Source organism: uncultured Bradyrhizobium sp., from assembly GCF_964252615.1.
Taxonomy (GTDB): Bacteria; Pseudomonadota; Alphaproteobacteria; order Rhizobiales; family Xanthobacteraceae; genus Bradyrhizobium.
In genome coordinates, this window is the sequence record NZ_CAXUNQ010000029.1 from 1 (window position 1) to 55490 (window position 55490).

Annotated in this window: 56 protein-coding genes and 1 riboswitch (1 of these 57 running past the window's edge); of the genes, 27 read left to right on the top strand and 29 right to left on the bottom strand. The window is 64.2% G+C overall.

The features are described from left to right. The 4 genes from ACFE72_RS15080 to ACFE72_RS15095 form a co-directional block, all read right to left on the bottom strand. Window positions 1–652: 50S ribosomal protein L25/general stress protein Ctc (locus tag ACFE72_RS15080; RefSeq protein ID WP_375413916.1), on the bottom strand; the 652-nt coding region annotated here is incomplete at its 3' end. A gap of 188 nt (window positions 653–840) precedes the next feature. Further along, a complete protein-coding gene (locus ACFE72_RS15085) occupies window positions 841–1128 on the bottom strand; it encodes a BrnA antitoxin family protein (RefSeq protein WP_375413917.1) in 288 nt (95 codons plus the stop codon). Beyond that, window positions 1088–1363 (bottom strand): BrnT family toxin, encoded by a 276-nt coding sequence (locus tag ACFE72_RS15090; RefSeq protein ID WP_375413918.1) that lies wholly within the window; start codon window positions 1361–1363, stop codon window positions 1088–1090. The genes ACFE72_RS15085 and ACFE72_RS15090 overlap by 41 nt, the downstream gene beginning before the upstream one ends. Before the next feature lie 121 nt (window positions 1364–1484). After that, window positions 1485–1766 carry an accessory factor UbiK family protein gene (locus tag ACFE72_RS15095; protein ID WP_375413919.1) on the bottom strand — a complete coding sequence of 94 codons (282 nt, stop codon included), beginning with the start codon at window positions 1764–1766 and terminating at the stop codon, window positions 1485–1487. Window positions 1767–1956: 190 nt separating this feature from the next. Here ACFE72_RS15095 and ACFE72_RS15100 point away from each other — a divergent pair, with 190 nt between their 5' ends. The 6 genes from ACFE72_RS15100 to ACFE72_RS15125 all read left to right on the top strand — a co-directional run bounded on the left by ACFE72_RS15100 (window position 1957) and on the right by ACFE72_RS15125 (window position 7508). Beyond that, complete coding sequence (locus ACFE72_RS15100; RefSeq protein WP_375413920.1) at window positions 1957–2703, top strand: dienelactone hydrolase family protein; 747 nt, start codon at window positions 1957–1959, stop codon at window positions 2701–2703. A gap of 137 nt (window positions 2704–2840) precedes the next feature. Beyond that, the gene (gene lgt / locus ACFE72_RS15105) at window positions 2841–3689 is read left to right on the top strand and encodes a prolipoprotein diacylglyceryl transferase (protein ID WP_375413921.1); all 849 of its coding nucleotides are present in this window, start codon (window positions 2841–2843) and stop codon (window positions 3687–3689) included. Then, window positions 3686–4807 carry a class I SAM-dependent methyltransferase gene (locus ACFE72_RS15110; RefSeq protein ID WP_375413922.1) on the top strand — a complete coding sequence of 374 codons (1122 nt, stop codon included), beginning with the start codon at window positions 3686–3688 and terminating at the stop codon, window positions 4805–4807. Before lgt ends, ACFE72_RS15110 begins: the two co-directional genes overlap by 4 nt. Further along, a complete protein-coding gene (gene pgeF, locus ACFE72_RS15115) occupies window positions 4804–5574 on the top strand; it encodes a peptidoglycan editing factor PgeF (protein WP_375413923.1) in 771 nt (256 codons plus the stop codon). Before ACFE72_RS15110 ends, pgeF begins: the two co-directional genes overlap by 4 nt. A 188-nt stretch (window positions 5575–5762) precedes the next feature. Beyond that, window positions 5763–6389: a hypothetical protein gene (locus ACFE72_RS15120; RefSeq protein ID WP_375413924.1), complete on the top strand. Its 627-nt coding sequence runs from the start codon at window positions 5763–5765 to the stop codon at window positions 6387–6389. Between the two features lie 165 nt (window positions 6390–6554). Then, complete coding sequence (locus ACFE72_RS15125; protein WP_375413925.1) at window positions 6555–7508, top strand: ribose-phosphate pyrophosphokinase; 954 nt, start codon at window positions 6555–6557, stop codon at window positions 7506–7508. Between the two features lie 96 nt (window positions 7509–7604). Here the strand turns inward: ACFE72_RS15125 and ACFE72_RS15130 are convergent, their stop codons facing one another. After that, window positions 7605–8153, bottom strand: a complete 549-nt coding sequence (locus ACFE72_RS15130) for a 6,7-dimethyl-8-ribityllumazine synthase (RefSeq protein ID WP_375413926.1) — start codon at window positions 8151–8153, stop codon at window positions 7605–7607. Between the two features lie 70 nt (window positions 8154–8223). Then, window positions 8224–8376, bottom strand: a riboswitch (FMN riboswitch). A gap of 571 nt (window positions 8377–8947) precedes the next feature. Between ACFE72_RS15130 and ACFE72_RS15135 the strand changes: the two genes are divergently transcribed. Both ACFE72_RS15135 and proC read left to right on the top strand, forming a co-directional pair. Next, complete coding sequence (locus ACFE72_RS15135) at window positions 8948–9448, top strand: YbjN domain-containing protein (RefSeq protein ID WP_375413927.1); 501 nt, start codon at window positions 8948–8950, stop codon at window positions 9446–9448. Window positions 9449–9709: 261 nt separating this feature from the next. Next, window positions 9710–10537: a pyrroline-5-carboxylate reductase gene (gene proC, locus ACFE72_RS15140; protein WP_375413928.1), complete on the top strand. Its 828-nt coding sequence runs from the start codon at window positions 9710–9712 to the stop codon at window positions 10535–10537. Between the two features lie 156 nt (window positions 10538–10693). Here proC and ACFE72_RS15145 read toward each other — a convergent pair whose 3' ends face one another. From ACFE72_RS15145 to ACFE72_RS15155, 3 genes are read right to left on the bottom strand one after another with little or no spacing between them, the layout of a single operon-like run. Beyond that, complete coding sequence (locus tag ACFE72_RS15145) at window positions 10694–12082, bottom strand: ATP-binding protein (protein ID WP_375413929.1); 1389 nt, start codon at window positions 12080–12082, stop codon at window positions 10694–10696. Between the two features lie 37 nt (window positions 12083–12119). After that, window positions 12120–12851 carry a response regulator gene (locus ACFE72_RS15150; protein WP_375413930.1) on the bottom strand — a complete coding sequence of 244 codons (732 nt, stop codon included), beginning with the start codon at window positions 12849–12851 and terminating at the stop codon, window positions 12120–12122. Further along, window positions 12848–13399, bottom strand: a complete 552-nt coding sequence (locus ACFE72_RS15155; RefSeq protein WP_375413931.1) for a MarR family winged helix-turn-helix transcriptional regulator — start codon at window positions 13397–13399, stop codon at window positions 12848–12850. Before ACFE72_RS15155 ends, ACFE72_RS15150 begins: the two co-directional genes overlap by 4 nt. A 280-nt stretch (window positions 13400–13679) precedes the next feature. Here ACFE72_RS15155 and ACFE72_RS15160 point away from each other — a divergent pair, with 280 nt between their 5' ends. Beyond that, window positions 13680–14792: a branched-chain amino acid aminotransferase gene (locus ACFE72_RS15160; RefSeq protein ID WP_375413932.1), complete on the top strand. Its 1113-nt coding sequence runs from the start codon at window positions 13680–13682 to the stop codon at window positions 14790–14792. Window positions 14793–14888: 96 nt separating this feature from the next. Here the strand turns inward: ACFE72_RS15160 and prmB are convergent, their stop codons facing one another. The 5 genes from prmB to uvrC form a co-directional block, all read right to left on the bottom strand. Further along, window positions 14889–15842: a 50S ribosomal protein L3 N(5)-glutamine methyltransferase gene (gene prmB / locus ACFE72_RS15165; RefSeq protein ID WP_375413933.1), complete on the bottom strand. Its 954-nt coding sequence runs from the start codon at window positions 15840–15842 to the stop codon at window positions 14889–14891. Continuing rightward, complete coding sequence (locus ACFE72_RS15170; RefSeq protein ID WP_375413934.1) at window positions 15842–16309, bottom strand: molybdenum cofactor biosynthesis protein MoaE; 468 nt, start codon at window positions 16307–16309, stop codon at window positions 15842–15844. Before ACFE72_RS15170 ends, prmB begins: the two co-directional genes overlap by 1 nt. 8 nt (window positions 16310–16317) lie before the next feature. Further along, window positions 16318–16569, bottom strand: a complete 252-nt coding sequence (moaD, locus tag ACFE72_RS15175; protein WP_375413935.1) for a molybdopterin converting factor subunit 1 — start codon at window positions 16567–16569, stop codon at window positions 16318–16320. Beyond that, complete coding sequence (pgsA, locus tag ACFE72_RS15180) at window positions 16566–17180, bottom strand: CDP-diacylglycerol--glycerol-3-phosphate 3-phosphatidyltransferase (protein WP_375413936.1); 615 nt, start codon at window positions 17178–17180, stop codon at window positions 16566–16568. The genes moaD and pgsA overlap by 4 nt, the downstream gene beginning before the upstream one ends. 90 nt (window positions 17181–17270) lie before the next feature. Continuing rightward, on the bottom strand, window positions 17271–19328 hold the full coding sequence (gene uvrC / locus ACFE72_RS15185) for an excinuclease ABC subunit UvrC (RefSeq protein ID WP_375413937.1): 2058 nt from the start codon (window positions 19326–19328) through the stop codon (window positions 17271–17273). Window positions 19329–19507: 179 nt separating this feature from the next. On the opposite strand from uvrC, the gene ACFE72_RS15190 reads away from it, so the two are divergent. Further along, the gene (locus ACFE72_RS15190; protein WP_375413938.1) at window positions 19508–20125 is read left to right on the top strand and encodes an outer membrane protein; all 618 of its coding nucleotides are present in this window, start codon (window positions 19508–19510) and stop codon (window positions 20123–20125) included. A 155-nt stretch (window positions 20126–20280) separates the two neighbouring features. Here the strand turns inward: ACFE72_RS15190 and ACFE72_RS15195 are convergent, their stop codons facing one another. From ACFE72_RS15195 to ACFE72_RS15210, 4 genes are all read right to left on the bottom strand, one after another. Further along, the gene (locus tag ACFE72_RS15195; protein ID WP_375413939.1) at window positions 20281–20496 is read right to left on the bottom strand and encodes a cold-shock protein; all 216 of its coding nucleotides are present in this window, start codon (window positions 20494–20496) and stop codon (window positions 20281–20283) included. Window positions 20497–20739: 243 nt separating this feature from the next. Continuing rightward, window positions 20740–21600 carry a 23S rRNA (adenine(2030)-N(6))-methyltransferase RlmJ gene (locus ACFE72_RS15200; RefSeq protein ID WP_375413940.1) on the bottom strand — a complete coding sequence of 287 codons (861 nt, stop codon included), beginning with the start codon at window positions 21598–21600 and terminating at the stop codon, window positions 20740–20742. Window positions 21601–21832: 232 nt separating this feature from the next. Then, window positions 21833–22510, bottom strand: a complete 678-nt coding sequence (locus ACFE72_RS15205) for a ribonuclease T (RefSeq protein WP_375413971.1) — start codon at window positions 22508–22510, stop codon at window positions 21833–21835. Between the two features lie 152 nt (window positions 22511–22662). Further along, window positions 22663–23133 carry a hypothetical protein gene (locus tag ACFE72_RS15210; RefSeq protein WP_375413941.1) on the bottom strand — a complete coding sequence of 157 codons (471 nt, stop codon included), beginning with the start codon at window positions 23131–23133 and terminating at the stop codon, window positions 22663–22665. 170 nt (window positions 23134–23303) lie between these two features. On the opposite strand from ACFE72_RS15210, the gene ACFE72_RS15215 reads away from it, so the two are divergent. Both ACFE72_RS15215 and ACFE72_RS15220 read left to right on the top strand, forming a co-directional pair. After that, window positions 23304–23579 (top strand): hypothetical protein, encoded by a 276-nt coding sequence (locus ACFE72_RS15215; protein WP_375413972.1) that lies wholly within the window; start codon window positions 23304–23306, stop codon window positions 23577–23579. A 32-nt stretch (window positions 23580–23611) separates the two neighbouring features. Further along, on the top strand, window positions 23612–24148 hold the full coding sequence (locus tag ACFE72_RS15220) for a DUF3617 domain-containing protein (protein ID WP_375413942.1): 537 nt from the start codon (window positions 23612–23614) through the stop codon (window positions 24146–24148). A gap of 123 nt (window positions 24149–24271) precedes the next feature. Here ACFE72_RS15220 and ACFE72_RS15225 read toward each other — a convergent pair whose 3' ends face one another. Continuing rightward, window positions 24272–24475: a 4-oxalocrotonate tautomerase family protein gene (locus tag ACFE72_RS15225; RefSeq protein WP_375413943.1), complete on the bottom strand. Its 204-nt coding sequence runs from the start codon at window positions 24473–24475 to the stop codon at window positions 24272–24274. A gap of 132 nt (window positions 24476–24607) precedes the next feature. Then, the gene (hisS, locus tag ACFE72_RS15230) at window positions 24608–26104 is read right to left on the bottom strand and encodes a histidine--tRNA ligase (protein ID WP_375413944.1); all 1497 of its coding nucleotides are present in this window, start codon (window positions 26102–26104) and stop codon (window positions 24608–24610) included. Between the two features lie 308 nt (window positions 26105–26412). Between hisS and ACFE72_RS15235 the strand changes: the two genes are divergently transcribed. The 3 genes from ACFE72_RS15235 to ACFE72_RS15245 all read left to right on the top strand — a co-directional run bounded on the left by ACFE72_RS15235 (window position 26413) and on the right by ACFE72_RS15245 (window position 30312). Continuing rightward, complete coding sequence (locus ACFE72_RS15235; RefSeq protein WP_375413945.1) at window positions 26413–27759, top strand: aspartate aminotransferase family protein; 1347 nt, start codon at window positions 26413–26415, stop codon at window positions 27757–27759. Between the two features lie 249 nt (window positions 27760–28008). Further along, window positions 28009–29445: an EAL domain-containing protein gene (locus ACFE72_RS15240; RefSeq protein WP_375413946.1), complete on the top strand. Its 1437-nt coding sequence runs from the start codon at window positions 28009–28011 to the stop codon at window positions 29443–29445. Window positions 29446–29460: 15 nt separating this feature from the next. Continuing rightward, the gene (locus ACFE72_RS15245; protein WP_375413947.1) at window positions 29461–30312 is read left to right on the top strand and encodes a TIGR01459 family HAD-type hydrolase; all 852 of its coding nucleotides are present in this window, start codon (window positions 29461–29463) and stop codon (window positions 30310–30312) included. 238 nt (window positions 30313–30550) lie between these two features. Here ACFE72_RS15245 and ACFE72_RS15250 read toward each other — a convergent pair whose 3' ends face one another. Next, entirely contained in the window at window positions 30551–30946 is a 396-nt protein-coding gene (locus ACFE72_RS15250; protein WP_375413948.1) for a response regulator, read from the bottom strand. Window positions 30947–31142: 196 nt separating this feature from the next. Between ACFE72_RS15250 and ACFE72_RS15255 the strand changes: the two genes are divergently transcribed. The 8 genes from ACFE72_RS15255 to mutL all read left to right on the top strand — a co-directional run bounded on the left by ACFE72_RS15255 (window position 31143) and on the right by mutL (window position 42406). Next, complete coding sequence (locus ACFE72_RS15255; protein WP_375413949.1) at window positions 31143–32132, top strand: bifunctional riboflavin kinase/FAD synthetase; 990 nt, start codon at window positions 31143–31145, stop codon at window positions 32130–32132. A 204-nt stretch (window positions 32133–32336) separates the two neighbouring features. Continuing rightward, window positions 32337–35444, top strand: a complete 3108-nt coding sequence (ileS, locus tag ACFE72_RS15260) for an isoleucine--tRNA ligase (RefSeq protein WP_375413950.1) — start codon at window positions 32337–32339, stop codon at window positions 35442–35444. Window positions 35445–35582: 138 nt separating this feature from the next. After that, window positions 35583–36080, top strand: coding sequence for a signal peptidase II (gene lspA / locus ACFE72_RS15265; protein WP_375413951.1), 498 nt, complete (start codon window positions 35583–35585; stop codon window positions 36078–36080). Window positions 36081–36179: 99 nt separating this feature from the next. Then, window positions 36180–36896 carry a hypothetical protein gene (locus ACFE72_RS15270; protein ID WP_375413952.1) on the top strand — a complete coding sequence of 239 codons (717 nt, stop codon included), beginning with the start codon at window positions 36180–36182 and terminating at the stop codon, window positions 36894–36896. A gap of 101 nt (window positions 36897–36997) precedes the next feature. Continuing rightward, complete coding sequence (locus ACFE72_RS15275; RefSeq protein ID WP_375413953.1) at window positions 36998–38386, top strand: M16 family metallopeptidase; 1389 nt, start codon at window positions 36998–37000, stop codon at window positions 38384–38386. Then, entirely contained in the window at window positions 38308–39753 is a 1446-nt protein-coding gene (locus tag ACFE72_RS15280) for a M16 family metallopeptidase (protein WP_375413954.1), read from the top strand. The genes ACFE72_RS15275 and ACFE72_RS15280 overlap by 79 nt, the downstream gene beginning before the upstream one ends. A 158-nt stretch (window positions 39754–39911) precedes the next feature. Further along, window positions 39912–40331: an alternative ribosome rescue aminoacyl-tRNA hydrolase ArfB gene (arfB, locus tag ACFE72_RS15285; RefSeq protein WP_375413955.1), complete on the top strand. Its 420-nt coding sequence runs from the start codon at window positions 39912–39914 to the stop codon at window positions 40329–40331. Between the two features lie 272 nt (window positions 40332–40603). Further along, window positions 40604–42406, top strand: coding sequence for a DNA mismatch repair endonuclease MutL (gene mutL / locus ACFE72_RS15290; RefSeq protein WP_375413956.1), 1803 nt, complete (start codon window positions 40604–40606; stop codon window positions 42404–42406). Between the two features lie 236 nt (window positions 42407–42642). Here mutL and rsmD read toward each other — a convergent pair whose 3' ends face one another. After that, window positions 42643–43197, bottom strand: coding sequence for a 16S rRNA (guanine(966)-N(2))-methyltransferase RsmD (gene rsmD, locus ACFE72_RS15295; RefSeq protein ID WP_375413957.1), 555 nt, complete (start codon window positions 43195–43197; stop codon window positions 42643–42645). A gap of 137 nt (window positions 43198–43334) precedes the next feature. Continuing rightward, window positions 43335–45506 carry a pseudouridine synthase gene (locus ACFE72_RS15300; protein WP_375413958.1) on the bottom strand — a complete coding sequence of 724 codons (2172 nt, stop codon included), beginning with the start codon at window positions 45504–45506 and terminating at the stop codon, window positions 43335–43337. Between the two features lie 164 nt (window positions 45507–45670). Here ACFE72_RS15300 and ACFE72_RS15305 point away from each other — a divergent pair, with 164 nt between their 5' ends. After that, on the top strand, window positions 45671–46117 hold the full coding sequence (locus ACFE72_RS15305; RefSeq protein ID WP_375413959.1) for a nucleoside deaminase: 447 nt from the start codon (window positions 45671–45673) through the stop codon (window positions 46115–46117). Window positions 46118–46282: 165 nt separating this feature from the next. On the opposite strand, the gene ACFE72_RS15310 is transcribed toward ACFE72_RS15305, so the two are convergent. Continuing rightward, complete coding sequence (locus tag ACFE72_RS15310; protein ID WP_375413960.1) at window positions 46283–47185, bottom strand: alpha/beta fold hydrolase; 903 nt, start codon at window positions 47183–47185, stop codon at window positions 46283–46285. 230 nt (window positions 47186–47415) lie between these two features. Here ACFE72_RS15310 and ACFE72_RS15315 point away from each other — a divergent pair, with 230 nt between their 5' ends. Then, on the top strand, window positions 47416–48648 hold the full coding sequence (locus ACFE72_RS15315; protein WP_375413961.1) for an acyl-CoA dehydrogenase family protein: 1233 nt from the start codon (window positions 47416–47418) through the stop codon (window positions 48646–48648). 72 nt (window positions 48649–48720) lie between these two features. On the opposite strand, the gene purD is transcribed toward ACFE72_RS15315, so the two are convergent. The 4 genes from purD to ACFE72_RS15335 all read right to left on the bottom strand — a co-directional run bounded on the left by purD (window position 48721) and on the right by ACFE72_RS15335 (window position 52032). Then, on the bottom strand, window positions 48721–50004 hold the full coding sequence (gene purD / locus ACFE72_RS15320) for a phosphoribosylamine--glycine ligase (protein WP_375413962.1): 1284 nt from the start codon (window positions 50002–50004) through the stop codon (window positions 48721–48723). Between the two features lie 169 nt (window positions 50005–50173). Next, on the bottom strand, window positions 50174–50479 hold the full coding sequence (locus ACFE72_RS15325) for a winged helix-turn-helix domain-containing protein (protein ID WP_375413963.1): 306 nt from the start codon (window positions 50477–50479) through the stop codon (window positions 50174–50176). A 3-nt stretch (window positions 50480–50482) separates the two neighbouring features. Then, complete coding sequence (locus ACFE72_RS15330) at window positions 50483–51037, bottom strand: hypothetical protein (RefSeq protein ID WP_375413964.1); 555 nt, start codon at window positions 51035–51037, stop codon at window positions 50483–50485. After that, window positions 51034–52032: an alpha/beta hydrolase gene (locus ACFE72_RS15335; RefSeq protein WP_375413965.1), complete on the bottom strand. Its 999-nt coding sequence runs from the start codon at window positions 52030–52032 to the stop codon at window positions 51034–51036. Before ACFE72_RS15335 ends, ACFE72_RS15330 begins: the two co-directional genes overlap by 4 nt. A gap of 131 nt (window positions 52033–52163) precedes the next feature. Here ACFE72_RS15335 and xseA point away from each other — a divergent pair, with 131 nt between their 5' ends. Then, on the top strand, window positions 52164–53783 hold the full coding sequence (gene xseA / locus ACFE72_RS15340; RefSeq protein ID WP_375413966.1) for an exodeoxyribonuclease VII large subunit: 1620 nt from the start codon (window positions 52164–52166) through the stop codon (window positions 53781–53783). A gap of 138 nt (window positions 53784–53921) precedes the next feature. Here xseA and ACFE72_RS15345 read toward each other — a convergent pair whose 3' ends face one another. Further along, the gene (locus ACFE72_RS15345; protein ID WP_375413967.1) at window positions 53922–54749 is read right to left on the bottom strand and encodes a dienelactone hydrolase family protein; all 828 of its coding nucleotides are present in this window, start codon (window positions 54747–54749) and stop codon (window positions 53922–53924) included. Between the two features lie 186 nt (window positions 54750–54935). Between ACFE72_RS15345 and ACFE72_RS15350 the strand changes: the two genes are divergently transcribed. After that, entirely contained in the window at window positions 54936–55172 is a 237-nt protein-coding gene (locus ACFE72_RS15350; RefSeq protein ID WP_375413968.1) for a DUF2093 domain-containing protein, read from the top strand. Window positions 55173–55243: 71 nt separating this feature from the next. Here the strand turns inward: ACFE72_RS15350 and lpxK are convergent, their stop codons facing one another. Next, window positions 55244–55490, bottom strand: partial view of a tetraacyldisaccharide 4'-kinase gene (gene lpxK, locus ACFE72_RS15355; RefSeq protein WP_375413969.1) — the 3' portion only. Its footprint extends 776 nt past the window's final position; only the last 247 of its 1023 coding nucleotides appear in the window; its start codon lies off the right edge, out of view; the stop codon is at window positions 55244–55246.

Genomic DNA, 55490 nt, shown 5'->3' on the forward strand with positions numbered 1-55490 from the left:
CGCCTGCCGCCGGAGCCGCGCCCGGGGCTGCCGCCGCGGCCGGACCGGCAGCCGCTGCGGCCGCCGCCGCCTTGAGCTCTTCGGCGTAGCCGGACGGCGGCACGATGGTCACCAATGTGACGTCCTCGCGCGACAGCGACTTCACGCCGGCGGGAAGCTTGATTTCGCTCAGATGCAGCGAGTGGTTGATTTCAAGCTTGCTGACATCGGCCTCGACATATTGCGGAATGTTATCGACCGAGCATTCCAGATCGATGGTGTGGGTGACGATGTTAACGGTGCCGCCGCGCTTGACGCCGGGTGCGGCGTCCGCGTGCTGGATGTGCAGGGGAACGCTGACGCGGATGGTGGCGCCCTCGCCGAGCCGCATGAAGTCCACATGCAGCGGGAAATCGCGCACCGGGTCGAGGTGGAAATCGCGCGGGATCACCCGGTGCTTCCGGCCTTCCAGATCGATGTCGTAAATCGTGGTGAGGAACCGGCCCGCCAATATACGCTGGCGCAGCTCGATATCATCGACCGAAATGGCCACGGGGGGCTGGTTGTTGCCATAGATCACTCCGGGCACTCTACCGGCGCGACGCTCTGCCCGTGCGGCCCCCTTGCCGCCGACGGGACGCGCGGTCGCCTTCAATTCCTTGACGGTCGCCATCGTTTAAATCCTTGTTCCGTAAAAGTTAAAGGCCGCAATGCGGCCCGTTTTCACGCCACGGCAAGCCTCCAGGGGTGCGGGGGCCGCGGACGTGGCGGCGTTCTAGCCGCGTTGAGGCGGAAATACAAGGAAATCGAGGGATTTTTCTGCCTTCGCGACCTGCCCGGCCGCCGGTGCGCTGCGATCCGTCAGACTTTCTTGAGTTTGCGGGCGCGGCGCAGGTCGGCGTTGATCCGCGTCTGCCAGCCGGCGCCGAGCGCCCGGTAGGAGTCCAGCACGTCGGCATCGAGCCTTATCGTCACCACGCCCTTGGCCTTTGCGCCGAGCGGCGGCCGGCCGCGGCGGATGATTCTGCCGCCGTCGCGAACTTCGGCGCGAGCGACCATGTCATCCGTCCACTCCGGAGCATCGTCGGGATCGACCCACGGTTTGCGCTTACGTAAAGAGCTTGAGAAGTTTTTTGATTTCTCCGGCATGACAATACCTCATCGAGATGATGTGGCGGGCGTTACCGCGCGCAGTCCAGATCACCGTCACCATTCGGCCGTCGAGCCAGCCTGCGGTTGAATTCCGCACTTCACCATAATCAAAACGATCGTCGATGACGGTCGCAACCCTGCCCGCGAACACCTTCTCCGCATCAGTCGCGAAATCAATTCCGCGTTCCTGCAGGGTGACAAGACGTTTGGCCGGATCGAAGGTGATTTTCAATTAAATGTACATACATAATTCGTTGGGTCAACGATTATGTAGGACGATAATTCGCGATCAAGATCGATGGATGCGCGAGTCAAACTTGCGCATGACGCATTGCGTGCAATCGCCTCGGCTGTCAGTCCGCAACAGGCGGGGGCGCGGCGGGCGTCGCGCCAAGCTTCGCCTCCAGCGCCGTGATGCGCGCTTTCAGCGCCTCGTTTTCCTCGCGCGCAAGGCGCGCCATGTCCTTGACCGCCTCGAATTCCTCGCGCTTGACGACGTCGAGGTCGCGCAGGATTTTTTCGGCCTGGTTGCGCACCACGGTATCGACCTCGCGCTTGACCCCTTGGGCGGCGCCGGCGGCGTCGTTCATCAGGCGGCCGATCTCGTCGAAAAACCGGTTGCTGGTCTGGGTCATGGCAAAATCTCCGGCTGCGGGTTCATCCTGACAATGGCGATCCGCCCGGGTTTGTTCAAGGCCGGAGCAGGGCTTCCCTTTCGTGTCCCGGAACTAGGCGCCGCGCGTTGACCGTCTTTCCGGCTGCGGTTTCCGCGCAATCGTGATAATCGACCCCCGCATGCAAAACAGACGGGGAAAGAAAACACCCATGATCGACCAGCAAATCGAGATTCCCACCAAGGACGGCAAGACCACCACCTTCATCAGCCACCCCGAGCGCGGCGGTCCGTTCCCCATCATCATCTTCTACATGGACGCACCGGCGATCCGGGAGGAATTGCGCGACATGGCACGGCGGCTCGCGACCTCCGGCTATTACGTGATGCTGCCGAACATGTATTACCGCAAGGGCGTCATGGAACTGGGGCCGCTGCCCGCCGATCCGGAATCGCCGGAGCGCAAGCGCATGTTCGAACTGATGCACTCGCTTTCCATTCCGCTGGTGATGGAAGACACCAAGGCGCTGCTGGATTTTGCCGCAACACAGGCGGCGGCAAGCAAGGGACCGGTCGGCACGGTCGGCTATTGCATGAGCGGGCAATACGCGGTCAACGCCGCGACGCATTTTCCCGACCGCGTCAAGGCGGCGGCATCGATCTATGGCGTGGCGCTGGCAACCGACAAGCCGGACAGCCCGCATCTCGCCGGGACCAAGACCAAGGCCGAGCTTTATTTCGGCTGCGCGGAAACCGACGTCTACGCGCCGATGGAAACCATCGAAAAAGTAAAGCAGTCGATGAAAGCCGACGGCGCCAACGCCGAGGTCGAGATTTATCCGGGCACTCACCACGGCTTCGCGTTTCCGAAGCGGCCGGTCTATCACAGGGACGCCGCCGAGCGGCACTGGGAACGGCTGCTGGCGCTGTATCGCCGCAACCTTGTTTCTGCAGCCTGACTGACATGGCGCATCAGCCGTCGTTCCGGGGCGCGCCGCGTGGCGCGAACCCGGAGTCCAGCAACATCGCCAGGTCGCTGGATTCCGGGTTCGCACGTGCGAACGCGCGCGCGCCCCGGAATGACCAAGGATAGACGATGCCCTTTCTCGCCATCGCATTTCCGATCTTCGATCCAATCGCCATCGCGATCGGGCCGGTCGCGATCCGCTGGTACGCGCTGGCCTATATCGGCGGTATCGTGCTGGGCTGGGTTTACGCCCGGGCGCTGATCAAGAATGAACGGCTATGGGGGGGACCTGCGCCGATCACGCTGCTGCAGATGGACGATTTCATTCTCTGGGTGACGGTCGGGATCATCCTCGGCGGCCGCACCGGCTATGTGCTGTTCTACAACCTGCCGTTTTTCATCCAGCATCCCGCCGAGATCCTCGAACTGTGGAAAGGCGGCATGTCGTTCCACGGCGGCTTTTTGGGCTGCGTCGCCGCGGTGATGCTGTTCTGCCGGAAATACAGGCTTTCCATCCTGTCGCTGGGCGACATCACCACCGCGGTCGGACCGATCGGGCTGTTTCTGGGGCGGCTCGCCAATTTCATCAACAGCGAATTATGGGGCCGGCCGGCGGATTCCAGCGTGCCCTGGGCGATGGTGTTTCCCAACGGCGGCCCGCTGCCGCGCCATCCGAGCCAGCTTTACGAGGCCGGGCTCGAAGGCATCGTGCTGTTCGCGATCCTGGCGCTGATGATACGCGCCGGCGCGCTGAAACGGCCGGGCCTGATCCTCGGCAGCTTTATCGCGCTGTATGCCGTGGCGCGTATCGTCAGCGAATTCTTCCGCGAACCCGATCCGCAATTGGGTTTCCTGTGGGGCGGATTGACCATGGGAATGCTGCTGTCGGTGCCGATGATCGTTGCAGGCGCCATCATCGTTGCGGCAGCATGGCGCCGCGGACCGCGCGCGCAAGCGATGAGCCAGGCAACCCCGTGACCGAAACCTCGCCGCTTCAGGCCGAACTGAAGAAGCTGATCCAATCCTCCGGGCCGATGCCGGTCTGGCGCTACATGGAATTGTGCCTGACCCATCCCAAGCACGGCTATTACGTCTCGCGCGATCCCTTGGGGCGCGAGGGCGATTTCACCACCGCCCCGGAAGTCAGCCAGATGTTCGGCGAACTGCTCGGGCTATGGGCGGCGTCGGTGTGGCGGGCGATGGAATCGCCGCCGTCGCTGCGGCTGATCGAACTCGGCCCCGGCCGCGGCACCATGATGGCGGATGCGCTGCGCGCGTTGCGCGTGCTGCCGCCGCTCTATCAGGCGCTGAACATCGATCTGGTCGAAATCAATCCGGTGCTGCGCGACAAGCAGAAGGCCACGCTGCCCGGCGTGCGCAACATCGCCTGGCACGACCGTCTCGACGACGTGCCGTCCGGGCCTTCGGTGATTCTCGCCAACGAATATTTCGACGTGCTGCCGGTGCATCAGATGGTGAAGCTTGAAACCGGCTGGCACGAGCGCACGATAGAAATCGGCGGCGACGGCCGACTTGCATTCGGCGCCTCCGCCGAGCCGATGCCGCGTTTCGAGGTGCTGCTGCCGCCGCTGGTGCGTGCCGCCCCGGCCGGCGCGGTGTTCGAATGGCGGCCGGACACCGAGATCATGAAGATCGCAACCCGCGTCCGCGACGACGGCGGCGCCGCGCTGATCGTCGATTACGGCCATCTGCGCAGCGACGCCGGAGATACCTTTCAGGCCATCGCCCGCCACAGCTTTACCGATCCCTTGAACAATCCGGGCCAGGCCGATGTCACCGCGCATGTCGATTTCCAGGCGCTGGTGCGCGCCGCCGAGGATCTCGGCGCGCGTGCGCACGGCCCGGTGCCGCAGGGCGACTTCCTGAAGGCGCTCGGCATCGAGCAGCGCGCTGCGACGCTGATGGCCAAGACCACGCCCGAGGTTTCCGAAGATATCTCCGGCGCGCTGAAGCGGCTGATCGAGGGCGGCCGCGGCGGCATGGGCTCGATGTTCAAGGTGGTCGCGATCTCCGATCCGGCTCTGACCGCGCTGGCGGGATTTTCCGGCGACAACCGCAAGGGTGCAGACCGATGACGCTCGGATCGCCGCTGCTCTCGGCCATTCCCGGTCTGCGCCACGGGTTTTTCACCCGCGACGGCGGCGTCTCCGGCGGCATTTACGAGAGCCTGAACGGCGGCATCGGCTCGAACGACGACCCCGGCCACGTCGCCGAAAACCGCCGGCGGATGGCGCAGCAGATGGGTGTCTCGCCCGAGCATTTTCTCGGCGTGTGGCAGGTCCACTCGCCCGACGCGGTCGTGGCCACCGGACCGTGGCCGGGCCGGTCGCGTCCCCGCGCCGATGCCATGGTCACCCGCACCGAAGGCCTCGCCATCGGCGTCACCGCGGCCGATTGCGGGCCGATCCTGTTGGTCGATCCCCGCGCGCGCGTGATCGGCGCTGCCCATGCCGGCTGGAAAGGCGCGCTGACGGGTGTTCTGGAATCGACCATCGACGCGATGGAGCAGCTTGGCGCCGAGCGCGCGGGCATCGTCGCCGCGATCGGGCCGCTGATTCGTCAGAACTCTTATGAAGTCGGCGCCGAATTCGTCGACCGGTTCACGCTGGCCGACGCGGCCAACGCGCCATTCTTCATCCCGTCATCGCGCGAAAAACATGCGATGTTCGATCTCGCCGGCTTCATCCGGATGCGGCTGGAAAACGCCGGCGTGCTGATGATCGACGATGTCGGCATCGACACTTATTCCGACCAGCGGTTTTTCAGCTACCGGCGCTCGGTGCATCGCAAGGAGCCGGATTACGGCCGCCATGTGCACGCGATCGTGCTCGAGCACGAATGAAACGCAGGCCGGGGAAGCTTCGTCATTGCGGGCGGGCGAAGCTGTCCGGGGCCACAGGCACCACCGGGATTGCTTCGGTCGCTCCCTGCAGTGACCGCAGAACTATTTCGGAGCTGCTGTGTCCGCCGTGCCACAGACCTTAACGCGTTTTAACGATATCTCTCGCCCTCAACAGGGACGCTGAACGAATGCCGGTTTCCAACCGCGATGCAGGCTCCGCCGCGCCGCGCGCTTTGTGCGCAGCGTTGCTGCTGGCGGTGCTGTGCGGACTTGGCGGCGCTCTTGGCGGCTGTGCCGGCGGCGGGTCCGCAAGCAACTCGTTCGCGATGGCCAATGCCGGCGGGACCACCGTCACCTTCGAATCCATCGACGGTCCGCCGCCGCAGGTGTTCGACCGCATGGTCAATCTGCTCGACAGCGAATCCAAGCTTCGCAACGTCGCGATCGTGTCGCGGGACGGATCAGCCTCGTATCGGGTGCGAAGCTACCTGGCGGCGCAGGTCATCCGCGGCCGCACCACGATCGCCTGGGTGTGGGACGTTTACGACCGCGACCAGCAACGGGCGATTCGGCTTTCCGGTGAAGAACCGGCCGGCAAGGCGGGCCGCGACGCCTGGGCCGCCGCCGACGATTTGGTGCTGCGGCGCATAGCGCAAGCCGGATTGACCGGCCTTTCCGGCATGACCGGCGGAGCCGCGCCATCCGACGTACCGCCGCCGGCGCCGCGCGGGCGAGGACCTGCGGTTGCAGACGCCGATCCGCCTCCACCTTCGGGCGTGTTCGGCGCCGGGGCACTGAGCTACAGCGCCCGTTAACCAACCGAATCGCGCCTCCAGCGTTGATTTTGCGTAGGAAAACCGTAAGCGCCGGGTTGCCGCTCCGGTCGCTGCTTGATATCACCTCGCTCGTCAAACGCGCCAGTTCCTGAAGGGCCCGATATGCTCAATGTTGTATCCACCGGGTTACGGGGAGAAGCGTCGATGTCGGCCAAGAACGGCTCGATCAAGCTGGTCGCCGGCAATTCCAACAATGCGTTGGCGCAGGAAATCGCCAAAGGCCTCAACCTGCAGCTTGCCAAGGCGGTGGTCCGGCGTTTCGCCGACATGGAAATCTTCGTCGAAATCCAGGAAAACGTCCGCGGCTCCGACGCCTTCATCATCCAGTCGACGTCGTTTCCGGCCAACGACCATTTGATGGAACTGCTGATCATCACCGATGCGCTGCGCCGGTCGTCGGCGCGCCGCATCACCGCCGTGATTCCCTATTTCGGCTATGCCAGGCAGGACCGCAAATCCGGCTCGCGCACGCCGATTTCCGCCAAGCTGGTGGCCAACCTGATCACCCGGGCCGGCATCGACCGCGTCATGACGATCGACCTGCACGCGGCGCAAATCCAGGGCTTCTTCGATATTCCGACCGATAACCTGTTCGCCTCGCCGGTCATGGTGCGCGACATCAAGGAGCGCTTCGACCTCGCCAATGTCATGATGGTGTCGCCCGACGTCGGCGGCGTGGTGCGTGCCCGCGGATTTGCCAAGCGTATCAACACGCCGCTCGCCATCATCGACAAGCGCCGCGAACGCGCCGGCGAATCCGAGGTGATGAACGTGATTGGCGACGTCGCCGGCTATACCTGCATCCTGGTCGACGACATCGTCGATTCCGGCGGTACGCTGGTGAACGCCGCCGACGCGCTGCTCGCCAACGGCGCCAAGGACGTCTACGCCTATATCACCCACGGCGTTCTCTCCGGCGGCGCCGCCGCCCGCATCGCCGGCTCCCGCTTGAAGGAACTGGTGATCACCGATTCGATCCAGCCCACCGAGGCGGTCCGCGTCGCTACCAACATCCGCACGCTGTCGATCGCCTCGCTGATCGCCGAAGCCATCGGCCGCACCGCCGCCGAAGAGTCGGTGTCGAGCCTGTTCGATTGAAATTCGTAGCACGGGTTGAGCGCAGCGACCCATCGCAAACGCTCCCCGGATGGCGGTTATCGCTTCGCTTTGCTCCACCCACCTTACGAATTTCGGCTACACGATCCCGGCCGCGACCTGACCGCGCAGGCGTTCGAGGCTGAGCAACGTGTTGGCGCAGGCTTCCGCGACTTCGACGCCTTTCACCGCAAAATGCCTGCGAAAGAAATCGAAATGCGCGGCACTTTCGTGGAACTGCTGCGGCGTCAGCACCGCGGAGAAGACCGGCACTTCGGTGCGCAACTGCACGTCCATCAGCGCCTTGATCACGGTGTCGGCGACGAACTCGTGGCGGTAGATACCGCCATCGACCACCAGGCCGGCCGCGACGATCGCGGTGTAGCGCCGGGTTTTTGCGAGAATCTGCGCGTGCAGAGGGATCTCGAACGAGCCCGGCACTTCGAACAGATCGATGTGAACGGCGGCGATGCCGCGCGCTTCGATTTCCTGCAGAAACGCGACGCGGCATTCCTCGACCACGTCGCGATGCCAGGATGACTGCACGAACGCGATGCGCTGCGGCTTTGCAAACTGCGGATATGCCGGACGATCGATAACTTGCGGAGGGTCTTTTACTTCGGTCGGATCTTGCAACATCTGATTCATGGCTTTCCCCTTTCAGGACCAGAATCAGGGCACACGGAACGACGAGCCGCGCGAACGACGCGGCTGCCGTGACCGTTCTCTTTCATCCGGACTTTAACCGTCGGCTTCGGAATCACACCGAATCTGCTGACCCTTCTCCGCTTAAGAGGAGAAGGCGCTCGCGGGCTTGGGCCTGTCAGCCTTTACCGCCGGTGGGGACTTTCACCCCGCCCTGAGAACACCGGCCGCCCGGTTGGGCGGCCTGACGAAATTATGCCCAACCGCCGCGATGCCAGCAAGCGCAATTCTTGCGGAAAACATGCATGTCCGCCATGACCGCAGGGCATCTGCAACAGTGATGTCCCCGGCATCATGACCGGGCTTGACCCTGCTGGATGCACACATCTCATCGTCATTGCCGGCTTGACCTACGAGATCCACCTATCTCGTCGTCATTGCCGGGCTTGACCCGGCAATCCATCCTTTAAATGAGTCTTCCAAAGGTGATGGATGCGCGGGTCAAGCCTGCGGATGACGCTGCGATGGGCCGGAAATTAACTATTATGGCAAAACCGCTGTGGATGATTCCGGTTTGTTCCAATCGTTAACGGCGCGCGCGCGATCAGTTGTGGACGGCGCGCGCTTTGCCTGTGGACGGACTCGGCGTGCGGTTGCACGGATTCCGCAAATCACATCACTTGAGCCACGCAAGCTCCGGCATGGCCGGAATTGCATTCCGCAGCGGCGCGTCGGGTCAGCGCGTGTCGGCCTGCTAGCGTGCGTATCAACACATCAAAAGGCAAGGTCGAGACGGCATGTCCCTGCTCGAAGGCATCATCGATTCCCCGAACAATCCGCTTGCGGTGGTCGAGGACATCGCCGCCAGCAACAACTGGCCGTTCGAACGCTCCGGCGAAGACGAGGTCACCATCGTCTCCAAGGGCGCCTGGACCGACTATCAGATCTCGTTCACCTGGATGACCGAGATCGAGGCGCTGCATCTGGCCTGCGCCTTCGATATGAAGATTCCCGCCGCCCGCCGCGCCGAGGTGCAGCGCCTGATCGCTTCCATCAACGAGCAATTGTGGGTCGGGCATTTCGACGTCTGGACCCACACCGGCATGATCATGTACCGTCAGGCGCTGGTGCTGCCGGGCGGCATGGCGGCCTCGACCGCGCAATGCGAGACCATGCTTGCCGCCGCGCTGCACGCCTCCGAGCGCTATTATCCGGCGTTCCAGTTCGTGGTCTGGGCCGGCAAGACCGCAAGCGAGGCCATGGCCGCGGCGATGTTCGACACCAAGGGCGAGGCGTAGGTTTCGCCGAATTCGTCATGCGTGGGCTTGACCCACACATCCATCCTGCCGAAGACTTTTCGGGTGATGGATTGCCGGCCTTGACCCGGCAATCCATCCCCTTCGAAACGACTGTTCCGAAGATGGATGGATACGCGGGTCAAGCCCGCATATGACGAGATGTGTGAATCCAGTAGGGCTTGACCCGGCAATGACGGCCGAGATGTGTGAATCCAGTAGGGTCGGGCCCGGCGATGACGAATGCATTCCCTGGGTGCCGCAATGACTGACGCACAAGTGCTGACGCAGGTCGAAGGTGCCATCGTGCTCGCCGGCGCGGGCAAGATGGGCGGCGCGATGCTGTCGGGGTGGCTGGCGCAGGGATTGGATGCATCGAAAGTCGCGGTGCTCGAGCCGTTTCCTTCGGCCGAGATCGAGGCGCTGGCCGCGAGGGGCGTGCGGCTCAATCCGGCGCCGCAGCAGGTCGGCGCCGTCGCGACATTGGTGATCGCGCTCAAACCACAGATGTTTCGCGAGGCCGGGCCGCAACTGCGGCCGTTCGTAGGATCGTCGACGCTGGTGGTTTCGATCATGGCGGGCATCACCATCGCGGCAATCGGTGAGGTCTGCGGCGGCAGCGTTGTCCGCGCGATGCCGAACACGCCGGCCGCGATCGGCCGCGGCATCACGGCGGCGGTGGCGGCCGGCAAGGTCAGCGCCGCGCAGCGCGCGGTCGCCGACGCGCTGCTGCGGGCCACCGGCGCGGTGGAATGGATCGGCGACGAGACGCTGATGGACGCGGTGACCGCGGTGTCCGGCTCGGGCCCGGCTTACGTATTCCTGCTTGCGGAAGAACTGGCGCGCGCCGGCGTCGAAGCCGGGCTGCCGGCCGACCTCGCCGCCAAGCTCGCGCGCGCAACCGTCGCCGGATCCGGCGAACTGCTGCATCGTTCGGAGCTTGCATCGGCGACGCTGCGCCACAACGTGACCTCGCCCGGCGGCACCACCGCCGCGGCGCTCGAAGTGCTGATGGGACCGGATGGAATGCAACCGTTGCTGACCCGCGCCGTCGCGGCGGCAACCAGGCGGTCAAGGGAATTGGCGAAGTAGTTTTCTCGCGCCCCGGATATCGTCATCCTGAAGCGCGCGCCCTCTCGGGCGAGCCTCGAAGGATGCGGTGACAAGCGCACGCGGCCCATCCTTCGAGACGGCGCGCGAATGCGCGGGCTCCTCAGGATGACGGCGGTGGGTGTAGCGAACGCTTCGTCACACCGGCACCCTGACCGTAGCCCGCAGGCCGCCCATCGGGCTGTCGCCGAGGGTGATGTCGCCGCCATGCGAGCGGGCGATGTCGCGGGCGATGGCGAGGCCTAGCCCGGTGCCGCCTTCGTCCTGGTTGCGCGCGTCGTCGAGCCGCAGAAACGGTTTGAACACTTCCTCCCGCATGTCGTGCGGAATGCCGGGTCCGTCGTCATCCACGGTCACCGTAAGGTAGCGATGATCGCGGTGGCCGGAGATCGCGATCGTATCGGCATGCCGCGCCGCGTTCGACACCAGGTTGGCGAGACAGCGCTTGAACGAGGCCGGCTTGACCGTGACCACGGGCAGTCCGTGAAACACCACCGTCGCATCATGGCCATGGCGCTCGGCATCGTTGCGCAGTTCCTCCAGTGCCAGCGCCATGTCGGTAGGCTGTGCCTGCTCGCCGCTGTCGCCGCGCGCGAATGCCAGATACGCCTCCAGCATGCCGGCCATTTCGTCGACATCGCGGCGCATTCCGTCGACCTCGGGGCTGTCGCCGATCAAAGCCAGTTCAAGTTTGAAGCGGGTCAGGATGGTGCGAAGGTCGTGCGACACGCCGGCCAGCATCGCGGTGCGCTGCTCGATCGAGCGCTCGATGCGCGATTTCATCTGGATGAAGGCTTGCGCCGCGCGGCGAACTTCGCGCGCCCCGCGCGGATGGAAGTTCGGCGCCTCGCGGCCCTTGCCGAAACTCTCCGCTGCATCCGCCAGCCGCAGGATCGGCCTGATCTGGTTGCGCAGGAACAGCACCGCGACGATCAGCAGGATCGACGAGGTGCCGACCATCCAGAACAGGAAGATTTCCGAGTTCGACGCATAGGCCGCACTGCGTTGGGCGAAAGTCCGCATCACCGCGTCGTCGAGCTGGATGCGGATTTCCACCAGATTGGAACGGCCCACGGTGTCGATCCAGAAAGGCCTGGCGATCTGCCGCCCAAGCTGCACCGAAAGCGTCTGGTCGAGCAGCGAGAAAAACGGTTTGGGCCCCGGCGGCGGCATGTCGCCGACCGGGAGAAAATCCACCACCAGCCCCATCCGCTGCTGCGCGATGCGGCGAATCTGCGCCCGGTCCTTGTCCTGCGGATAACCCTTGTAGACGTCGATCAGGCTGGCGATGTCCTGCACCACCGCCTGCGAGAGCCGGCGGGTCACCGTGTTCCAGTGCCGCTCCATGAATACGAAGGCCACGACCGACTGCAAAATCACCATCGGCACGATCATGATCAACAGCGCGCGGGCATAGAGCCCCTTCGGCATCCAGTTCTTGAAGGTCTGGCCCATCCAGCCATTGGCTGCCGACACCCGGCCGGCGGCGGTGCGGATCAGCGTCAGGCCGGTGTCCAGCGTGCTCATCGGACTGGCCTCATCAGGCACGACTCATGCGGATCGCTCACGGCGAGGCCACCAGACGGTAGCCGATGCCGCGCACCGCCTGCAGGAACAGCGGATTGGCGGGATCACGCTCGATCTTGCGCCGCAGGCGGTTGATCTGCACGTCGACCGCGCGCTCGTTGACGGTGACGCCCCCACCGGTCAGCGCGCTGCGCGCCACGGTCTCGCCGCGCGCCAACGCCAAGATGCGCAGCATCTCGCGTTCGCGGTCGGTGAGATGGATAACCTCGTCGCCGCGGCGCAGTTCGCCGCGTTCCAGGTGATAGACATAAGGCCCGAACGCGATCTGTTCCAGCGTCTCCACCGGCGGGCGCGCCGCGCGCTTGAGGATGTTGCCGATCCTCAATACCAGTTCGCGCGGCTCGAACGGCTTGGCGACATAATCGTCGGCGCCGATCTGCAGGCCCTCGATCCGGGCATCGGCCTCGAGCCGCGCCGTCAGCATGATGATCGGCACCGACGATGACGTGCGGATGAAACGGGCGAGATCAAAGCCGGTTTCGCCGGGCATCATCACGTCGAGAATGAGCAGATCGAAATGCAGGCCGAGCAGCTTGGCGCGGGCGTCTTTCGCGCTCAGCGCGGTGGTGACCCGATAGCCCTCGCCGCACAGAAAGCGCGACAACAGATCGCGGATGCGCCGGTCGTCATCGACCAGCAGCAGATGCGGGGCATCGTCGGCCGGTTGCGGCGGGGTTCGGATGACTGTTGCAGCCTGGGCCACCATCATTCCTTCGCGGTCGCGCGTTCGGTTTCGAATATCGCCGTCAGCACCTTGTCGGGATCGTCACGATCGATCATTCCGCGCAGGAATTGCCGCACCGTATCCGCACCCTCAGGGCCGAGACCGCCCATCGCGCCGGTGATGCGATCGGTCTGCAGGCCGGCAAGCTTCGTCACCAGCGCCTCGCCCTTTGCGGTGGCAAAAAGAAGGCGTTCGCGACGATCCGTGGCTCCGGCCTTCTGGACAATATACCCTTGGTCGAGCAATTGCTTTAGCACCCGGCCCAGCGACTGCTTGGTAATGCGCAGCACGTCGAGCAGATCGGCGACCTTGAGTCCGGGATAGCGGTGGACAAAATGGATGACGCGGTGATGCGCCCGTCCGAACCCGAATTCCTCCAGCACATGGTCAGCATCACCGACGAAATCCCGGTAGGCGAAGAACAGAAGCTCGATGATATCCCAGCGCAAATGGACCGTGCGAGCGCCCGTGGACAGCGCGCCCGTGCTTTCCGGGTGATCCGAGAGCTTTGATGAAAAATTTATGTCAGCCATATTGACATATCTTGGTTTCAATATTACAAAACCGAACGTTACGACGAAATATTGTATCGTTTCGTTGGAACCGATACCGAACAGGGCTTGACCATCGAGCGGCACGGCCAAAGCGGCCGCTAATTCTTTCCTCCGTGCGATTGTCGAGCAGCATTTCGGCAAACATACTGGACTTCGCGCCTTCCGCCAAAGCGGAAACCAGCCCTCGGGCCGGCGGGCAGGGCCAGATCTCAATCGGCAGCCCGCCGCGCGGGACTGCATCAAAGCCGGGAGAATACCCATGGGAGTTTCGTTCGACAAAGTCGACGGCGCGGTCTGGATGAAATTCGAAATCCGGCCTGCGGCAAATCCGGCCTCCGAGGAGGAGCGCGCGGCGCGGCTCGTGGACCCCGGCTTCGGCCGGATCTTTACCGATCACATGGCCGTGGTCCGCTACGATCAGGCCAAGGGCTGGCATGGCGCGCGCGTCGAGTCCCGTGCGAATTTCCCGCTCGATCCGGCCACGGCCGTCCTGCATTACGCGCAGGAGATCTTTGAAGGCCTCAAGGCCTACAAGCGCGGGGATGGCGGCATCAACCTGTTCCGTCCCGACGCCAATGCCCGGCGTTTCTGGAATTCGGCCGAGCGGATGGCCATGGCGCCGCTGCCCGAGCCGGTGTTCATCGAAGCCGTCGAGCAGCTCGTGCGCGTCGACCGCGCCTGGATCCCCGGCGGCGAGGGCAGTCTCTATTTGCGACCCTTCATGATCGCGAGTGAGGTCTTCCTCGGCGTCAAGCCTTCCGCGGAATACATCTTCGCGGTGATCGCCTCGCCGGTCGGCTCCTATTTCAAGGGCGGCCCGGCGCCGGTGTCGATCTGGGTGTCGGAAAACTACACGCGCGCGGCGGTCGGCGGCACCGGCGCCGTCAAATGCGGCGGCAATTACGCGGCAAGCCTGCGCGCGCAGGCCGAGGCGATCGAACACGGCTGCGATCAGGTGGTTTTCCTGGATGCGGTGCAGCGCCGCTATATCGAGGAACTCGGCGGCATGAACGTCTTCTTCGTGTTCGACGACGGCTCATTGCTGACCCCGCCGCTCGGCACCATCCTGCCGGGCATCACCCGCGATTCGATCATCGCGCTGGCAAAAGATTCCGGCACGCGCGTACGCGAGGAAGCCTACACGATCGACCAGTGGCGCACCGACGCCGCCAGCGGAAAGCTGAAAGAGGCTTTCGCCTGCGGCACCGCAGCCGTCATCTCGCCGATCGGCAAGGTGTGTTCGACCAGCGGCGATTTTCTGATCAATGGCGGCGCCGCCGGCCCGGTCGCGATGGGACTGCGCAACAAGCTGGTGGACATCCAATACGGCCGCGCGGCCGACCCGCACGACTGGATCAGAAAGGTGGTGTAGGCGGAGCCGTCGTAAGTTGAACCGAAGGGCGGGGTGAGCGCAGCGAAACCGGCAACTGCGCCGATTGCTGGCGAGTCTCGCTGCGCTCAACCCGTCCTACAAGTCCTTGGCGCCGATCCAGAACACCTCGCCCTCGGACTCCTCGGTGTCGAGCCAGAGCAGCGGCAACCGCGGGAACGCGTCCTCGAGCCGTTCGCGGCCGCGGCCGATTTCGCACAACAGCCCGCCTTGCGGCGTCAGGTGGCTGCCGGCTTGATTCAGGATGCGCCTGACGACAGCGAGGCCGTCGGCGCCGCCGTCGAACGCAAGCTTCGGCTCGAAGCGGCACTCTTGCGGCAATCCGGCCATGCCTTCGGCGTCGACATAAGGCGGATTGCTGATGATCAGATCATACCTGCGACCGCCCAAGGGCTCGAACAAATCGCCCCGATGCAGCGAGATGCGATGCTCGAGTGCATAGCCATCGATGACGTTGCGCGCCGCGACTTCAAGCGCGTGAGCCGAGATATCCACCGCATCGATGTGCGCATGGGGAAAGCGGCGGCTCGCCAGCACCGCCAGACAACCGGAGCCGGTGCAGAGGTCTAGCACGCTTTTCACCGCCGCCGGGTCGTCGATCAGCGAAACCTCCTCGCTGAAATGCGAATCCAGGAGTTCTCCGATGAAGGAGCGCGGCACAATCACGCGCTCGTCGACGTAGAAAGGCAATCCGCGCATGTAGGCCTTGTTGACCAGATAGGCGGCCGGCTTTTGGGTGGCGATCCGGCTCTCGATCAGCCCGAGAATTTTCTCCGTCTCCGGCGCGGTGGTCCGCACCGCTGCAAACATTTCGAACTCATCGGGATGCAGATGCAGCGCTTCACTGACCAGAAAGGCAGCTTCCGCGACTACATCGGTGGTGCCATGCGCGAATACCAGTTCCGCCTCGACAAAGCGGCTCACCGCATAGCGAACAAAGTCGAACAGCGTCCAGCGCTCGAACGGCTTGGGCTTCACAGGTTTTCTCGCGGGACGGCTCCGCTTGGCCGCGGCTTTGGCGCTTTTGACCATCAGGACCCGGTCCAGCGGCCGGCGGCGGCGTCATCGCGCTCGTCGGCCTCCACCCACTTCGACCCCGCGGCACCTTCCTCGCGCTTCCAGAACGGCGCATGGGCTTTCAGATAATCCATCAGAAACTCAGCGGCCTGAAATGCCGCCTGGCGGTGCGCCGACGCCGCTGCCACCAGCACGATATTTTCTCCGGGTGCAATACGGCCGACGCGGTGGATGATGGTCAGGCCCGTCAGCGGCCAGCGTGACGCCGCGGTCTCCGCATGGCGCGCGATCTCCGCTTCGGCCATGCCCGGATAATGTTCGAGCGTCAGCGCGGCGATCGCCTTGTCGCCCTCGGCGCCGCGGCAGATGCCGCTGAACGTCACTACCGCGCCGATGTCGACGCGCGCCTTGGTCAGCGCGGCGACCTCCCGCGCGATATCGAAATCGGCTTGCTGGATGCGGATGGTCACGGCTATCGTCATGACGCAATCTAGCCGCCGGTCATCGGCGGAAAAAATGCAATCTCGCGCGCGCCGGAGATCATGGCGTCGGGCCTAACATGGGCGTGGTCGATGGCGGCGCGGATCACCCGCGGCGTCTCGAAAGCATGGGCATAGGCCTCGCCGCGCGTCGCCAGCCAGCCCATCAACTCGCCGACGGTGCGGACATCGGCCGGAGGATCGAGCATTTCCTCGGCCAAGCCTACGCGCTCGCGCACCCAGGCGAAATACAACAGCTTCATCCTTCATCCTCCTCGATGAGGTGATGGATGCCGGCGCGGAAATAATCCCAGCCGGTATAGATGGTGAAGATCGCGGAAATCCACAGCAGCAGCAGGCCGATCTGGGTGGTGAACGGAATCACCATGTCGCCTGCCTCGCCCGCCAGCAGAAACCCGATCGCGACGAGCTGGACGGTCGTTTTCCATTTCGCCAGCTTGGTCACCGGCACGCTGACCCGAAGTGCGGCGAGATATTCGCGCAGGCCCGACACCAGAATCTCGCGGCACAGAATCACGATGGCGGCCCACAGCGTCCAGCCGTGAATGATTCCGTCCGCCGCCAGCATCAGCAGGCAGGATGCCACCAGGAGCTTGTCGGCGATCGGATCGAGCATGCGGCCGAATGCGGAATGCTGCTGCCAGATTCGCGCATAGTAGCCGTCGAGAAAATCCGTAATGCCGGCGGCGATGAACACTGCCAGCGCCACCCAGCGCAGCCATAGCGGCCCGTCCAGGATGGCTTGCGCATAGATGCAGCCCACCACCACCGGGATCGCGGCGATCCTGGCGTAGGTCAGCATATTCGGCAGCGACAGCGAATGCCGCGCCGCCCGGGTGGTGACAGTATTCATCCGCCTTACCAATACCGCCGACGCGCCGAGGTCAACACCGCGCCGCAGCGATCCGGGCGGCGGCGCAGCAATATGACGCAGAATTCATCGCTATCCCGGCTGGGTGTGGAAAAATTCGAAAATCTTGCGCGCGCTTTCGGCGCTGACGCCGGGAACCTTGCCGAGATCGGCGATCGACGCCCGCTCGATTTCCTTCAGCGTTCCGAAGTGATGCAGCAGCGCACGTTTGCGCGAGGGCCCGATGCCGGGAATTTCCTGCAGGCCGGCCTCGCGGATATCCTTCTTGCGCAGCTTGCGGTGCGAGCCGATCACAAAGCGATGCGCCTCGTCGCGCAGCCGCTGGATGAAATACAGCACGTGGTCGCGCGGCTCCAGCTTGAGCGGCTCGCGGCCGGGCATGAACAGGGTTTCACGGCCGGCGTCGCGGTCCGGGCCCTTGGCGACCGCCAGCAGCGACACCTGGGTCAGTCCAAGGCCTGCAAAGATCTCCTGCACCGCACTGAGCTGGCCGCGGCCACCGTCGATGATCACGAGGTCAGGCCACTGCGGAAACGAATCGTCGTCTCCGGGTTTTGCCTCGCCCTCGGCGGGTTGCGCCAGCAACCGCCTGAAACGCCGCTGCAGCACCTCGCGCATCATCGCGTAATCGTCGCCCGGCGTGAGCCCTTCGGACTTGATGTTGAACTTGCGGTACTGGTTCTTGATAAAGCCATCCGGACCGGCGACGACCATCGCGCCGACCGCGTTGCTGCCCTGGATGTGGCTGTTGTCGTAGACCTCGATCCGCTTCGGCGGCTGCGGCAGGCCGAGCGTGGTGACCAGCCGCTGCAGCAGCCGCGTCTGGGTCGCGGTGTCGGCGAGCTTGCGGCCGAGCGCCTCGCGCGCATTGGTCAGCGCATGGGCGATCATCTCCTTCTTCTCGCCGCGCTGCGGCGTATTGATCTCGACCTTGAAGCCGGCCTTGATCGAGAGCGCGCTCGCCAGCAAATCGCATTCCTCGATTTGATGCGACAGCAGGAGCAGTTTCGGCGGCGGCTTGTCGTCGTAGAACTGCGCGAGGAACGAAGCCAGGACTTCTTCCGGCGTGAACGATTTCTCCGCGCGGGGAAAATAGGCGCGGTTGCCCCAGTTCTGCCCGGTGCGGAAGAAAAATACCTCGACGCAGGAATAACCGCCCTCCTGATGGATGGCGAACACGTCGGCCTCCTCCACGGTGCGCGGGTTGATGCCCTGCTGCGACTGGATCGCCGACAATGCGGCGAGCCGGTCGCGATACAGCGCCGCGCTCTCGAATTCCAGCTCCGCCGAAGCCCGCTCCATTTCGGCGGCGAGCTGCTGCTTCACGAGGCGGCTGCGGCCGGACAGGAACTCCGTCGCCTCGCGTACCAGTTCGGTATAGCCGGGGAAATCGATCTCGCCGGTACACGGCCCGGCGCAGCGCCGGATCTGATACAGCAGGCACGGCCGTGTCCGGCTTTCGAAGAACGAATCGGTGCAGGAACGCACCAGGAAGGCGCGCTGCAGCGCCGTGATGGTGCGGCCGACCGCACCGGCGGATGCGAACGGCCCGAAATAGCGTCCCGGACGCGACTGCGCGCCGCGATGTTTTAGAATCTGCGGCGCCCAATGGTCCCCGGTGATCAGTATGTAGGGGAAGGATTTATCGTCACGCAATTGCACGTTGAAGCGCGGCCGCAATTGCTTGATCAGGTTGGCCTCGAGCAGCAGCGCCTCGGTTTCGGTCGCGGTCGAGACGATTTCCACCGCCACCGTCGCGGCGATCATGCGGGCGATGCGTATCACCTGCCCGGTCGGCCGTGCATAGGAGGCGAGCCGCTTGCGCACATTCTTGGCCTTGCCGACATAGAGCACGTCGTTGGCGGCATTCAGCATCCGGTATACGCCCGGCGAAGTGGGCGCGTGGCGCACCGCGTGCTCGATTGCGGCGCGGCCGACCGCAAGCGGGCCCTCCGGCACCGCCTCCGTGCCGGCGTCGACGATATCGGGCAGCAGCCCCTCGTCATCCTCATCGCCGCCGGCGCCGGCCGGATCGAGGTCCGGGGAATTCGGCGGCAAGTCGGAGCTGGAACCGGGCTGCGATTTCGCTGCGTCGGATGGTGCTGCGGGCGCGGAAGGATCTTGATTCATGGCGTGAATTTAAGCGCTGCGGCCGGGCCTCGCCAGCCGTTAAGTCTTTCTTAAGAACAAGACTCCGGCGCTTCGGCGGCTTAACAACCCATTAACTTAAAACTCCCGATAAATCTTACTGGAAAAAAGCGCTGTTTCGTAACCGCGCGTGATTGCGGCCGGTAGCGTGGAGTTTTGAAATGAGCAGGATCGCATTCGCTGCAGGGGCGCTGGTCGCGGGCCTGGGTTCGGCGCAGGCGGCCGATATTCCCTACGGATCGCGCGCGCCCTATACCGTCAACCAGCCGCTCAACGCCTATAGCTGGGCCGGCCCCTATCTCGGCGGCAATGTCGGCTACGGCTGGGGCAGCGTCGGCAATAATTTCACCAAGCCGAACGGCATGCTGGGCGGCGTGCAGGGCGGCTACAACTGGCAGAACGGGCCGTTTGTATTCGGCCTCGAAGCCGACATCCAGGCCAGCGGCGCCAACGACACTTTCGCGCCGTGGAAGTTCTCCAATCCCTGGTTCGGCACCGTGCGCGGACGCGTCGGCTATGCTCTCAACAATGTGATGGTGTACGGTACCGGAGGTCTCGCCTTCGGCCAGTTGCGCGGCGAAACCTTCGGCCTGTCGGAATCCCACACCACCGCGGGGTGGACCGCCGGCGTCGGCGCCGAATTCGGGTTCGCCCAGAACTGGAGCGCGAAGATCGAGTACCTCTATGTCGATCTGTCCGACAGCCGTTTCACCATCACCGGCCTGCCCAACGGCTATCAATTCGGCCTCGTCCGCGTTGGCGTGAACTATCACTTCTAGTTTTCAATAAGAAAAATTTCGACCCAACTTCCCGGCCGCTTCGCGGCCGGTTTTTTTTCGGCAATCCCCTAGCCCGGATGCAGCTTCGGGCGCGCCGCCGGCGGCGCTGGCCGCCGCGGCGGGCGGTGCGGCGGATTACGCTGACGTGATCCGCCCTACAATGAAATCACCAGATTGACCGCTTTGGGACCTTTGCCCTTCTTGTCCGGTTCAACCTCGAACGTGATGCGTTGTCCTTCGATCAGATCCTTCAGTCCCGCGCGTTCCACCGCGGTGATGTGAACGAACACGTCGCGGCCGCCGTCGTCGGGCTTGATGAACCCGTAGCCGCGCTCGCCATTGAAGAACTTGACCGTCCCAGTCATGGCCATCGGGAAAACTCCTCTCCCCGCATTGCTACGCCGCTACGCGCATCTCGCGTTGCGGCTTGACCGGACATTTCGCGACCGGAAAGCTTGGCCATCGCAGCGGATATGATCCGCCTATAAAAATTTCAGGCCTTGTCACTCCGCCGCCCCCATTTCCGGAAGCGGAACGTAAAGCCAGTCCCAACATCTCAGCATAATACGGTTATCGGTCAATTGACTACGGGACTTTTTGGACTACGCGCTTGTTCAGGGCTTGGGCGTTTCGAGCCTGAACCGCCCGGCGCCGCCCTGGCCCAGCGGCTTTTCCAGTTCAGGCAGGATCGCTTTGAGTTCGGCCGCAAGGCGCCAGGGCGGGTTGACGATCAAAACCCCGGCCGAGGTCAGCGCGGCACCGGCCGTCTGCGGCGCGACGCTGAATTCCAGCCGCAGACACCTGGCCGGCGTTCTGGCCGCTCCGGTCACCTCCGCGACATGGCGTGCGAGGCTGTCGGTGGCGCGGCGGCTTTTCACCGGGTACCACAACAGATAGCTGCCGGTCGGCCATTTCACAAATGCCTGGGTGAAGCCGCTGGACAGCCGCTCGAATTCGTCCTTCTGCTCGAACGATGGATCGATCAGCACCAGCCCGCGCCGCTCCTTGGGCGGCACAAAGGCGGGCAGCGCCACCCAGCCGTCGAGATCGACCACCCGCGCCTGCGCGTCGCGGCGCAGCGCATCGATCAGGCGCTTGCGCGCGCCGGGTTCGACTTCGCAGGCCACCAGCCGGTCCTGCGGCCGCAGCAGCGCCCGCGCGATCAGCGGCGAGCCCGGATAGGTCTGCAAATCGCGCTGCGGATTGAACGCCCGGACGATATCGAGATAAGGCGCGACCAGCGGCAACACGGTTTCGGAAAACCGCGCCTGCATGATGCGGGCGATGCCGGTGAGCCATTCGCCGCCGCGGCGCGCTTCCTCGCCCGTCAGGTCGTAGACCCCGGCCCCGGCGTGGCTGTCGATGACGCGGAACGGCGCCGGCTTGTCATGCAGGTGAGTGAGAATGCGCACCAGCACGAGATGCTTGACGACATCGGCAAAGCCGCCGGCGTGGAAGGCGTGGCGGTAGTTCATGGGGTAGCATGTACGCTACGCGGGGCATTTGAGCAAAGCAGCCGCCACACATTCAATGTCGTCCCCGCGCAGGCGGGGACCCATACGCCGTGTCGTCGATGTTCTGGATGATGCCAGCATCCTTGTCTAAATATCGTGCCCATAACCACGGCCGGTGGTGATGGGCTCCCGCCTGCGCGGGGACGACGTGGATGGCGAAGCGCGCCACATGACGCGGCGCATTCGCGGCGAGTTATCCGCCCCGCACCGGCGGCATCACCACGGAATTGCGGCGGCAGGCGCGGCGGTCGGTTTCCTCGCAGGCGCGGAACTGCAGGTCCTTGCTCATGCAGATCCGCACTTCGCTCAGGCGCGCCTTGTCGCAGATCACCGCGACCGCTGAATTGCTCAGCCCCGGATTGGCCTTGATGAAGGCGGTCTCGATCTCGTCCGGCGCGATGGTTTTGGCCGCGGACAATTGCAGGAAATCGGCGGGAATCTTCACCGCGGCGCGTGCCTTGCGGATGGTTTCGAAATAAGCGCGCGCGCCGAGCCCGGAACAGGTGCCGTGCTTGTCCCATTCGCTGAAGATCAGCCCCGGCGCCGGCATCAGGTCCAGCATCGAGACCATGATGTTGCGGTCGAGCCGCGGCGGCGGCCGCTGGCAATAATCGGGAAAGCCGCGCTCATATTGCGGCCACAACCCGTGCACCACAAATGCAAACGGCCGTCCGCCGCATTGCGCCTGCTGCGAGCGCCCGCCATTGCCGCGCTCGGAGGCGGCCTCGCAGAACGAGGGCGACCATGACAGCGACAATACGTAGAAATCGAACTCGCCGGGCGCATTCTGGCGGCGGTCCTGCGCCGGCGCGCCGCCGGCCGCAACGGCGAGCAGGCACAGCGAGATCAACATCCTGGAAATCGAAACCATCCAAATACAACGCATCACAAGCCCCTTTCCTCGTCCATATCCTAGGCGGAGAACAGGAACATCTCAAGAACAGGATAAGAGTGACGGTGGTCGATCGCAACTGCCGGTGGCAGGCGTTTCGCGTCCACGCCAGGAGGCGTATCGGGAATGACTCAGGGCCGCGCGGCCTTGCAGGCGGGATTGTAGGCCCAGTCCCGATCCAGCCCGACCACGCAGAATTCGATGCCGTTGCCGAAACTTGCAAAACCGCCATCTTCGATGATCGAATAATACACCGGGCGCGGCTTGCCATCGCTGATCATGGCCGTCGCCGCGCAAAAACGCCGCGGGATATTGTCCGATTGCCACGGCCGGAATGCGATTTCGTGCACCCGGTCATAGCCGGTAATTTGCAGGGTCGAGTTCCAGAACGTGCTTTCCTTGTCGGCGAATTGCGACGAAATCTTACCCAGCGCCGATTCGCAGGGCGGCAGGTTGCCGTCATACCGCGGACCGGACAAATAGAAGTTCTTTTCCAGAAAACTCGCCGCCTGCGCGGCCTGCCCGAACGCCAGCAGGCCGACAAATGCGCCGAGCACACGACGGAGGCCGAGTTTTCTGAAAGACGATAACAGCTCGCGCATGGCCAATCCGCCGAATGATGCAGGTCGTCGACGGTGGCGCGAAGCCCCGGCAAGGTCAAGTGCAGCGCGGCAACACTGCCGATAACTCCACATCGAAGCGCCCCGCCGTTCTTTTCACGGCCAAGGATGCGCTCTATGGTGCGCGCGCAAGAATGGAGTCTGCGATGCGAATGGCGATGCTGGTGGCGGTGGGCGGAATGCTGGCGTGCGGGCAGGCTGGGGCCGATACCGTGCCGCCCTTCAAGGGCAACGACACCGGCGGCATCATCGCCTTCGAACTGGCGACGCAGGCCGATGTCAAGCTGATGGCGGTCGAGCACTGTGCACGCTATGGCAAAGTCGTAAAATTCCTCGCCGCGCAAGCTGGTTACGGCGGCTACATCTCGTTCGCCTGCCGCTGGGTGCCCTATGGCGCGGCCGAGCGGCCGCTCAGCGTTCGCTACTGAGCCACAAACCTATTCGCAGGCGGAGGCGCAGCATGACGCGACGGTTTTTTCCATCTGGTGTTTCGACGCTTCTGGTTGCGCTGATGCCGTGCGCCGGGCCGGCGCTCGGCGTCGAGCTGCCGACACGCAAGGCCGGGCTGTGGGAATTGAAGATGCTGCGCGCCGGCTCGCAAATGCCGGAAATGACGATGCAGCATTGCACCGACAAGACCACCGACAAGCAGATGACCACGTCGCTGTCGCCGATGGCGAAGCAAAACTGCAGCAGGAACGACACCCAGAAGACCGCGACCGGGTATATCACCGATTCGGTGTGCAGCTTTGGCGGCACCACCATGACGTCGCATTCGGAAGTGACCGGCGACTTCAACTCCGGCTATTCCGTAAAGGTTACCTCGCACAATGACGGCGCCCCCGCCGGGGCGCCGCGCGACACCAACATGACGCTGGAAGCGAAATGGCTCGGCGCCTGCCCGGCCGACCAGAAGCCCGGCGATATCGTGATGCCCGGCGGTTTCAGGATGAACATCACCGACATGGAAAAGCTGAAAGGCCTGATGCCGAAATAGGCGGCGCGGCAACTCAGACGGGCTGTCATTGCGAGCAGCAAAGCGACCAGGCATCCGGTCTTCCCTGTTGCTTCTGGATGGCTTCGCTTCGCTCGCAATGACGCCAGCACCCGAACCGCTGCGCTACCTGCTCTGCGCGGCCTTGCGCTCCACGAAGGTCTTGCCGCCCTTCATCTTGTGGGTCAGCGGCGCCTCGTTGATTTGGATCACGACGTTGTCGGCCTCGACGCCGAGGTTCTTCACCAGCGCCTGCGTGATGTCGCGCATCATCCCGGCCTTCTGTTCGTCGGTACGGCCGGCGGCCATGCTTATGGTGATCTCGGGCATGCTGGTCTCTCCCTTTGCTCTTGCTGTCGTCATGGCCGGGCTTGTCCCGGCCATCCATGTCTTTCTTGCAACCTTCATTATCAAGACGTGGATGCCCGGGACAAGCCCGGGCATGACGGCTTGAATGAATGGCTACCCCCACGTCACCCCATGCCGCGCCAAAACCTCGCGCACGGCCTCGACGATCTTGTCTGCGTCGACTTCATATTGCGCCTCGGCCTGTTTCTTCAGGTATTCCTCGCGGTCTTTTATTTCGGTGAGGCCGGCGCCAAGGATGAGGTCCTTGATCTGGATTTTGCCATTCGCCTTCTCGTCCGAACCTTGAATGATCGCACACGGCGAATTGCGCCGATCGGCGTATTTCATCTGCTGACCGATGCTGTGCTTTGGGTTTCCAAGATAGAGTTCGGCACGGATGTTGGCGTTGCGCAAGGTCGCGACCATTTTCTGGTAGTTCGCAATCTCGCCGCCGAACACGGTGACGACGACCGGGCCGAATTCCGGCTTGACGTCGAGCTTGCCCAGCATGGTGAGCGCCGCCTGCAGCCGCGACACGCCGATGGAAAACCCGGTCGCCGGCACCGGCTCGCCGCGAAACCGCGAAACCAATCCATCGTAGCGTCCGCCACCGCCGACCGAGCCGAAGCGGACCGGGCGGCCTTTTTCGTCCTTGGTGTCGAGCAGCAGTTCAACTTCGTAGACTGGGCCGGTGTAGTATTCGAGGCCGCGGACGACCGATGGATCGATCCGGATACGGTCTTCGCCGTAGCGAGCGGACGTCACTATTTCCGATATCCGGCGCAATTCGGCGCGTGCGCTTTGAACCAGTTCGGGTTCAAATAGATAACGATACGCCGCCTCATTTTCAGAGGATGGCTCTCCGATATAGTTGGCGAGTGCTTTGGCGTGCGCTTCGTCTAGACCGGCACCCTTTGTGAAGTCGCCCTTGCCTTCTTCGCCACCGTCCCAACGTCCAACGGTGAGAAGCTTGACGACGTCGCCAATCAGAAATTTGTCGAGCTTGTCGACGGCACGCATGACTGTGAGCCATTGCGCGTCATCGCTGACGCCGATGGCTTCCCGCATGCCATCGAGCACCTTGCGGTTGTTCACCTTCACCACATAGCTGCCGCGCGGGATGCCCAGCGCCTCCATCGTATCCGCCGCCATCATGCACATCTCGGCGTCCGCGGCAGGCGACGCCGAGCCCACCGTGTCGGCGTCGAACTGCATGAACTGGCGGAAGCGGCCGGGGCCCGGCTTTTCGTTGCGATAGACGTAGCCGGCGCGGTAGCTGCGATACGGCTTTGGCAACGCGTCGAAATTTTCCGCGACATAGCGCGCCAAGGGCGCGGTGAGGTCGTAGCGCAGGCTGATCCACTGCTCGTCGTCGTCCTGGAATGAGAACACGCCTTCGTTGGGACGGTCCTGGTCGGGCAGGAACTTGCCCAGCGCGTCGGTATATTCGAACGCCGGCGTCTCCACCGGCTCGAAGCCGTAGCGCTCGAACACCTCGCGGATGGTGTCGGTCATGCGCCGCGTCGCGGCGATCTCGGCCGCGCCGCGGTCCTCCAGCCCGCGCGGCAGGCGGGCGCGGAGCTTTTGCGGTTTTTTGGGTTTTTCGGCCATGGGCCGGGTAGGTATCAGCGCGGACCTGAGGCGGCAAGCGGCGGTTCGTGCCCCCAACGCAGCGCAGCGTGCCGCTCTTCGCAGCGTGGGCGCTGCTGAGCCTGAGGCCCATCCCCGGCACCGGTGCAGGTTGCTGGGGTCCCGCTCTGGTGCACCGCCAAAGGGGCGCTGCACCCGTCGGGGGACATGAGAACGCCCTGAAACCGCCTGTCTGACCTGATTAATGGTAGGCAGTTGTCCGTTCCCGCGCGCGGGCGAAGCTGATAGCCTGCAAATCCGCCGCGCCCGAAAAATGCAAGAGGCCTGACATGCTAGACAAGAGCCCCGCCCGACCCGTTGTCAATGTGCCGAACGATCTCGCCGCACACTGGATGCCGTTCACCGCCAACCGGGCGTTCAAGAAAAACCCGCGGCTGCTCGCGGGCGCCGACGGCATGCATTATTTCACCGCCGACGGCCGCAAGATCATCGACGGCGCCGCCGGCATGTGGTGCTGCAATGCCGGGCACGGCCGCACCCAGATCGCCGAGGCGATCGCTAAACAGGCCGCGGCGCTGGATTACGCGCCGCCGTTCCAGTTCGGCATCCCGCAGGCGTTCGAACTGGCGAGCCGCATCGCCGACCTCGCGCCGGACGGCCTCGATCACGTGTTCTTCTGCAACTCCGGATCGGAAGCCGCCGATACCGCGCTGAAGATCGCGCTGGCCTGGCACCAGTTGAACGGCCAGGGCACCCGCACCCGCCTGATCGGCCGCGAGCGCGGCTATCACGGCGTCGGATTCGGCGGTACCGCCGTGGGCGGCATTGTGGGCAACCGGAAGATGTACGGCACGCTGCTGGCGGGCGTCGATCACCTGCCGCATACGTATGACCGCGACAAGCAGGCTTTCAGCAAGGGCGAACCGGAGTACGGCGCGCATTTCGCCGACGAGCTGGAGCGCCTGGTCAATCTCCACGGCGCCTCGACCATCGCCGCCGTTATCGTCGAGCCGATGGCGGGCTCGACCGGGGTGCTGCCGGCGCCGAAAGGGTATCTGAAGCGGCTGCGCGACATTACCGCCAGGCACGGCATCCTGCTGATCTTCGACGAGGTCATCACCGGCTTCGGCCGGCTCGGCTTTGCCTTCGCCGCCGAGCGCTACGGCGTGCTGCCGGACATGCTGACCTTTGCCAAGGGCGTCACCAACGGCGCGGCCCCGATGGGCGGCGTGCTGGTGCGCGACACCATCCACGACGCCTTCATGACCGGGCCCGAGCACATCGTGGAGCTGACCCACGGCTATACCTATTCGGCGCATCCATTGGCCTGCGCCGCGGGCCTCGCGACGCTCGACATCTACCGCGACGAAAAACTGTTCGAGCGCGCCGGCAAACTTGAACCGATATTCGCCGATGCGGTGATGTCGCTGCGTGGCGAACCCAATGTGGTCGACATCCGCACGGTAGGCCTGACCGCGGGCATCGACCTTGCGCCGCGCGCGGACGCCCCGGGCAAGCGCGGCTTCGACGGCCTCAACAGCGCGTTCCACGACAACGATCTGATGATGCGGGTCGCCGGCGACACCCTGGTGCTGACGCCGCCCTTGATCATCACCGAGGACCAGACCGGCGAGATCGTCGAGAAAGTCGCAAAGGTGATCCGGGCGGTGGCATAGGCTCCGCTGTCGCAGCGGCCGAACGCCCATTTCCGTCATTCGGGGGCGTCGCGGAGCGGCGAACCCGGAATCCAGGGGTGTTAACGACGATTCCGGGTTCGCGGCTTCATCGCGACCGGGAATGACGACGCCGGATGCGCCGCGCAGCTGGCGCAAAGGCATGAGTTCTCAACAGTCCCCTGCTTTTCGAATCAGCAATGATGCTAAGCTTCGCGGGCTCGGAGCTTCGGGCTTAAGGACCTTGTGCGCGTGATTCGCATTTCCACGATTTTCGTCGCCATCTGCATGGTGCTGGTCGCAGCCTCGCTGGGACTCGTGCTGTATTCGGTGGCGGGCATTTCGGGATTGGAATCGGCGATCGTGGCGTTGACCGCGCTCACCTTCCTGATCCTCTACAACGCGGTGTCGATGCGGCTGCGCGACCGCAGCGATGTCGGCGGCCAGATTGCCGATTTGTCGCGCGGCACCGCCGACCTCGCGCGCCAGGTCGCGGAATTCGGACGCCGCCTCGCCGCGGTCGAAGGCCGCGTTGTGTCGGCGAATTCCGCCGGCGCCGACCGCCTTCAGGCCGTGGTCGGCGAAATCAACGAACTCGGCGTCCTGGTCCAGCAACTGGCGGTATCGGTGGCGAGCCACGACGACATGCTGTCATCCGGCGTGCTTGCGACCACGCCGACGCCGCCGCAAGAATCGCTGAACGACAGGCAAGAACAATTGCCCTTCATGGCCGAGCCCGATGCCGCCGTGCCGGAGCCGGCCGTGGCTGGGGGGCCGACGGCCGCGGAAGTCCCCGCGACGCGCAGCAACACGCAAATCCTGGCTGCGGTGAAGAACGCCATCGAGGCCAACCGCATCGACATCTATCTGCAGCCGATGGTGACGCTGCCGCAGCGCAAGGTGCGGTTCTACGAAGCGGTGACCAGACTGCGCGACGACAAGGACCAGATCCTGACCGCGGATGATTTCATCGGCACCGCGGAAGCCGCCGGACTGATGGGGCGGATCGACCATATGGTAATGTTGCGATGCGTACAGGTGTTGCGCCGGCTGATGGTGCGCAACAAGGAGGTGGGTGTGTTCTGCAACGTCGCCGCCGCGACCCTGGGCAATCCCGAAACCTTCGCGCAGTGCCTGGATTTCCTCGAAGCCAACCGGGCGCTGGCGGCATCCTTCGTGCTTGAATTCAAGCAGAGCACGTTCCGCAATCTTGGAACCGTCGAGGCCGAGCATCTCGCGGCGCTGGCGCAGCGCGGCTTTCGTTTCTCCATCGACCACGTTACCGACCTGCGGATCGAGCCGCGCGACCTCGCCGACCGCGGCGTCCGCTTCATCAAGGTGCCGGCGGCGCTGCTGCTGGACCAGCGGCAGACCTCGGCGTCCGACATCCATCCGTCCGATCTGTCGGACCTGCTCGGCCGCTTCGGCATCGATCTGGTTGCCGAGCGGATCGAGGGCGAGCGTGCCGTGGTCGACCTGCTCGACTATGACGTGCGGTTCGGGCAGGGATTCTTGTTCGCGGCACCGCGGCCGTTGCGGCCCGAGACGGTGTCTGCTACCGGGGCCGCGGACAAAGCACAGGTTTCCAATGCCGCAACCAGACCTTCTCCCGCCGATGCGCTCAAGGCCGACCCGCCGCGCACGTCGGGCAATGCCGCGCTGGCGCGCCGCGCCATCGGCCCGGGCTGACCGGCGCTGCGCGCAATGACGCTTCGTTTCATCGAGAACCTGCGCGACCTGGTGGCCGGCGTCGATGTCGTGCTCAGCGACATCTGGGGTGTGGTGCATAACGGCCTCGAGGCGTTTCCGGAGGCCTGCGAAGCGCTGCATACCTTCCGTCGGCAGGGCGGCACGGTGATCCTGATCACCAACGCGCCGCGACCGGCGGATTCGGTGCAGCGGCAACTGCGCAAGCTCCACGTCGCCGACGAGATTTACGACGCCATCGTCTCTTCCGGCGATCTGACCCGGCATTTCGTCGCCGGTCACCCCGGCAAGAAAGTATATTGGCTCGGTCCGGAGCGCGACAACTCGATCTATCGCGGACTGGATCCGGTGCTCGCGCCGCTGGACCAGGCCGATTACATCGTCTGCACCGGTCCGTTCGACGACGAAACCGAATCGGCGGACGACTATCGCGGCATGATGCTGCTCGCGCGCGAACGCCGTCTGCCCTTGATCTGCGCCAATCCGGACATCGTCGTGGAGCGCGGCGACCGGCTGATCTATTGCGCGGGTGCTATCGCCGAACTCTACCGCGAACTCGGCGGTGAGGTGATCTTCTACGGCAAGCCGCACCGCCCGATCTATGAACGCGCCATCGAGCTCGCCGCGGAGCGCCGCAACCGGCCGACGTCGCTGGGCCGGGTGCTTGCAATCGGCGATTCGGTGCGGACCGATCTCGCCGGCGCCCACGGATTCGGCATCAACTGCCTGTTTGTGACGCGCGGCATTCACGCCGGCGACTTCGAGGGCATCGATCAGCTCGATCCGGCCTCGGTCAAAGAGCTGTTCGGCCATCCGCCGCTGGCGCTGATGCGGGAGCTAAGGTGGTGAGACTTGCGTTCCCCGACGCACCTTTCCCGTATGCCGGATGGCCGGGTCAAGCCCGGCCATATGCACACATCTCGACCGTCATTGCCGGGCTCGACCCCGCAATCCATCCTCTTGGAACGACTCTTCCGAAGATGGATGGATACGCAGGTCAAGCCCGCGGATGACGAGACGTGCGAGTCTAGCAGGGACAAGCCCGGCATGACGACGACAGAACGATTGCGGTTCAGCGATTTCGGAACTACGCCGTCGCCATGTCCGGGAATACCGCCTCGATCTTGCTCTTCAGCGTGGCGGCGTTGAAGGGTTTGACGATGTAGTTGTTCACGCCGGCCTTCTTGGCGGCGATGACGTTTTCGGTCTTGGATTCCGCCGTGATCATGATGAACGGCGTGGTGGCGAGGTTGGGATCGGCGCGGACTTCGCGCAGCAGGTCGTAGCCCGTCATCGGCTCCATATTCCAGTCCGAGATGATCAGCCCGTATTTCTTGGCCCGCATCTTGTTCAGCGCCGCCGAGCCGTCGCTGGCGTCGTCGATGTTCTGGAAGCCGAGCTGCTTGAGAAGGTTGCGTATGATGCGGATCATGGTGTTGTAATCGTCGACCACCAGAACCGACATCGACAAATCAACCGCCATCTTCAAGCTCCCCGGCCACGCGATACCAGCCGCGGTGGCAATCCGATTGCCGCCGCGGACCTGCCAAGCACTAGCATTCCCCCTTAAACAGCCCGTTAACCGGCGTTGCCGAACTTGCACGCCCCGGCCGCCTGCTTGACTTCACCGGCGCCTCGGGGTCACGGTCCTGTCCCCAACCGACCTTAAGAATCCAGCAATGACGCCCCGTTTTGCCGTTATCCGCGATACCACGCCCGAGGCCGCGATTCCGAAGGGAGCGGTGGTGGCGATGGGCAATTTCGACGGCGTCCATCTTGGCCACCGCGCCGTCATCGCCGCCGCCCTGGAGATGGCGCACAGCCGCGACCGGCCGGCTTTTGCCGTGACGTTCGAGCCGCATCCGCGCCGCTTTTTCAGCCCCAACACCCCGCAATTCCGCTTGACCAGCGAGGCCAACAAGCTGCGCCTGCTGGCCGGGACTGGCCTTGCCGGCGCCGTGGTCATGACCTTCGACAAGGCCCGCGCCGGCACCACGGCGCAGGATTTCATTCACCATGATCTGATCGGGCGGCTCGGTATCAGCGGCATCGCGGTCGGCTACGACTTTCATTTCGGCAAGGGCCGGGTCGGCTCGCCCAGCCTCCTGGTCAGCGAGGCTCCCCGCCTCGGCATCGAGGTCGACGTGCAGCCGCATGTCGATATCGAGGAGCGCCCGGTGTCCTCCAGCGCCATCCGCATGGCCTTGGCCGAAGGCCAGATCGACGACGCCACCGCGATGCTGGGCGGTCCGTGGTTCGTCACAGGCGAAGTGGTCCACGGCGAAAAACGCGGCCGCGATCTCGGCTATCCCACCGCCAATATCCGGCTCGACAAGGATTGCGGCCTCAAGCACGGTATCTATGCGGTGCGGGTCGGGCTCGGAACCCAGCGCTTCGATGGCGTTGCCAGTTTCGGCCGCCGCCCGACCTTCGACAACGGCGCGCCGCTGCTGGAAGTGTTCCTGTTCGACTTCAAGGGCGATCTTTACGGCACGGCGCTGGATGTCGCCTTCATCGCCTTCATCCGCGACGAACGGAAGTTCGAGAGCATCGAACCGCTGGTGCGGCAGATGGACGACGACAGCGCCAAAGCCTGCGCCGCTTTGGCCGCTGCGCCCGCCGCGTTTCCAGAACTGGGGGAGGTCTCCCCGCTTTCTCCGTCATCCTGAGGCTCGCCGCGCCAGTGCGCGGCTCGTCAGGACGACGGAGAGGGCTTTGCGAACCGGCCGCTCGCCTGCTAGAAGGACGGCCATGTCGGCACGGCGCATCATCATCGGCATTAGCGGCCCGGCTTCCGCCTGAGTTCAGCTCAGCGCAAGACCGGGATTTCCGTACTCGCCTCCCTTTGAAGCTAACGCCTGATTAGAGCCGCCATGAACGACCAACATAAGACCGCCGCCCCTGCGAAGCCGTCTACACCGGACTATGCCAAAACCCTTTATCTGCCGCAGACGGAATTCCCGATGCGCGCGGGACTGCCGCAGCGCGAGCCGGAAATCCTCAAGCGCTGGAGCGAGATCGGGCTCTATGACCGCCTGCGCCAAGCCGCCGCGGGGCGCCCGAAATTCGTGCTGCATGACGGCCCGCCCTACGCCAACGGCAACATCCATATCGGCCACGCGCTCAACAAGATCCTGAAAGACGTCGTGACCAAGAGCCAGCAGATGCTTGGGCACGATTCCAATTACGTGCCGGGCTGGGACTGCCACGGCCTGCCGATCGAATGGAAGATAGAGGAGGAGAACTACCGCTCGAAGGGCAAGCCGAAGCCGGATTTCCGGGATCCGAAGGCGATGGTGGCGTTCCGCCGCGAATGCCGCGCCTATGCGAGCCACTGGCTCGGCGTCCAGCGCGAGGAATTCAAGCGGCTCGGCATCATCGGCGACTGGGATCACCCCTACGCCACCATGGATTATGTCGCTGAAGCCGCGATCGCCGGCGAGTTGATGAAATTCGCCGCCAACGGCACGCTGTACCGCGGCTCCAAGCCGGTGATGTGGAGCGTGGTAGAGAAGACCGCGCTGGCGGAAGCGGAAGTCGAATACGAGGATTACACCTCCGATACGGTATGGGTGAAGTTTGCGGTCATGGGAGCCGATGACCGCGCGAAAAACACCACCGTCATGCCCGGGCTTGATCCGGGCATCCACGACTTGCCTGCAACGAAGAAAGACGCGGATGGCCGGGACGAGCCCGGCCATGACGAGAGAATGTACGTCGTTATCTGGACCACCACGCCATGGACGCTGCCCGGCAATCGCGCCATCAGCTTTTCGTCGAAGATCGCTTACGGCCTTTATAAAGTCACGGCCGCGCCCGCAGATAAGTGGGCAAAAGCCGGCGATATTTTGATCTTGGCCGACAAGCTAGCAGCGGATGTATTCAAGCAGGCGCGCGTTGAGGCATTCGAAAGAGTGTCTGACATGGCGCCGGACATGCTCATGGAAATGCAATGCGTGCACCCGCTGAAAGGCGTTGCCGGCGGATACGAATTCGCCGTGCCTCTGCTTGAAGGCGATCACGTTACCGACGACACCGGCACCGGTTTCGTGCACACCGCGCCTGGCCACGGTCGCGAAGACTTCGACATCTGGACCGCGAATGCGCGCGCGCTGGAAGCGCGGGGGATCAACACCGCGATTCCCTACACCGTGGATGAGAACGGCGCCTTCACCGAGCAGGCGCCGGGCTTTTCGGGAAAACGCGTCATCAACGACAAGGGCGAAAAGGGCGACGCCAACGATGCGGTGATCAAGGCGCTGGTCGAGGCCGGAATGCTGCTGGCGCGGGGCCGGCTCAAGCATCAATACCCGCATTCCTGGCGCTCCAAAAAGCCGGTGATCTTCCGCAACACGCCGCAATGGTTCATCGCGATGGACAAGCCGATCGGGGACGCCGGCGGCGCAAAGGCCGGCGACACTTTACGCGCCCGCGCTTTGCACGCCATCGGCGTCACGCGCTGGGTGCCGCCGTCGGGCCAGAACCGCATCAACGGCATGATCGTCAACCGCCCAGACTGGGTGATCTCGCGGCAGCGCGCCTGGGGCGTTCCGATTGCCGTCTTCACCAGGGAGAAGGGCGACGGCTCGGTCGACATCCTGCAGGACGAGGCCGTCAACCAGCGCATCGTGGAAACCTTCATGAACGAGGGCGCCGACGCATGGTACGCCGTGGGCGCGCGGGAGCGTTTTCTGGGACCCGAATTGTCCGCGGCCGGCTGGCAGAAGGTCGACGACATTCTCGACGTCTGGTTCGACTCCGGCTCGACCCACGCCTTCGTGCTGGAAGACCGCCAGAACTTTCCGCAACTCGGCAATATCATCCGCAAGATCGAGGGCGGCGACGACACCGTGATGTATCTCGAAGGAAGCGACCAGCATCGCGGCTGGTTCCACTCCTCGCTGCTGGAAAGCTCCGGCACCCGCGGCCGCGCGCCATTCGACGTGGTGCTGACCCACGGCTTTACGCTGGACGAGAACGGGCGGAAAATGTCGAAGTCGCTTGGAAATACCGTGGAGCCGCAGAAGGTCATCAAGGATTCCGGCGCCGACATCCTGAGGCTCTGGGTCTGCGCTACCGATTACGCCGATGACCAGCGCCTGGGTCCGGAAATCCTGAAAAACACCGTCGAGAGCTACCGCAAGCTGCGCAACACCATCCGCTGGATGCTCGGGACGCTGCATCATTTCCGCCCCGGCGATGCAGTCGATTTCGCCGACATGCCCGAACTGGAGCGGCTGATGCTGCATCAGCTTGCCGGGCAGGACGCCGTCGTGCGCCGGGCGTATGCGGATTTCGACTACAAGACCGTGGTGGCTTCGCTTGCGACGTTCATGAACACCGAACTGTCGGCGTTCTATTTCGACATCCGCAAGGACACGCTGTATTGCGATCCGCCGTCGTCGCGGCCGCGCAAGGCGGCGCTCACCACCATCGGCATCCTCTGCGATGCGATCCTGAAATGGCTGGCGCCGGTGCTGTCGTTCACATGCGAAGAGGCCTGGCGCATGGTGCGGCCGGACGCCGAGCCTTCGGTGCATCTGACGCTGTTTCCCGCCAGCCTCGAATCGTTCCGCGACGATGCGCTGGCCACGAAATGGGAGGTTGTCCGCAATCTCCGCCGCGTCGTTACCGGCGCGCTGGAAGTCGAGCGCGCTGGCAAGCGCATCGGCTCGTCGCTGGAGGCCTCGCCGATCGTGTACATCTGCGACAGGGAATTGCTTGGCACGCTGTTCGACGTCGATCTCGCCGAGGTCTGCATCACCTCGAACTACGAAGTGAGGCAGGGCGACGCGCCTGCGAACGCGTTCCGCCTGAACGACGTTCCCGGCGTCGCCGTCGTGGTCGAAAGAGCGGTCGGCCTCAAATGCGCGCGCTCGTGGAAGATTTTGCCGACGGTCGGCGAAGATCCCGAATATCCCGATGTCTCCCCCCGCGACGCGCAGGCGCTGCGGGAATGGAAGGCGCTGGGGATCGGCTAGTAAGTTGATTTGGATGCGGCATAAATTACCTCCGTCATGGCCGGGCTTGTCCCGGCCATCCACGGCTTGCTTTGCCCCACGGAGAAAGACGTGGATGCCCGGGACAAACCCGGGCACGACGAATTTTTGGATCCGGCCATGAGTCCCTATCTCCGCTCCGGCCTGATGGCGGCCATCGCCGTGCTGATTCTCGACCAGGCGTCAAAGCTCTGGCTGCTGTTCGTGTTCGACATCGGCCGTCGCGGCGCGGTGCAGGTCACGCCGTTTTTCGACCTGGTGCTGGCCTGGAATACCGGTATCAGCTACGGCTGGTTTCAAACCGAAAGCGCGGCCGGCCAGGCCGTTCTGCTTGCGATCAAGGCGGTTGCGGTGATCATTCTGGCGATTTGGATGGCGCGCTCGCAGACCCGCGTCGCCACCATAGCGCTCGGCCTGATCATCGGCGGCGCCATCGGCAATGCCATCGACCGGTTCGCCTATGGCGCGGTGGTCGATTTCGCGCTGTTCCACGTCCATATCGGCGAAAAGGACCTCAATTGGTACGTGTTTAACCTGGCGGATACCGCAATCGTTGCTGGCGTTGCGGCCCTGTTGTATGATTCCTTCATCGGAGCACCCGCCGTAAAAGCGCCCTGATCCCGGCCGATAGGGGCGCTCGGGGTCGATTACAGCCACACGGGGCGGAACTGCGCTTGGATCAGCAGTCCGCGGAACAGTTTGAGCAGGACTGACGCGATGCTTGAGACCGAAGCCAGCGGCTGGATTGTGCAGAAGCCATCGAAGGCAATGATGCGGGCGTTACGCCTCGCCGGCATTGTGCTCGGCATCGGGCTTCTCCTGTCGGCCAATATCGCCCGCGCCCAGGACGATGACGAGGATGATTCCACCTTCGAGGAGAAGATCATCAAGCAGATCATGACCGGCATCGGCGGCACCAATATGGAGAATACCGGGATCGAATATCGCGAGCGCTCGCCGCTGGTGATCCCGCCGAAAACCGATCTGCCGCCACCGGCATCCGCCGCGGTCGAATCCCCGGTGCCGAACTGGCCCAAGGATCCAGAGGTGCGGCGGCGCAAGGAGGCGAAAGCCGCGCGGAAGAAGGACAACAAGGATCCGGTCGAAGCGGCTCGCCCGCTCACGCCGAGCGAACTTGCAGTCGGCAAGACGGCACCGGCAAAACGGACGGCCGAAACCAACCAGCCCGGGGATCCCGGCGCCAATGCAATCCTCAGCCCGTCCGCGCTCGGATATGAGGGCGGCTTCAAGGGCCTGTTCGGCGGCAGCAAGGCCGAAACCGCGCCGTTCAAGGGCGAGCCGACGCGCGACACGCTCACCATGCCGCCGTCGGGATACCAGACACCCTCGCCCGGTTACGCCTATGGCACCGGTCCGAAGGAATCGCTGGTCAACAAGGAATACAATCCGGCCGCCGGCAAATACGGCGAATAGTCGCGTTGTCTTTCCGCTTTGTAACGGGTCACCGGCCGTCGCGCGGTGTAGAAGCTGCCGCTATTCCCGCGACGATCCTTATTCGAGCCGGTCAACAGATCATGATGACGTCACATCGTTTCGCCGCTTGCTCCTTGTTAGCGCTGTGCTTGCTGGCTTTGGCCGGCGTCGGCGTCCGCGCACAGACCACCGTCACCTCCGAACGCCCGGCTTCATTCACCCTCCCCAACGGCATGCAGGTTGTGGTGATCCCCGACCGCCGCACCCCGGTAGTGACGCAGATGGTGTGGTATAAGGTCGGCTCCGCGGACGAAACGCCGGGCAAATCCGGCCTTGCGCACTTCCTCGAGCATCTGATGTTCAAGGGCACCACCGCGCACCCGGCCGGCGAATTTTCCAAGACCGTGCAGCGCATCGGCGGCAGCGAGAACGCCTTCACCTCCACCGACTATACCGGCTATTTCCAGCGCGTGCCGCGCGAGCAATTGGCCAGGATGATGGAATTCGAGGCCGACCGCATGACCGGCCTCGTGCTGAAAGACGAAAACGTGCTGCCCGAGCGCGATGTCGTGCTCGAAGAATACAACATGCGCACCGCCAACAATCCGGAGGCGCGCCTGACCGAGCAGATCATGGCGGCGCTTTATCTCAATCACCCCTATGGCCGCCCCGTGATCGGCTGGCGCGCGGAAATCGAAAAGCTCGACCGCGAGGACGCTCTGGCGTTCTACAAGCGTTTTTATGCGCCCAACAACGCAACGCTGGTGATCGCCGGCGACGTCGACATCAACGAACTCCGTCCGCTGGTGGAGCGGACCTTCGGCCAGGTCGCGGTGCAACCTGCCATCCCTGCGCACCGCATGCGCCCGCAGGAGCCGGTGCCGGCGGCATCCCGCACCGTCACGCTGTCCGATCCGCGCGTCGAACAAACCGGCCTGCGGCGCTATTATCTGGCGCCGTCCGCCAGCACCGCGGCAGCGGGCGAAAGTCCGGCGCTCGACGTGCTGGCGCAACTGATGGGCGGCGGCAGCAACTCCTATCTCTATCGCGCGCTGGTGATCGACCGGCCGCTCGCAATCAGCGCCGGCGCCAGCTATCAGGGCACCGCGCTCGATGAGACCCAGTTCATCATCTCGGTTTCGCCGAAACCGGGCGTCGAGTTCGCCGCGGTCGAGCAGGCGATCGACGGCGTGATCGCCGATGTCGAGCGCAACGCCGTTCGTGCCGAAGATCTCGAGCGCGTCAAGACTCAGTTGATTGCGGAAGCGATCTACGCCCAGGACAATCAGGCAACGCTGGCGCGCTGGTACGGCGCGGCCCTCACCACCGGATTGAGCGTGGATGATGTCAGGAACTGGCCGGACCGCATCCGCGCCGTCACCTCGGATCAGGTGCGCGCCGTTGCGCAAAAATGGCTCGACAGCAAGCGCTCGGTGACCGGCTACCTGGTCAAGGACACCACGCCGAAGCGCGAGGAGAAGCGTTCGTGAGATTTACCCCGATTCTCGCGCGGCGGTTCGCGCTTGCTTTCGTCGCCTGCATCGCAGCGACGCTGCCGGCAATGCCGTCGCTGGCGGCGGCGAAAATCCAGCGTCTGGTTTCGCCCGGCGGCATCGAGGCATGGTTCGTGCAAGACGCTACCGTGCCTTTGATTGCAATGGAATACGCCTTCGGCGGCGGTGCGTCGCAGGATCCCGAGGGCAAGCCCGGGGTCGGCAATATGGTCGCCGATCTGCTCGACGAGGGCTCGGGCGACCTGGATTCCAAGACCTTCCACGAGCGCCTCGATCGCCGCGCCATCGAATTGAGCTTCAGTTCGTCGCGGGACAGTTTCCGCGGCTCGCTGCGCATGCTCAAGGATAACCGGGATGAGGCCTTCGAGCTGCTGCGGATGGCGTTGACCGCGCCGCATTTCGACGGCGCCGATGTCGAACGCATTCGCGCGCAGGTGCTCTCCGGACTGCGACGCGAGACTTCCAATCCGAATTCGCTCGCCAACCGCAAGTTTCTCGAAGCCGCCTTTGCCGGTCATCCCTACGGCCGGCCGGCCAATGGCACGCTGGAGAGCGTTCCGGCCATCCAGGTCGCGGACCTCAAGGATTATGTCCGCCGCGTGCTGGCAACAGATACGCTGAAGGTCGCCGTAGTCGGCGACGTCGACGCTGCCACGCTCGGCAAGCTGCTGGACCAGACCTTTGGCGGACTGCCCATGAAGGGCGACCTCGTGCCGGTTGCGGACGTCGAGGCCTCGAGGCCGCCGCAGCGTTTCTTCATTCCACTCGACGTGCCGCAAACCGTGGTGACCTTCGGCGGCCCGGGCTACCGGCGCGACGATCCGAAATTCATGGCCGGTTATGTGGTGAATCACATCCTGGGCGGCGGCGGGCTGTCATCGCGGCTCTATCGCGAAGTCCGCGAGAAGCGCGGCCTCGCCTATTCGGTTTCCGAATATCTGCTCTGGATGAACCACTCCGCGCTGTTCGTCGGAAACACCGGCACCCGCGCCGACCGGGCCGGCGAAACCATCGAGGCCATCAACGAGGAAGTCCGCCGCATCGCCGAGGATGGTCCAAGCCAGCAGGAACTCGACGAAGCCAAGTCCTATCTGAAGGGCTCGCAAATGCTGGCGCTCGACACCTCGTCCAAACTCGCATCCGCGCTGCTGCAGTATCAGATCGATCGTCTCGGCATCGATTACATCGAACGCCGCAACTCCATCGTCGATGCAGTGACCTTGGAGGACGCGCGGCAGGCCGCAAAGCGACTGTGGAGCCTCGGACTGAACACCGTGGTCGTCGGCCGCCCCCCGCAGGCCGCGGCCCAACCCGCCGCCGCGACGCCGCCCGCGGCGAACTGAGGCTTCCACAACACCGCCGTCATCATCTTGAGGTGCGCGCTCTTGCGCCTCGAAGGATGGCCGCACATACAATGCGCCATCCTTCGAGCGCGCCGGAGACGGCGCGCACCTCAGGATGAGGTATTGATTTGCGGAACCTGCCCGACTGTGGTGATGCCATGCTGCGGATTACCCGCGATCTTGCGATCGACGCGAACGACATTGAGATCGGCTTCGTCCGTGCATCCGGCCCCGGCGGGCAGAACGTCAACAAGCTCTCCACCGCCGCCCAGTTGCGCTTTGACACGCGGCGCATCGCGCTGGCGCCTGACATCGCGGCGCGGCTCGACAGACTTGCCGGCCAGCGCATGACCAAGGACGGCGTGATCGTGATTCACGCGCAGCGCTTCCGCACCCAGGAACGCAACCGGGCCGATGCGATCGACCGGCTGCTTGAGTTATTGCGGAAGGCCGCGATACGACCAACCCCACGCCGCCCGACCAGGCCGACGCTTGGATCGAAAAAACGCCGGCTCGAGGGCAAGAAGCGCCGCGGCGACATCAAGGCCAGACGCGGTTCCGGCGGGATCGAGGAATGAGAGGCTGTGACCCGGACGCGGTGCGGCATTCCAAGCGATGCGACGCATCGCCGCTCATGCCGCCCGGCAGAGCCGGGACCAATTCCGAGCATCATGGCCAGGCTTTGATCCGGCCATCCATCTTCTTTGAAATCTTCTCGCGAAGATGACGGATGCGCGGGTCAAGCCCGGCGCATGACGAGGAGGAAACACTGGGAAAGCCGGCGAACTGCCCTCCCGCCAGCCGGCAAAAGCCCCTAAATTGACCCGTCGATCCTGCGAGTCGCTTCCCCATGCCCGTCCGCCAGTTGCCGGAGATCATCGTCAACCGCATCGCCGCCGGCGAAGTGGTGGAGCGGCCGGCCAGCGTGGTGAAGGAGCTGGTGGAGAACGCCATCGACGCAGGCTCAAGCCGGATCGATATCTTCAGCGACGGCGGCGGCCGGCGCCGGATCGGCGTCACCGACGACGGCTCCGGCATGACCCATGCCGACCTTGCGATCGCGGTGGACCGGCATGCCACCTCGAAGCTCGACGACGAGGACCTGCTGCGGATCCGCACGCTGGGGTTTCGCGGCGAGGCGCTGCCGTCGATCGGTGCGGTGGCTAAGCTCGGCATCACCACCCGCCACGCCTCCGAGCCGCATGCGTGGTCGCTGGGCGTGGAGGGCGGCGACAAATCCGCGATCATGCCGGCGGCGCTCGGCCAAGGCACCCGCGTCGAGGTCAGCGAGCTGTTCTACGCCACGCCGGCGCGGCTGAAATTCCTCAAAACCGACCGCACCGAGGCCGAGGCGATCCGCGAGGTGGTGCGTCGCCTCGCCATGGCGCGGCCCGACATCGCCTTCACCCTCGCCGGCGAAGCGCGCAGCCCCGTGACCTGGACCGCCGCGTTGCCCGGCGCCGCGGGACGGCTGACCCGGCTCGGCGATATCCTCGGCGCGGACTTCCGCAGCAGCGCAATCGAGGTCCGTGCCGAGCGCGACGGTGTCGTCGTGGAAGGCTTTGCCGCCGCACCCTCGCTGACCCGCGCCAACGCGCTTGGACAATATCTATTCGTCAACGGCCGCCCGGTGCGCGATAAACTGATGCTGGGCGCGGTGCGCGCCGCCTATTCGGATTACCTGCCGCGCGACCGCCATCCGGTGGTGGCGCTGTTCGCCACGCTCGATCCGCAGGAAGTCGACGCCAATGTGCATCCGGCCAAGACCGAGGTGCGCTTCCGCAACGCCGGCCTGGTCCGCGCGCTGATCGTGCATGCGCTCAAGGACGGCCTCGCTCGCCAAGGCAGGCGCAGCGCGGCCACCAGCGACGGCGCGGTGCTGGCGTCATTTCGCCCGGCGTTCGCGCAGCCCATGAACTGGGACTGGCGGCGCTCGCCGGCCTATCCTGTTGGCGCGACGCCGGCGGCGGGCGCCGCGACCGCCTTTGCCGAGCCGGGACAGGCCGCGTTCGACGTCGGGGCGCCGAGCGCCGATGTGCGTTTCGAGCAGGCGCGCGCGGCCGATCTGCTGGATCGTCCGCTCGGAGCGGCGCGGACGCAGATCCACGAAACCTACATCGTGTCGCAGACCCGCGACGGGCTGGTCGTGGTGGACCAGCACGCCGCCCATGAGCGCATCGTCTATGAAAAGCTGAAGGCGCAGTTGTCGCGCAACGGCGTGCAGCGGCAGATGCTGCTGATTCCGGAGATCGTCGAACTCGACGAGGCTTCGGTGGAAAAGCTGATTGATCGCGCCGACGAACTGGCAAGCTTTGGCCTCGCAATCGAATCGTTCGGCCCGGGTGCGGTGGCGGTGCGCGAGACGCCGTCGCTGCTCGGCAGGGCCGATGCGGCGTCATTGCTGCGCGACCTCGCCGAGCACATGGCGGAATGGGACGAAGCGCTGCCGCTGGAACGCCGGCTGCTGCACGTCGCGGCCACCATGGCGTGCCACGGCTCGGTGCGCGCCGGCCGTATCCTCAAGCCGGAGGAAATGAACGCGCTGCTGCGCGAGATGGAGGACACGCCGAATTCCGGCCAATGCAATCACGGCCGCCCGACCTACGTGGAATTGAAGCTCAGCGATATCGAGAAGCTGTTCGGGAGACGGTGAACTCCGTCATGCCGTCATTGCCGGGCGGACCCTACTGGATTCACACATCTCGTCATACGCGGCCTTGACCCGCGTATCCATCCATCTTCGGAAGAGTCGTTTCGAAGGGGATGGATTGCCGGGTCAAGCCCGGCAATGACGATGAGATGCGTGCATCCAGTAGGGCTTGACCCGGCAATCCCATCCGCTTTGTGAAGATTGATGGATGCGCGGGTCAAGCCCACGCATGATGGGAATTATCTAGCCCGCAAAAACACGAGCGCCGTATCGTCATACGCGCGCCGCTCCAGTTCCTTAAATCCCTCCGGCACCTCGAACCCCGCCGCCTTCGCCTCTTCCACCACCAGTATCGCGTCCGGCGTCAGCCACTTTCCATCACGCAATGACTCCAGCGCCTTCTCCGCGAGCTTTTTTGCGTAGGGCGGATCGAGCAAGACCAGCGAGAACGGCTCGACCGGATGCGCCGGGCCGAGATCGGCGGCGTCGCGGCGGAATACTTTTGTCACGCCGCCGAGCCCCAGTGCTTCGATATTGTTTCGAAGCAGCGCGCGGGCCTCCGCCCCATTATCCACGAACAGCGCGAACGCCGCACCGCGCGAGATCGCTTCGATGCCGAGCGCACCGGTGCCGGCAAACAAATCGAGCACCCGCGCGCCTTGAATCGGATCGCCATAGGCATGGACCAGGATGTTGAACAGCGACTCGCGCAAGCGGTCGGCGGTCGGGCGAATATTGCGCGACGACGGCGAGGCGAGGGTTCGGCCCTTCAACCGCCCACCGACGACGCGCATCAGGCGTTCTCGTGATGCCCGGCCTTGCGCCGGGCATCCATGTCTCTAAACCGCTGGCGCAAGAAAGACGTGGATGGCCGGGACAAGCCCGGCCATGACGATTTTCTGGAAATCGGCGGCACATCAACCATCGCGCGTCAATCGTCCTTGGGCTTCAGATCGCGCTTGCCGTGATAGCCCCGCTGCGGGCGGCGCGGCGGGCCGTAGCCGTTGGCTTCCAGTTCGTTGCGCTCGCGCGCCTCCTCGCTGCCGGAGCGCTGCACCAGCACGCGGCGACCCTTGCGGTCGGCGATGAGGGCATTCTTTCCCGAGGCCTTGAAGGGCTTTTTGCCGCGCGGCGCATCACCGGCGTCGGCCGTTACGTCATCCTGCATCGGCCGCGCGAATTCCGCACCCGCGAGCGCCGCGACCTTTTCCCCGAGCTGTTCGCGCAGCACCCGGGTCTTCACTTCTTCCACCTGGCCTTCGGCGAGTTCGCCCAATTGAAACGGACCGTAGGACACCCGGATCAGCCGGTTTACCTCCAGGCCGAGATGCGCCATCACGTTGCGGACCTCCCGGTTCTTGCCTTCGCGGATCGCGAACACCAGCCAGACATTGGCGCCCTGGTCACGTTCCAGCACCGCGTCGATCGAGCCGTATTTGACGCCGTCGACCTCGACGCCCTTCTTCAGCGCGTCGAGTTGATCCTGCGTGACTTCGCCGTGGGCGCGGACGCGATAGCGCCGCAGCCATCCGGTGTCCGGCAATTCCAGCACCCGGGCGAGGCCGCCGTCATTGGTGAGCAGCAGGAGGCCCTCGGTGTTGAAATCGAGCCGGCCGATGCTGATCAGCCGCGGCAGGCCTTCCGGCAGGTTGTCGAACACCGTCGGCCGGCCTTCCGGATCGGCGTGGGTGGTCATCAGCCCGCGCGGCTTGTGGAACATGAACAGCCGGGTGCGCTCGCGCTCCGGCAGCGGTTTGCCGTCGACGGTGATGACGTCGCGCGAGGTCACGTCCAGCGCCGGCGAATTGATCACCCGGCCGTTGACGGAGACGCGGCCCTGCACGATCCATTCTTCGGCGTCGCGGCGCGAGGCTAATCCTGCGCGCGAAACCACCTTGGCGATGCGCTCGCCCGCCTTTTTTGGCTTCGGCCCGACGCGGGTGCTGCGTTTATCAAGGTCGGGCTTGCGCTCGCGATATTCGCCGCGGCCGCCGAATGCCGGGCGTTTGGCGAACACCTTGCTGTCGTCCTCATTGTCGCGGCGCGGACGCTCGTCGCGCGCGTCAGAGCGCGGATGCTCCTGCCAGGCGGCGCCACGGACCGGACGATCTTCACGGGGACGATCGAACTTCGGGCGGTCGCCTCGGTCATGTGGCCGATCGAACTTCGGCCGCTCGCCTTGCGGACGATCTTGGCGCGGACGCGAAAACCGCGGACGCTCGTCTCCGCCGCGATCTTCACGCGGCTTGTCGAAATTCGGCCTGCCAGAACTTCTTGCGCCATCGCGCGGTGGGCGGGAATTGCGTCCGGCATGATCCGGCGAACTCGCGTCGCGCTTTTGCCACGGCTTGGACTCGCCGCGATCCGGACCACGGTCTGGACGTTCGCCGAAGTTCTTACGTGGGCCGCGATCCGGCGCGCCGCGGGAAAATTTCTTGTAGCCGCCGAATTTTCTTTCAGGGCGGTCGTCACCGCGGGGATGAGCGGTAAAAGGCCGCTCCGCGCGGGCACGATCGCCATCCTTGCGGTATCCTTCGCCGCGCGGCGTGTAAGGCCGCTTCTCGCCGCCTTCGCCGCGTGGCGCATACGGCCGCTTGTCGCCAAATTTCTTGTCGGAGAAACGCGCCGCAGACCGCGCATCGCTGCGATCACCGCGCGGGGCATAGGGCCGTTTTTCGCCGCCACGATCGTCGCGCGGCCCAAAATCCTTGCGCGGCTCTCGGTCGTCGCGATTGAAACGAGCCGGACGGTGCGGGTCGCTCCCCTCGCGCCTCGGCCTGTCGGCGAAGTCGCGCCGCGATTTGTCGCCAAAATCCCGGCGCGGCGGCGGGCCTTCGCGCTTGCCGGCGTAGGGCTTGCCGGGACCCGAATACGGTTTTTTGCCGTAGGATTTGGCGCCATCAGATTTGCCGGCATAGGGACGTTTCTCGCCGTCAGGCCTCGGCGTGGATGACCGCTTGTCGCCGTCGCTCTTGCCGGCAAAGCCGCGCTTGACGAATTTCTTCTCCGGGCCGCGGGCGGCGCCGGAGCGGCCTTTGCCGCCGGAGGGACGGTCACGCCGGCCGCGGCGGGAATCGTTGTTTTTATCGTTGTCGCGGGGCATGACTGGTCTCACTGCAGGCAGATGAAATGCTGATCAGGCGGTGTAGACGGATCGCATGACGGCAACGCGCGTGCTCTTTGTTCGAGGCGCATTGTCACGCAAAACCGGGTTACACTTTTGCTGAATGGGCTTTTCCTAGCAGAGTTTTCCCGGCAAGACGAGGCATGACCGCACCATCTTTCATGGATTTGGCGCTGAAAGCTGCCGAAAACGCCGGAAAATCCGGCGAAGTGCCCATTGGATGTGTGATCGTGCGCAAGCGCACGGTGATCGCATCCGCCGGCAACCGCACGCTGACCGACCGCGATCCCACCGCGCATGCCGAAATCCTGGCGATCCGCGAGGCGGCGCGCGCGACCGGCAGCGAGCGGCTGGTCGATTGCGATCTCTATGTCACGCTGGAGCCGTGCACCATGTGCGCGGCGGCGATTTCCTTCGCGCGAGTGCGGCGGCTGTATTACGGCGCCGCCGACCCCAAGGGGGGTGCCGTGGACTCCGGCGTGCGGTTCTTTGCGTCTCCAACCTGCCATCACGTGCCGGAAGTATATTCGGCGGTCGGTGAGAGCGAGGCGGCGGTGTTGTTGCGCGAATTTTTCAGGGCGCGAAGGTAGGGAACGCGGCCCCTCGACGAGTCGTCCCCGCGAAGGCGGGGACCCATACGCCGTGTCGCCAACGTCTTCAATGCAGCGTCTGTGATCTTGTTGCTGTCATGCCTCAATCATGAAGGCCAGAGGTTTTGGGTCCCTGCCTTCGCGGAGACGGCGCTGAATTTGATGCTACGCTTCGAAAAACTCCCTCAATGCCTTGGCCGTCGCCTCCGGATTTTCCTCTGTCAGAAAATGCCCGGAATCGATCGGGGCGCCGGTCACCTTGGTCGCCCACGTCTTCCAGGTGTCGAGCGGCGTGGCGGCGGCCTGGGCTATGCCGGTATCGCCCCACAATGCCAGCATGGGAATCGTGATCTTCTTTCCGGCATCATGATCCGCCTTGTCGATCTCGAAATCGGCCGTGGCGCCGGCGCGATAATCCTCGCACATCGCGTGCACGCGGCTGGGATCGCGGAACGCGGCGAGATAATGCTCCAGCGCACGCGGATCGATCGCGTCAAGGTTCTTGGACTTGGTCTGGCTCGCCATCTTCTGCTTGAGGAAGAAATCCGGCGCACCGCCGATCAGCGTTTCCGGCAGGGGAAAAGGTTGCGCCAGAAAGGTCCAGTGATAGATCTTCAGCGCGTAGCGCCAATCCATTTTCATCCAGTAATCATAGGTCGGCAGGATATCCAGCACCGCAAGCCGCGACAGCCGGCCGGGATGATCGAGCGCCAGGCGATAAGACACCCGGCCGCCGCGGTCGTGCCCGGCCAGTGCGAAATGCACGTGGCCGAGCTGCTCCATCGCCTCGATCAGCGCCCTAGCCATCGCCCGCTTGGTGTAAGGCGTGTGGTTGTCGTCGCTGCGCGGCATGTCGGACCAGCCGTAACCCGGCAGGTCCGCGATGATCAGCGTGAACCGATCCGCCAGTTGCGGCGCGACCCGGTGCCACATCACATGGGTCTCGGAAAACCCGTGCAGCAGCAACAGCGGCGGCCCGTTGCCGCCGACGCGGGCAAAGATGCGGCCAGCCTCGGTGTTGATCCATTCGGAGGCATAGCCGGGGAAAAGATCGGCGAGATCGGACATGAGAAATCTCCTTCGTCGTGGCCGGGCTTGTCGCGGCCATCCACGTCTTTGGCGCGGCGATCATAGAAAGACGTGGACGCCCGGGACAGCCCGGGCATGACGGCTGAAACGGAAACGACGAAATTTATCGGCTTCAAACTTTGTTTGTCGTCGCCAATGCCGCGCCATAACTGTATTCAGGTCACAACCCGTCAAGCAACTTCAAAAACAAACACAAACGAGGAAACGTCATGGCGATCGATTTCGAGATTCCCCCTGAAGCCAAGGCGATCCGCGAGAAAGTCCGGCAATGGGTGCATGACGAATGCATCCCGGCCGAGAAGGCGCTGGATGACAAGCCGCTGAAGGAGGTACTCGATCCCCTGCGCAGGAAGGCCCGCGCGCAGGGCCTGTGGTGTCCGTTCATTCCGAAGGAATATGGCGGCATGGGACTTGGGCCGCTTGCCAACGCGCTGGTGCAGATGGAGCTTGGCGAGAGCTCGCTGGGGGCCCTGTCGATGAACACTCAGGGTCCCGACGATGCCTCGATGCTGACGATCCTGGCGCACGGCACCGAGTACCAGAAGGAGAAATTCTTAAAACCGCTGCTCAATGGCGACAAGCGCATCTGCTTTTCGATGACGGAAAAAGCTTCCGGCGCCGACGCCACCGGCATGCAGACCCGCGCCGTCAAGGACGGCAACGCAAATTACGTGCTCAACGGCGAGAAATGGTTTTCCTCCTCGGCCTCCGTCGCCGACATCGCGCTGGTGATGGCCAAGACCGATCCCGAAGCGCCGCGCCACAAGCAGTTCTCTACCTTCATCGTCGAATTGCCCAACCCCGGTTACACCATCAAGCGCAACGTCAAGAACATGGCGATCGAGGGTCCGCATTACGACCAGCTTTCCGGCGGCCACTCCGAAATCGAGATCAAGGATTTGAAAGTGCCCGCCGACAATCTGCTCGGCGGCGAAGGCAACGGCTTCAACATGGGCCAGCACCGCCTCGCCTATGGGCGCTTGCGCCACGGCATGCACAATATCGCGAAAGCACAGCGCGCGCTCGACATGGCGACCGCCCATGTCACCCAGCGTTCGACCTTCGGCGTGATGCTGTCGGACCGCCAGGCCGTGCAGTTCATGCTGGCCGATTGCGCCAGCGAGCTCTACATGGCTCGGCTGATGCTGCTGCACATCGCCTACAAGGCGGAAAAAGGCCTTGACCTCACCCAGGAAAATTCCATCGCCAAAGTATTCCTGGCGCACATGGTGCACAAGGTGGTCGACACCGCAATCCAGCTCCACGGCGCGCTCGGCTACAGCCAGGATACGATCCTGGCGAAGTGGTACACCCAGATCCGCTCGCAGCGACTGGTCGACGGCCCCGATGAAGTGCACAAATGGCGGGTCGGCCGCAATGTCATCAAGGCCTACAAGAAGCACGGCACCACGGCGTCGGCGGCCGGCGGGGACTTGATCTAGCTAGGATACCATCATCGCGAGCGAAACGAAGCAATCTAGCGCCGCCAGGGGTCAAGCCTGCGTATGACGCTTCTATTTTCCGGCCTGCTCCCGCGCCACCGCCTGCCAGCCGATGTCGCGGCGGCAGAACCCTTCCGGCCAGTGGATCCGGTCCACCGCTTCATAGGCGCGGCGCTGCGCCTCGGTCACGGTATTGCCGAGCGCGCACACGTTCAGCACGCGTCCGCCGTTGGCGAGGATCCGGCCGTCCTTTGAAATCGTGCCGGCGTGGAAGATCTTGACGCCCTCGACCTTCGCGGCTTCGCCGAGGCCATCGATCACCGAGCCTTTGCCGTAATCGCCGGGATAGCCTTTGGTGGCCATGATCACGGTGAGCGCGGCAGCGTCGTACCAGCGCAGGCTGAAATTCTTCAATTGTCCATCGGCGCAGGCAATCAGCGCCGGCACGACATCGGACATCATTCGCAGCATCAGCACCTGGCACTCCGGATCGCCGAACCGCGCATTGTATTCGACCAGCTTAGGTCCCTGTTCCGTGACCATCACGCCGGCATAGAGCACGCCCTTGTACGGCGCGCCCATTGCCTTCAACGCACGCAACGTCGGTAGGATCATCTCCTCCATGACGCGGGCGCAGATCGCATCGGTCATCACAGGTGCGGGCGAATACGCCCCCATGCCGCCGGTGTTCGGTCCCTTGTCGCCGTCGAAAGCGCGCTTGTGATCCTGCGCGGTGACCAGCGGCAGCGCATGCTCGCCGTCGCACAGCGCGAAGAACGAGGCTTCCTCGCCGCGCATGAACTCCTCGACCACGACTTCGGCGCCGGCGCCGCCAAGACCGCCGGCGAACATCATATCGACCGCGTCGAACGCTTCCGCCTCGGTCATCGCCACCACAACGCCCTTGCCGGCGGCCAGACCGTCCGCCTTGACCACGATCGGCGCGCCGTGCGCGCGGATGTAAGCCTTGGCTTTTTCAGCATCGGTAAAATGGCCATAAGCCGCGGTCGGAATTCGGTTGGCGCGGCACAGCGCCTTGGTGAAATTCTTCGAACTTTCCAGCCGGCCTGCGGCCCTGGTCGGGCCGAATGCCTTGAAACCGGCGGCGTTGAGATCGTCGACGATGCCTGCCGCGATCGGCGCGTCCGGCCCCACCACGACGAAATCCACCAGGTTGCTGCGGCAGAAACCGACCACCGCGGCATGGTCGGTGATATCGATCCCAACGCATTCGGCCTCCCGGGCGATGCCGGCGTTGCCCGGCGCGCACCACAGCTTGGTCAGCAGCGGGGAAGCCGCGATCTTCCACGCCAGCGCATGTTCGCGGCCGCCGGAACCGAGCAGGAGGATGTTCATGCCTGTCGGTTAGCGAACCCGTGCCCGGGATACAAGCGAATGGGCGCGCTTCCACACAGGACTCGTCATTCCGGGACGCGCGTAGCGCGAGCCCAAATCCATAACCGCGATCGGCGTGTATGGATACCCGGCCTGCGCCAAAAGGCGCATTCCGGAATGACGGCGTTTGTTACGGCCGCCCCGCGCCCGCTTCGATGATCTCCTTCAGATACGCCACGTGCCGCGCGAACGCGCCCCGGCCTGCTGCGGTCGCGGTCACCGTGGTCTGCGGCTTTTTGCCGACAAAGGCTTTTTCGATCGAGACATAGCCCGCCTTCGACAGCGTTTCGATATGGGCGCCGAGATTGCCGTCGGTGGCGCCGGTCAGTTTTTTCAGTTTTGAAAATTCCAGCCCGCCTGCCGCAGGCAGCGCGTTCAGCGCCGCCATGATCCGCAGGCGCAGCGGCTGATGGATGATGTCGTCGAGCTCTGCCATCGGTCAGCTCCGGCGCATCCAGAGGCCGCCCAGGATCAGTCCGCCACCGTCGACAAAGGCCATCCAAAGGTCAAACCAGTCGCCGAGACCGAAGTAGCCAATCAACGTCAGCGCGGTGATGCCAAGGCCGATGGCGACGAAGGCATGTCCAATCCACAGGCCGGCGATGGTGTAGACCAGCATGAAATAGATCGGCCAGAACGTTCCCAACTGTCGCGGCGTGAAATGGCCGAGCACGTTTGCACAAAATACCCCGAATGCGACGAACAACACAAATGCCGCAAGCATCCTTATGTCGAAGGTGCGGACCCCCTTGCGGACCTGATCATGCCTCGACACCAGGAACGAGCCCGCTATCCCGGCGATATAAATCGTGGCCCAGGAATAGCCGGCCTGGCGCGGCGACAGGTACGACGCCACGTAGCCAGTGAAGGCCAGCAAGCCCCACATGATCATCATCAGGCTGGCGAGATTGTATATCCTGGATTGCCGGACGCGCCGGACGATGGCGTCGATATCCGATAGCGCGGAAGCGGCCTCCTGGCTGTCGATGCTCATGAGCTCAGCCCCGTTGTGGCTACGTCGTCCGCGATGACGGACACCGCGGCGGGATCCCCGACGATGCCCATGTGGTTGACGCCGTCGATGATCCTGACCGGCACTCGGTTTCCGACCATCTCCTGGTACTTGCCGGGCAGCATCAGCTCGTCGGCAGACCCTGCAAAGATCGCGATCGGCCCGCGCGCCGCGTCCAGATCCTGGCGGAAGTCGCGCGAGGCGGCGAAGTTGCGCAGCAGCCGGTTCGAATAATTGGCGTTCAATATCCTTGCCGAATTCGGCGCCACTGCGAAAGCGACCGTCGGCAGCGATTCGGCCCAGTCGATCCCTAGGTCGCGCAGGACGCGGAGCGCCAACAGCCGGGGAATATCGGCGCTGGCCCAGCCGCCGGCATCGGGCCGGTTACTGGGCGCGCCGTAGCCGAGATAAGGCGCAAGCAGCACCGTGCGGGCAAACAGGCTCTGGATCGGCGAGGCCGCTACCCGAAGTGCAAAGCCTCCACCGGAGGAATGGCCGACTAGGGTCAGAGGCTCGGCGGGATGGACTTTACGAACTTCCGCGACGAAATCGGCCATATCGTCCTCGAGCTGGCCGAAATAACCGATATCGCCGCGAGTGCCGGATTCGCCATGGCCGCGAACGTCCACCGCGTAATTTCCCACGCCGCGCGCCGCGAGCGCCTGCGACAGCGCCTGGATCGCACTTCGGCTGGAGCCGGACGAGCCGTGCACAAGGATTGCAATGCAGCCCACCGGCGCCGTGCGCGCGGGATAGTGCCGATAGGCGAGTACCGTACCGTCGCGAGCCTGGAAGCGATCGACCGCGGGCAGCGCGCTGAAATCGATCCATTTGCGCGATTCCGAGATTGACGCCAGTTCCGGCGGCTGCCGGAGCGGCCAGGCGATCATTCCGGCCAATACCAGAGCGGCAAATCCGGCGATGGCGAAACCCCAGACAACGGCCCTCAAGCCGCCTGACACGATGGTGGTACTCACGTGCAATTCCTCATTTAGAGTTTGATAGATTACTCTATAATACAGAGTAATCTATATTGCAAGCCTTTGTTTGCGTGGACGGCTAAACCCCGCCCTTGCGTGCGGGAGCGAAAAGTCGGATTCGATACCGAATGACCGCCGCCGAAACCCTGCTCAACGCACCGGAATTTACGGTGTCCGAACTGTCGTCCGCGCTGAAGCGGACGGTCGAGGATGCCTATGGGCATGTGCGGGTGCGCGGCGAAATCTCCGGCTTTCGCGGCGCTCATTCGTCCGGGCATTGCTATTTCGCGCTGAAGGACGAGAGCGCCAAGATCGAGGCGGTGGTCTGGAAGGGCGTCCATGTCCGGATGCGGTTCAAGCCGCAGGAAGGCCTCGAGGTCATTGCCACGGGCAAGCTCACCACCTATCCCGGCTCGTCGAAATACCAGATCGTGATCGAGGCGCTGGAGCCCGCCGGCATCGGCGCCCTGATGGCGCTGATGGAAGCGCGCAAGCGCAAACTGGCGGCCGAAGGCCTGTTCGACGAGGCACGCAAGCAATTATTGCCATGGCTGCCCGAGGTGATCGGCGTGGTGACGTCGCCGACCGGTGCGGTGATCCGCGACATCCTGCATCGGCTCAAGGATCGCTTTCCCCGCCGCGTATTGGTGTGGCCGGTCAAAGTGCAGGGTGAAGGGTCGGCCGATCAGATCGCCGCTGCGATCCGCGGCTTCAACGCTTTGCCGGAGAACGGCCGGGTTCCGCGGCCTGACCTGGTGATCGTCGCGCGCGGCGGCGGTTCGCTGGAGGATCTGTGGTCGTTCAACGAGGAGATCGTGGTGCGTGCCGCGGCCGAGAGCATGATTCCGCTGATCTCCGCGGTCGGCCATGAAACCGATATCACGCTGATTGATTTCGCCGCCGACAAACGTGCGCCGACGCCGACCGCGGCCGCCGAAATGGCGGTTCCGGTACGCGCCGAATTGTTTGTCGAGGTTGCAGGCTACGCGCGGCGCATGTTGCTGTGCTGGCGGCGCGGCCAGGACAGCCGCCGCAACGAATTCCGCGCTGCGATCCGCGCGCTGCCGGCGGCGGCCGAACTGCTCGCCATTCCCCGCCAGCGGCTGGATGGATTGACGGCCTCGCTGCCGCGCGCGCTGAAAGCCAACACCCATGCGCATTTCCGGCGCTTCACCCAGGTCAGCGCCCGGCTGACGCTGCGGGTGTTGCGGGCGCAAGTGGCGCACGCCACGCAGCGCTTGACCGTAAGCGGCGAGCGGCTGGCGCTTTCGGCGCATGCGCTGCTGCGCCGACGCCGCGACCGCTTCGCAGGCCTTACGATCAGGCTGAAATCCTCCAAATTGGCCAACGCGCAGGCGCAGCGTAACGCGATTGCGCGGAACCGCGAACGCGCCCAACGGCTCACCGAACGCGCGCGGCGCGCACTGGCGACCGCAATGCAGCGCCAGCACGCCCGCATCGGGCACAGCGGACAGTTGCTGGCGGCGCTGTCCTATCGCGGCGTGCTCGCGCGGGGCTTCGCCCTGGTGCGCGATGAGCGGGGAGCTTCAGTACATGCCGCCGCGGCGATCGGACCGGGCGCACGGCTCGCTCTGGAATTTGCCGATGGCCGCGTCGGGGCGACCGCGGAGGCGGACCGGCCCGCGGCGACGGCGGCGCGAACCAGCCAGCCGAAGCCTGCGAGCGAGCCCAAGCTCGTTGCGCCAAGACGCGTCGCGAAGCCGGTCGATCAAGGAAATCTGTTTTAAGAAGCGTCGTCCCGCGAAGACGGAGACCATACGCCACGCTGCCGATGATACGGAAAGCGGAAGTGATATTTTTTTAACGCGCAATATCGAATAAGCGCCCGGGGGCATGGATCCCGCCTTCGGAGACGACGCTGAATATTACCGCGCCAGCCACTCCGCGACGCGCTTTTGCGAATCCGCGCGGGCATCGGGATCGCTGCCGAGATGCCCGCGGTCCGGCACGCTGGCATCGGCACCGGTAATCGCGTGCAACGGCAGATTCGCGCGATCGAAGTCGTGAACCGCATTCGGATAGACCACGATCCGCGCCAATGCGCTGCGCCCGCGCGCGCCGTCGACCATCTGCCGGCAGGCCGAAGGCGAGCTGACATCGTCGCCGGCGCCGATCAGCAGCAGCGTCGGCACCCGCGCGCTCCAGCCGAGACCGGACGAAAGGCGGCAATCCGGATAGAATGCCACAGCCGCACGGAAATCTGGCCCGGCCTTGCGCGATGCCAGTTGCGGTCGCACCGCCCACAGCACTGCGCTGGCACCGTTGGCCCAGCCGATCAGACTGATACGATCCTGCGATACCCACGGTTGCTGCATCAGCCACTGCCGCGAAGACATAATGTCGGTGACGCGCTCGCGGCGGGCCAGCACGCGCCGCTCCTTGACCCGGCATTGCGGACCGAGCTCGCGTGAGCCGTAGCTGTCCGGCAACAGCACCGCGTTGCCGTCCTTCAACAATTGTTCGGCCCAGTCGCGATAGCGCGGCTGGATCTGGTCCGACTGTCCGTTCAATCCGCCGCAACCGTGCAGCGCGATCACCGCCGGGAAAGGACCCGAGCCATCCGGCTTGAACAGTTGCGCATGCAGTACGCCATTACTCGAGGGAATATCGACCTGCTGCGCTGCCGGCGCCGCCGCGGCGGCATATGTCGCCGCGAGAAAGCCCAGTGCCATGAAGGTGGGAAGCAGGCGCATCGCGTTCCGCCTCTTATATGGTGCCGAAAACAACGGCCCCTGCACCGAATCTATCACGCGGTTTAAGCCGCAATTCATCACAAATCGGTGGGTTTGACGCCAGGACCGCAAGGCCTATTTATGCTAGGGTGCTCCGGACTTGATCCGGGGTCCGGACGGACCGGATCGATCCCAAGGAGAGCCTGCGTGCTGAATAAATTCGGTCCCTCGGGCCATGGCGAAGCCCAGGTGCAATATCTGGACGGCGATTTCCGAGTGATCTCGCCGGGCACCTATGTGCGCTGTGCGGTGACCGGGGCGCAGATTCCGCTCGACGAGTTGAAATACTGGAGCGTCGATCAGCAGGAAGCCTACGCGCTGCCATCCGCGGTGCTGCAGCGTCATTATCCCGGGGCGCTGAAAACAAGGGACGGCAATTCGTAGGATGGGTTGAGCGAACGGGTTCCATCGTTCCTGGCCGATGCCTGTGATGGTTTCGCTTTGCTCAACCGATCCTACGATCGGAATTTCTTCGCGCGGGCCTTGAACAGTCGGTCGCTCGCGAACCTCAGCAATTTCGGTTCGTCGCCGAATCGCAGCGTCACCGCGAACGGCACGATATCGCGCGCTGCGGGCATAAGCTTGCCACCGTCGCGCAGCCGCGCCAGATCCTTTTCCGTAGTCACCAGCGCCAGTCCATCGCGCTTTGCGGCGGTGGTCAGGGCGTCGATCTCGGTTTCCAAAAACGGATGATGGTCGGCG

Bases quoted from the DNA above. Each gene is read 5' to 3' on its own strand.
- ACFE72_RS15085 (WP_375413917.1), bottom strand. From the start codon at position 1,128: ATGCCGGAGAAATCAAAAAACTTCTCAAGCTCTTTACGTAAGCGCAAA.
- ACFE72_RS15095 (WP_375413919.1), bottom strand. From the start codon at position 1,766: ATGACCCAGACCAGCAACCGGTTTTTCGACGAGATCGGCCGCCTGATG.
- ACFE72_RS15100 (WP_375413920.1), top strand. From the start codon at position 1,957: ATGATCGACCAGCAAATCGAGATTCCCACCAAGGACGGCAAGACCACC.
- lgt (WP_375413921.1), top strand. From the start codon at position 2,841: ATGCCCTTTCTCGCCATCGCATTTCCGATCTTCGATCCAATCGCCATC.
- pgeF (WP_375413923.1), top strand. From the start codon at position 4,804: ATGACGCTCGGATCGCCGCTGCTCTCGGCCATTCCCGGTCTGCGCCAC.
- ACFE72_RS15120 (WP_375413924.1), top strand. From the start codon at position 5,763: ATGCCGGTTTCCAACCGCGATGCAGGCTCCGCCGCGCCGCGCGCTTTG.
- ACFE72_RS15125 (WP_375413925.1), top strand. From the start codon at position 6,555: ATGTCGGCCAAGAACGGCTCGATCAAGCTGGTCGCCGGCAATTCCAAC.
- ACFE72_RS15130 (WP_375413926.1), bottom strand. From the start codon at position 8,153: ATGAATCAGATGTTGCAAGATCCGACCGAAGTAAAAGACCCTCCGCAA.
- ACFE72_RS15135 (WP_375413927.1), top strand. From the start codon at position 8,948: ATGTCCCTGCTCGAAGGCATCATCGATTCCCCGAACAATCCGCTTGCG.
- proC (WP_375413928.1), top strand. From the start codon at position 9,710: ATGACTGACGCACAAGTGCTGACGCAGGTCGAAGGTGCCATCGTGCTC.
- ACFE72_RS15145 (WP_375413929.1), bottom strand. From the start codon at position 12,082: ATGAGCACGCTGGACACCGGCCTGACGCTGATCCGCACCGCCGCCGGC.
- ACFE72_RS15150 (WP_375413930.1), bottom strand. From the start codon at position 12,851: ATGATGGTGGCCCAGGCTGCAACAGTCATCCGAACCCCGCCGCAACCG.
- ACFE72_RS15155 (WP_375413931.1), bottom strand. From the start codon at position 13,399: ATGGCTGACATAAATTTTTCATCAAAGCTCTCGGATCACCCGGAAAGC.
- ACFE72_RS15160 (WP_375413932.1), top strand. From the start codon at position 13,680: ATGGGAGTTTCGTTCGACAAAGTCGACGGCGCGGTCTGGATGAAATTC.
- prmB (WP_375413933.1), bottom strand. From the start codon at position 15,842: ATGGTCAAAAGCGCCAAAGCCGCGGCCAAGCGGAGCCGTCCCGCGAGA.
- ACFE72_RS15170 (WP_375413934.1), bottom strand. From the start codon at position 16,309: ATGACGATAGCCGTGACCATCCGCATCCAGCAAGCCGATTTCGATATC.
- moaD (WP_375413935.1), bottom strand. From the start codon at position 16,569: ATGAAGCTGTTGTATTTCGCCTGGGTGCGCGAGCGCGTAGGCTTGGCC.
- pgsA (WP_375413936.1), bottom strand. From the start codon at position 17,180: ATGAATACTGTCACCACCCGGGCGGCGCGGCATTCGCTGTCGCTGCCG.
- uvrC (WP_375413937.1), bottom strand. From the start codon at position 19,328: ATGAATCAAGATCCTTCCGCGCCCGCAGCACCATCCGACGCAGCGAAA.
- ACFE72_RS15190 (WP_375413938.1), top strand. From the start codon at position 19,508: ATGAGCAGGATCGCATTCGCTGCAGGGGCGCTGGTCGCGGGCCTGGGT.
- ACFE72_RS15195 (WP_375413939.1), bottom strand. From the start codon at position 20,496: ATGGCCATGACTGGGACGGTCAAGTTCTTCAATGGCGAGCGCGGCTAC.
- ACFE72_RS15200 (WP_375413940.1), bottom strand. From the start codon at position 21,600: ATGAACTACCGCCACGCCTTCCACGCCGGCGGCTTTGCCGATGTCGTC.
- ACFE72_RS15205 (WP_375413971.1), bottom strand. From the start codon at position 22,510: ATGGTTTCGATTTCCAGGATGTTGATCTCGCTGTGCCTGCTCGCCGTT.
- ACFE72_RS15210 (WP_375413941.1), bottom strand. From the start codon at position 23,133: ATGCGCGAGCTGTTATCGTCTTTCAGAAAACTCGGCCTCCGTCGTGTG.
- ACFE72_RS15215 (WP_375413972.1), top strand. From the start codon at position 23,304: ATGGCGATGCTGGTGGCGGTGGGCGGAATGCTGGCGTGCGGGCAGGCT.
- ACFE72_RS15220 (WP_375413942.1), top strand. From the start codon at position 23,612: ATGACGCGACGGTTTTTTCCATCTGGTGTTTCGACGCTTCTGGTTGCG.
- ACFE72_RS15225 (WP_375413943.1), bottom strand. From the start codon at position 24,475: ATGCCCGAGATCACCATAAGCATGGCCGCCGGCCGTACCGACGAACAG.
- hisS (WP_375413944.1), bottom strand. From the start codon at position 26,104: ATGGCCGAAAAACCCAAAAAACCGCAAAAGCTCCGCGCCCGCCTGCCG.
- ACFE72_RS15235 (WP_375413945.1), top strand. From the start codon at position 26,413: ATGCTAGACAAGAGCCCCGCCCGACCCGTTGTCAATGTGCCGAACGAT.
- ACFE72_RS15245 (WP_375413947.1), top strand. From the start codon at position 29,461: ATGACGCTTCGTTTCATCGAGAACCTGCGCGACCTGGTGGCCGGCGTC.
- ACFE72_RS15250 (WP_375413948.1), bottom strand. From the start codon at position 30,946: ATGGCGGTTGATTTGTCGATGTCGGTTCTGGTGGTCGACGATTACAAC.
- ACFE72_RS15255 (WP_375413949.1), top strand. From the start codon at position 31,143: ATGACGCCCCGTTTTGCCGTTATCCGCGATACCACGCCCGAGGCCGCG.
- ileS (WP_375413950.1), top strand. From the start codon at position 32,337: ATGAACGACCAACATAAGACCGCCGCCCCTGCGAAGCCGTCTACACCG.
- lspA (WP_375413951.1), top strand. From the start codon at position 35,583: ATGAGTCCCTATCTCCGCTCCGGCCTGATGGCGGCCATCGCCGTGCTG.
- ACFE72_RS15270 (WP_375413952.1), top strand. From the start codon at position 36,180: ATGCTTGAGACCGAAGCCAGCGGCTGGATTGTGCAGAAGCCATCGAAG.
- ACFE72_RS15275 (WP_375413953.1), top strand. From the start codon at position 36,998: ATGATGACGTCACATCGTTTCGCCGCTTGCTCCTTGTTAGCGCTGTGC.
- ACFE72_RS15280 (WP_375413954.1), top strand. From the start codon at position 38,308: ATGGCTCGACAGCAAGCGCTCGGTGACCGGCTACCTGGTCAAGGACAC.
- arfB (WP_375413955.1), top strand. From the start codon at position 39,912: ATGCTGCGGATTACCCGCGATCTTGCGATCGACGCGAACGACATTGAG.
- mutL (WP_375413956.1), top strand. From the start codon at position 40,604: ATGCCCGTCCGCCAGTTGCCGGAGATCATCGTCAACCGCATCGCCGCC.
- rsmD (WP_375413957.1), bottom strand. From the start codon at position 43,197: ATGCGCGTCGTCGGTGGGCGGTTGAAGGGCCGAACCCTCGCCTCGCCG.
- ACFE72_RS15300 (WP_375413958.1), bottom strand. From the start codon at position 45,506: ATGCCCCGCGACAACGATAAAAACAACGATTCCCGCCGCGGCCGGCGT.
- ACFE72_RS15305 (WP_375413959.1), top strand. From the start codon at position 45,671: ATGACCGCACCATCTTTCATGGATTTGGCGCTGAAAGCTGCCGAAAAC.
- ACFE72_RS15310 (WP_375413960.1), bottom strand. From the start codon at position 47,185: ATGTCCGATCTCGCCGATCTTTTCCCCGGCTATGCCTCCGAATGGATC.
- ACFE72_RS15315 (WP_375413961.1), top strand. From the start codon at position 47,416: ATGGCGATCGATTTCGAGATTCCCCCTGAAGCCAAGGCGATCCGCGAG.
- purD (WP_375413962.1), bottom strand. From the start codon at position 50,004: ATGAACATCCTCCTGCTCGGTTCCGGCGGCCGCGAACATGCGCTGGCG.
- ACFE72_RS15325 (WP_375413963.1), bottom strand. From the start codon at position 50,479: ATGGCAGAGCTCGACGACATCATCCATCAGCCGCTGCGCCTGCGGATC.
- ACFE72_RS15330 (WP_375413964.1), bottom strand. From the start codon at position 51,037: ATGAGCATCGACAGCCAGGAGGCCGCTTCCGCGCTATCGGATATCGAC.
- xseA (WP_375413966.1), top strand. From the start codon at position 52,164: ATGACCGCCGCCGAAACCCTGCTCAACGCACCGGAATTTACGGTGTCC.
- ACFE72_RS15345 (WP_375413967.1), bottom strand. From the start codon at position 54,749: ATGCGCCTGCTTCCCACCTTCATGGCACTGGGCTTTCTCGCGGCGACA.